The 57671-nt window shown below is 64.3% G+C and carries 48 protein-coding genes and 2 pseudogenes (1 of these 50 running past the window's edge); 26 read left to right on the forward strand and 24 right to left on the reverse strand.

Annotated features, from left to right (window positions below; translation table 11 throughout):
• The 5 genes and pseudogenes from MTR72_RS28540 to MTR72_RS28560 form a co-directional block, all read left to right on the forward strand.
• Positions 1–148: pseudogene (locus MTR72_RS28540) on the forward strand (chemotaxis protein CheW); the annotation flags it as partial.
• A 33-nt stretch (positions 149–181) separates the two neighbouring features.
• Positions 182–568: a response regulator gene (locus MTR72_RS28545; protein ID WP_280967730.1), complete on the forward strand. Its 387-nt coding sequence runs from the start codon at positions 182–184 to the stop codon at positions 566–568.
• Between the two features lie 47 nt (positions 569–615).
• The gene (locus MTR72_RS28550; protein ID WP_341511620.1) at positions 616–1497 is read left to right on the forward strand and encodes a CheR family methyltransferase; all 882 of its coding nucleotides are present in this window, start codon (positions 616–618) and stop codon (positions 1495–1497) included.
• Positions 1498–1499: 2 nt separating this feature from the next.
• Positions 1500–1817 carry a PilZ domain-containing protein gene (locus tag MTR72_RS28555; protein WP_280967732.1) on the forward strand — a complete coding sequence of 106 codons (318 nt, stop codon included), beginning with the start codon at positions 1500–1502 and terminating at the stop codon, positions 1815–1817.
• Positions 1818–1956: 139 nt separating this feature from the next.
• Positions 1957–2460, forward strand: a complete 504-nt coding sequence (locus MTR72_RS28560) for a response regulator (protein ID WP_280967733.1) — start codon at positions 1957–1959, stop codon at positions 2458–2460.
• A 10-nt stretch (positions 2461–2470) separates the two neighbouring features.
• On the opposite strand, the gene MTR72_RS28565 is transcribed toward MTR72_RS28560, so the two are convergent.
• Entirely contained in the window at positions 2471–2803 is a 333-nt protein-coding gene (locus MTR72_RS28565; RefSeq protein WP_280967734.1) for a hypothetical protein, read from the reverse strand.
• A 153-nt stretch (positions 2804–2956) separates the two neighbouring features.
• On the opposite strand from MTR72_RS28565, the gene MTR72_RS28570 reads away from it, so the two are divergent.
• The gene (locus tag MTR72_RS28570) at positions 2957–3592 is read left to right on the forward strand and encodes a response regulator transcription factor (protein ID WP_280967735.1); all 636 of its coding nucleotides are present in this window, start codon (positions 2957–2959) and stop codon (positions 3590–3592) included.
• Positions 3593–3759: 167 nt separating this feature from the next.
• On the opposite strand, the gene MTR72_RS28575 is transcribed toward MTR72_RS28570, so the two are convergent.
• The 3 genes from MTR72_RS28575 to MTR72_RS28585 form a co-directional block, all read right to left on the reverse strand.
• Entirely contained in the window at positions 3760–7356 is a 3597-nt protein-coding gene (locus MTR72_RS28575; protein WP_341511621.1) for a PAS domain S-box protein, read from the reverse strand.
• Positions 7334–7462 carry a hypothetical protein gene (locus MTR72_RS28580; RefSeq protein ID WP_280967737.1) on the reverse strand — a complete coding sequence of 43 codons (129 nt, stop codon included), beginning with the start codon at positions 7460–7462 and terminating at the stop codon, positions 7334–7336. Before MTR72_RS28580 ends, MTR72_RS28575 begins: the two co-directional genes overlap by 23 nt.
• A 197-nt stretch (positions 7463–7659) precedes the next feature.
• Positions 7660–8376 (reverse strand): GntR family transcriptional regulator, encoded by a 717-nt coding sequence (locus MTR72_RS28585; protein ID WP_280967738.1) that lies wholly within the window; start codon positions 8374–8376, stop codon positions 7660–7662.
• Positions 8377–8473: 97 nt separating this feature from the next.
• Between MTR72_RS28585 and MTR72_RS28590 the strand changes: the two genes are divergently transcribed.
• From MTR72_RS28590 to MTR72_RS28615, 6 genes are all read left to right on the forward strand, one after another.
• Positions 8474–9493: an ABC transporter substrate-binding protein gene (locus tag MTR72_RS28590; RefSeq protein WP_280967739.1), complete on the forward strand. Its 1020-nt coding sequence runs from the start codon at positions 8474–8476 to the stop codon at positions 9491–9493.
• Positions 9493–10254, forward strand: a complete 762-nt coding sequence (locus MTR72_RS28595; RefSeq protein WP_341511622.1) for an ABC transporter ATP-binding protein — start codon at positions 9493–9495, stop codon at positions 10252–10254. Before MTR72_RS28590 ends, MTR72_RS28595 begins: the two co-directional genes overlap by 1 nt.
• Before the next feature lie 11 nt (positions 10255–10265).
• The gene (locus MTR72_RS28600; protein ID WP_280967740.1) at positions 10266–11129 is read left to right on the forward strand and encodes an ABC transporter permease; all 864 of its coding nucleotides are present in this window, start codon (positions 10266–10268) and stop codon (positions 11127–11129) included.
• On the forward strand, positions 11126–12862 hold the full coding sequence (araD, locus tag MTR72_RS28605) for an L-arabinonate dehydratase (RefSeq protein ID WP_280967741.1): 1737 nt from the start codon (positions 11126–11128) through the stop codon (positions 12860–12862). Before MTR72_RS28600 ends, araD begins: the two co-directional genes overlap by 4 nt.
• A gap of 147 nt (positions 12863–13009) precedes the next feature.
• Complete coding sequence (locus tag MTR72_RS28610; protein WP_280967742.1) at positions 13010–13729, forward strand: ribonuclease activity regulator RraA; 720 nt, start codon at positions 13010–13012, stop codon at positions 13727–13729.
• Positions 13730–13813: 84 nt separating this feature from the next.
• Entirely contained in the window at positions 13814–14905 is a 1092-nt protein-coding gene (locus tag MTR72_RS28615) for an SMP-30/gluconolactonase/LRE family protein (RefSeq protein ID WP_280967743.1), read from the forward strand.
• A 198-nt stretch (positions 14906–15103) separates the two neighbouring features.
• Here the strand turns inward: MTR72_RS28615 and MTR72_RS28620 are convergent, their stop codons facing one another.
• From MTR72_RS28620 to MTR72_RS28635, 4 genes are all read right to left on the reverse strand, one after another.
• Positions 15104–17227 carry a S9 family peptidase gene (locus tag MTR72_RS28620; protein ID WP_280967744.1) on the reverse strand — a complete coding sequence of 708 codons (2124 nt, stop codon included), beginning with the start codon at positions 17225–17227 and terminating at the stop codon, positions 15104–15106.
• A 273-nt stretch (positions 17228–17500) separates the two neighbouring features.
• On the reverse strand, positions 17501–18688 hold the full coding sequence (locus MTR72_RS28625; RefSeq protein ID WP_280967745.1) for a pyridoxal-phosphate-dependent aminotransferase family protein: 1188 nt from the start codon (positions 18686–18688) through the stop codon (positions 17501–17503).
• Positions 18689–18795: 107 nt separating this feature from the next.
• The gene (locus MTR72_RS28630) at positions 18796–19521 is read right to left on the reverse strand and encodes a thermonuclease family protein (protein WP_341511630.1); all 726 of its coding nucleotides are present in this window, start codon (positions 19519–19521) and stop codon (positions 18796–18798) included.
• A gap of 163 nt (positions 19522–19684) precedes the next feature.
• Positions 19685–21415 (reverse strand): hypothetical protein, encoded by a 1731-nt coding sequence (locus MTR72_RS28635; protein WP_280967746.1) that lies wholly within the window; start codon positions 21413–21415, stop codon positions 19685–19687.
• 427 nt (positions 21416–21842) lie between these two features.
• On the opposite strand from MTR72_RS28635, the gene MTR72_RS28640 reads away from it, so the two are divergent.
• Positions 21843–22694, forward strand: coding sequence for a caspase family protein (locus MTR72_RS28640; RefSeq protein WP_280967747.1), 852 nt, complete (start codon positions 21843–21845; stop codon positions 22692–22694).
• A gap of 124 nt (positions 22695–22818) precedes the next feature.
• Here MTR72_RS28640 and MTR72_RS28645 read toward each other — a convergent pair whose 3' ends face one another.
• From MTR72_RS28645 to MTR72_RS28655, 3 genes are all read right to left on the reverse strand, one after another.
• A complete protein-coding gene (locus tag MTR72_RS28645; RefSeq protein WP_280967748.1) occupies positions 22819–23709 on the reverse strand; it encodes an efflux RND transporter periplasmic adaptor subunit in 891 nt (296 codons plus the stop codon).
• 183 nt (positions 23710–23892) lie between these two features.
• Positions 23893–25044, reverse strand: a complete 1152-nt coding sequence (locus MTR72_RS28650) for a lactonase family protein (protein ID WP_280967749.1) — start codon at positions 25042–25044, stop codon at positions 23893–23895.
• A gap of 149 nt (positions 25045–25193) precedes the next feature.
• Positions 25194–25331 carry a hypothetical protein gene (locus tag MTR72_RS28655; protein WP_280967750.1) on the reverse strand — a complete coding sequence of 46 codons (138 nt, stop codon included), beginning with the start codon at positions 25329–25331 and terminating at the stop codon, positions 25194–25196.
• Positions 25332–25647: 316 nt separating this feature from the next.
• Between MTR72_RS28655 and MTR72_RS28660 the strand changes: the two genes are divergently transcribed.
• Complete coding sequence (locus MTR72_RS28660; protein WP_280967751.1) at positions 25648–25770, forward strand: hypothetical protein; 123 nt, start codon at positions 25648–25650, stop codon at positions 25768–25770.
• A 152-nt stretch (positions 25771–25922) separates the two neighbouring features.
• Here the strand turns inward: MTR72_RS28660 and MTR72_RS28665 are convergent, their stop codons facing one another.
• Positions 25923–26282 carry a hypothetical protein gene (locus MTR72_RS28665; RefSeq protein ID WP_280967752.1) on the reverse strand — a complete coding sequence of 120 codons (360 nt, stop codon included), beginning with the start codon at positions 26280–26282 and terminating at the stop codon, positions 25923–25925.
• Between the two features lie 508 nt (positions 26283–26790).
• Between MTR72_RS28665 and MTR72_RS28670 the strand changes: the two genes are divergently transcribed.
• From MTR72_RS28670 to MTR72_RS28690, 5 genes are all read left to right on the forward strand, one after another.
• Positions 26791–27480: a dienelactone hydrolase family protein gene (locus MTR72_RS28670; protein ID WP_280967753.1), complete on the forward strand. Its 690-nt coding sequence runs from the start codon at positions 26791–26793 to the stop codon at positions 27478–27480.
• A gap of 278 nt (positions 27481–27758) precedes the next feature.
• The gene (locus tag MTR72_RS28675; RefSeq protein WP_280967754.1) at positions 27759–28439 is read left to right on the forward strand and encodes a cupin domain-containing protein; all 681 of its coding nucleotides are present in this window, start codon (positions 27759–27761) and stop codon (positions 28437–28439) included.
• A gap of 337 nt (positions 28440–28776) precedes the next feature.
• Positions 28777–28986: a YgaP family membrane protein gene (locus MTR72_RS28680; RefSeq protein WP_130220676.1), complete on the forward strand. Its 210-nt coding sequence runs from the start codon at positions 28777–28779 to the stop codon at positions 28984–28986.
• On the forward strand, positions 28983–29507 hold the full coding sequence (locus MTR72_RS28685; RefSeq protein WP_280967755.1) for an RNA polymerase sigma factor: 525 nt from the start codon (positions 28983–28985) through the stop codon (positions 29505–29507). The genes MTR72_RS28680 and MTR72_RS28685 overlap by 4 nt, the downstream gene beginning before the upstream one ends.
• 612 nt (positions 29508–30119) lie before the next feature.
• Complete coding sequence (locus MTR72_RS28690) at positions 30120–31901, forward strand: adenylate/guanylate cyclase domain-containing protein (protein WP_280967756.1); 1782 nt, start codon at positions 30120–30122, stop codon at positions 31899–31901.
• A gap of 148 nt (positions 31902–32049) precedes the next feature.
• On the opposite strand, the pseudogene MTR72_RS28695 reads toward MTR72_RS28690, so the two are convergent.
• The 5 genes and pseudogenes from MTR72_RS28695 to MTR72_RS28715 all read right to left on the reverse strand — a co-directional run.
• Positions 32050–32355: pseudogene (locus MTR72_RS28695) on the reverse strand (tyrosine-type recombinase/integrase); the annotation flags it as partial.
• Positions 32356–33198: a class I SAM-dependent methyltransferase gene (locus MTR72_RS28700; protein ID WP_341511623.1), complete on the reverse strand. Its 843-nt coding sequence runs from the start codon at positions 33196–33198 to the stop codon at positions 32356–32358.
• A 227-nt stretch (positions 33199–33425) separates the two neighbouring features.
• On the reverse strand, positions 33426–35183 hold the full coding sequence (locus tag MTR72_RS28705) for an adenylate/guanylate cyclase domain-containing protein (protein ID WP_280967758.1): 1758 nt from the start codon (positions 35181–35183) through the stop codon (positions 33426–33428).
• Positions 35184–35441: 258 nt separating this feature from the next.
• Positions 35442–38105, reverse strand: coding sequence for a bifunctional diguanylate cyclase/phosphodiesterase (locus tag MTR72_RS28710; RefSeq protein ID WP_341511624.1), 2664 nt, complete (start codon positions 38103–38105; stop codon positions 35442–35444).
• Positions 38106–38392: 287 nt separating this feature from the next.
• Positions 38393–38623, reverse strand: coding sequence for a hypothetical protein (locus MTR72_RS28715; protein ID WP_341511625.1), 231 nt, complete (start codon positions 38621–38623; stop codon positions 38393–38395).
• Positions 38624–38795: 172 nt separating this feature from the next.
• On the opposite strand from MTR72_RS28715, the gene MTR72_RS28720 reads away from it, so the two are divergent.
• Both MTR72_RS28720 and MTR72_RS28725 read left to right on the forward strand, forming a co-directional pair.
• Positions 38796–39806 (forward strand): LysM peptidoglycan-binding domain-containing protein, encoded by a 1011-nt coding sequence (locus MTR72_RS28720; RefSeq protein WP_280967760.1) that lies wholly within the window; start codon positions 38796–38798, stop codon positions 39804–39806.
• Positions 39807–40028: 222 nt separating this feature from the next.
• On the forward strand, positions 40029–41285 hold the full coding sequence (locus tag MTR72_RS28725; RefSeq protein WP_280967761.1) for a Spy/CpxP family protein refolding chaperone: 1257 nt from the start codon (positions 40029–40031) through the stop codon (positions 41283–41285).
• A gap of 239 nt (positions 41286–41524) precedes the next feature.
• Here the strand turns inward: MTR72_RS28725 and MTR72_RS28730 are convergent, their stop codons facing one another.
• Positions 41525–43972 (reverse strand): adenylate/guanylate cyclase domain-containing protein, encoded by a 2448-nt coding sequence (locus tag MTR72_RS28730; RefSeq protein ID WP_280967762.1) that lies wholly within the window; start codon positions 43970–43972, stop codon positions 41525–41527.
• Between the two features lie 240 nt (positions 43973–44212).
• On the reverse strand, positions 44213–46249 hold the full coding sequence (locus MTR72_RS28735) for an AsmA family protein (protein ID WP_280967763.1): 2037 nt from the start codon (positions 46247–46249) through the stop codon (positions 44213–44215).
• A 246-nt stretch (positions 46250–46495) separates the two neighbouring features.
• Here MTR72_RS28735 and MTR72_RS28740 point away from each other — a divergent pair, with 246 nt between their 5' ends.
• Positions 46496–47170 (forward strand): Crp/Fnr family transcriptional regulator, encoded by a 675-nt coding sequence (locus MTR72_RS28740; protein WP_280967764.1) that lies wholly within the window; start codon positions 46496–46498, stop codon positions 47168–47170.
• A gap of 23 nt (positions 47171–47193) precedes the next feature.
• On the opposite strand, the gene MTR72_RS28745 is transcribed toward MTR72_RS28740, so the two are convergent.
• From MTR72_RS28745 to MTR72_RS28760, 4 genes are all read right to left on the reverse strand, one after another.
• A complete protein-coding gene (locus MTR72_RS28745; protein ID WP_341511626.1) occupies positions 47194–50355 on the reverse strand; it encodes an efflux RND transporter permease subunit in 3162 nt (1053 codons plus the stop codon).
• Complete coding sequence (locus tag MTR72_RS28750) at positions 50355–51284, reverse strand: efflux RND transporter periplasmic adaptor subunit (RefSeq protein WP_280967766.1); 930 nt, start codon at positions 51282–51284, stop codon at positions 50355–50357. The genes MTR72_RS28745 and MTR72_RS28750 overlap by 1 nt, the downstream gene beginning before the upstream one ends.
• A gap of 157 nt (positions 51285–51441) precedes the next feature.
• Complete coding sequence (locus MTR72_RS28755; RefSeq protein ID WP_280967767.1) at positions 51442–52113, reverse strand: OmpA family protein; 672 nt, start codon at positions 52111–52113, stop codon at positions 51442–51444.
• A 145-nt stretch (positions 52114–52258) separates the two neighbouring features.
• A complete protein-coding gene (locus tag MTR72_RS28760) occupies positions 52259–53785 on the reverse strand; it encodes a caspase family protein (RefSeq protein ID WP_280967768.1) in 1527 nt (508 codons plus the stop codon).
• A gap of 384 nt (positions 53786–54169) precedes the next feature.
• On the opposite strand from MTR72_RS28760, the gene MTR72_RS28765 reads away from it, so the two are divergent.
• Positions 54170–54976, forward strand: coding sequence for an N-acyl homoserine lactonase family protein (locus MTR72_RS28765; RefSeq protein ID WP_280967769.1), 807 nt, complete (start codon positions 54170–54172; stop codon positions 54974–54976).
• Positions 54977–55033: 57 nt separating this feature from the next.
• On the opposite strand, the gene MTR72_RS28770 is transcribed toward MTR72_RS28765, so the two are convergent.
• Positions 55034–55573, reverse strand: coding sequence for a MarR family winged helix-turn-helix transcriptional regulator (locus tag MTR72_RS28770; protein WP_280967770.1), 540 nt, complete (start codon positions 55571–55573; stop codon positions 55034–55036).
• Between the two features lie 108 nt (positions 55574–55681).
• Between MTR72_RS28770 and MTR72_RS28775 the strand changes: the two genes are divergently transcribed.
• The 3 genes in view from MTR72_RS28775 to MTR72_RS28785 are tightly spaced (at most 23 nt apart) and all read left to right on the forward strand, a layout consistent with a single transcriptional unit that may run on beyond the window.
• Positions 55682–57295: an FAD-dependent oxidoreductase gene (locus MTR72_RS28775; protein ID WP_280967771.1), complete on the forward strand. Its 1614-nt coding sequence runs from the start codon at positions 55682–55684 to the stop codon at positions 57293–57295.
• A gap of 8 nt (positions 57296–57303) precedes the next feature.
• Complete coding sequence (locus tag MTR72_RS28780) at positions 57304–57528, forward strand: DUF2783 domain-containing protein (protein ID WP_280967772.1); 225 nt, start codon at positions 57304–57306, stop codon at positions 57526–57528.
• Between the two features lie 23 nt (positions 57529–57551).
• On the forward strand, positions 57552–57671 hold the beginning of the coding sequence (locus MTR72_RS28785) for an MBL fold metallo-hydrolase (RefSeq protein ID WP_280967773.1). Its footprint extends 837 nt past the window's final position; the window shows 120 of its 957 coding nt (coding positions 1–120); the start codon lies at positions 57552–57554; the stop codon falls past the right edge of the window.

Here is a 57671-nt window from a genome sequence, read left to right on the forward strand (position 1 = left end):
AGACAGCAAAGAGGACAACCCCGTCAACCTCGACCCCCGCATGGCCAAGCTCGCCGGCGGCGTCCACCGCCTCGACGGACAGCTCATGGTCGTCCTCGACGTCGATCGCGTCCTCGAACTCGAAACCAAAGTGCAGATGGCTGCGTGAACCCCCAACACACATCGAAGACGGAGAACCAAAATGAAGACATGTTTGGTCGTCGATGATTCCAGCGTCGTGCGCAAGATCGCGCGCCGGATCCTGGAAGGTCTGCAATTCGAAGTCACCGAGGCCGAGGACGGCGCGAAGGCGCTCGAGATCTGCAAGCAGAAGCTGCCCGATGCGGTGCTGCTCGACTGGAACATGCCGGTGATGGATGGCTTCGAGTTCATGGGCCACATGCGCCGCCTGCCCGGCGGCGACCAGCCCAAGGTGGTGTTCTGCACCACCGAGAACAACGTGGCCCACATCGCCCAGGCGCTCAGCGGCGGCGCCAATGAGTACATCATGAAGCCGTTCGACAAAGACATCATCGCCGACAAGTTCGCCGAAGTCGGCTTGATCCCGGTCGGACAAGCCTTTGCCTGAATATCTCCGGACCGAGTGTTCCCAGTAAAGCTTGCGAGAGGCTATCCGTGACCCCGACCGAGTATGAGTATCTGCGTAAGTTCCTGAGGGATCATTCCGGTCTCGACCTGTCCGCAGACAAGCAATATCTGATCGAAAGCCGCCTGCTGCCGCTCGCCCGCAAGGCCGGGCTCTCGGGCATCACCGAGCTCGTGCAGAAGCTGCAGGGCCTGGGATCGAGGGCGCTCGCGACCAGCGTGGTCGAAGCCATGACCACCAACGAGACCTTCTTCTTCCGCGACAAGGTGCCGTTCGACCATTTCCGCGACACCATCATGCCGGAAGTCCTCAAGGCGCGCGCCGGCCGCCGCAGCCTGCGCATCTGGTGCGCCGCCGGCTCGACCGGGCAGGAGCCCTATTCGCTGGCAATGTGCCTGAAGGAGATGGGCGCCGTGCTCACCGGCTGGCGCGTCGAGATCATTGCGACCGACCTGTCGCAGGAGGTGCTGGAGAAGGCCAAGGCCGGCATCTACAGCCAGTTCGAAGTGCAGCGCGGCCTGCCGATCCAGATGCTGGTCAAACATTTCAAGCAGATCGGCGAGACCTGGCAGATCAATCCCGAGCTGCGTGCGATGATCCAGCACCGGCAGCTCAACCTGCTGCACGATTTCGCGCAGCTCGGCACGTTCGACGTCATCTTCTGCCGCAACGTGCTGATCTATTTCGATCAGGACACCAAGATCAACATCTTCAACCGCCTCGCCCGCCAGATCGAAGCCGACGGCTTCCTGGTGCTGGGGGCCGCGGAAACCGTGGTCGGACTGACCGATGCCTTCAGGCCCATTGCGGAGCGCCGCGGTCTCTACAAGCCCAATGACGGCCGTGTGGCGGCCGGCAGGCCGGCGCTCGCCGGCGCAGCACCGCGCATGGCGGCGATAGCAGGATTGTAAGCATGGCCGAGGATGGAAAAGGTGCGGAGCGCGTCACGTTCAGTCGCGGCTATGATGTCTGCATCATGGCCATCGACGGCACTTGGCGCCGCGACTGCAAGCTCAACGCGATTTCCGACACCGACGCCATCCTCACGGTGGAAGGCTCGATCCAGGGGTTGAACCTGAAGGAGTTCTTCCTGCTGCTGTCGTCCACGGGGCTCGCCTATCGTCGCTGCGAGCTGGTGCGTGTTAACGGCGCCGAAATGGACATCCAGTTCCTGCGCGGCAAGAACAGGAAGAAGCGCGGCGCGGGCGGCGGCCACGATGCCGCGGCTTGATCCCGCGCGCGTCTCGTGTCTCCTTCCGGATCGTTGCTTCACATTTGCTAAAACATCCGAGTGAATTCTCTGCAGCGGCTTTACGCGGCCTAAGCGCGAGCCGTGTATCAGTTGCCGGTCTCAATCGCAGGGTACGGAAATGCCAAGAAGCTCTCTCTCCCCCATCCCGTCGAATCTGCCCGATGTCGCCGAGCGGCGCGCGCTTCAGCTCCTGGTCGTCGACGACGATGCCACGCAGCGCAGCCTGATCACGGTCGCCGCTAAGCAGGCCGGCCATGAGGTCACGGTGGCGCCGTCGGTCGCGGAAGCGATCCAGAAACTCCGGTCCGCGCGCTTCGACTGCGTGACGCTCGATCTCGTGCTGGAGGATGGCGACGGCATCGATGTGCTGCGCGAGATGGCGGAGGCGAAGTTCTCAGGCTCGGTGATCGTCGTCAGCGGAATGGACGGCAAGCGTCGCAGCGCCGCCCGCAGCTTTGCCCGCTCCGTCGGAATCGAGCTGCAGAGCCTGCCGAAGCCGCTGGATCTGGCCGCGCTGCGCATCAGCCTCGCCAATCTCGGCAAGACCGCGATGGGGCTGCCGGCGATCCACACCTGGGGCGGCGTGGCCACTGACGCGATCGTGTCGCGCCACCGCGCCTGATACGCGGAACTTACTCTGCGGTCAGATGCGGCAGGTCCGTCGCGCTGACCGCGATCTCCGCCGGGCCGCCGGATTCCGACAGGCATTGCAGCGCTTCGCTGAGCTCCGCCCGGCAAGCATTGAGGGCCGCGCTCGCCGTGGCATAGCGCGGAGTGATGTCGTCCAGCACGAAAACGTCAGTGGAACCCGCCGCGTCGCGATTGTCGTCGTGAGACATCGCTGCGTCGATCAGGCGCATGCTGATCTCGATCCGCGCGATCAGAGAGCGAAGGTCCGCAGCGATCAACTGATAGCTGTCGGATGCGAGCATCGTGACGAGAGGCGTGCTAGCAGAATTTAGCATGGATATTCTCCATCCTCTGCAAATAGGCCCCTTGCCGCTACTTGTGCGTTAAGTCCATGTCCCGTACAAATACGGGTGAGCGGCGAATCCGCGCCGGACGCCATAAAACGGTGGCGCGGACGCGAGTCCTTTAATGCCAAATGGACGTGGCACATGGCCGAACAAACCTCTCGTGGCGAGATCTTCGTGGTCGACGACGACCCTGCCGTTCGCGACACCCTTTCGATGGTGCTGAAGGCGGCGGGCTATGAGGTGATCTGTTTTGCAGATGGCGCAGCATTGCTTTCCGTCGCGCGAAGCCGAACACCGGCTGCGATCCTGCTCGACGTGCACATTCCCGGAAAGTCCGGCCTCGATATCCTCAGGGAGCTGCATGGCGAGGATTATCCGGCGCCGATCTTCATGATCTCCGGTCAGGGCGACATCGCGATGGCCGTGAGCGCGATCAAGAACGGCGCGCTCGATTTCATCGAGAAGCCGTTTCGCGGCAGCGAGATCGTGAGCCGGCTGGAAGAGGCGATCGGCGCCTATGCACGGCGGCAGGCGCAGAACGCGTCGCCGAAATTCGGCTCGTTGCATTTCCCCGGACGCGAGCCGCTGACCCGCCGTGAACGCGAAGTGCTCGAGCAATTCGCCTCCGGTGCCTCCAACAAGGAAGCGGGCCGTACGCTCGGGATCAGCCCGCGGACCATCGAGGACCACCGCGCCAACATCATGAAGAAGCTCGGTGCCCGCAATGCCGCCGATCTGATCCGTATCGTGATGACCGCGGCCCAGCGCGCATCGTAGGTTCAATCGACGTCACCGCAGTATCCATGTTCGTCATTCCGGGGCGCGACGAAGTCGCGAACCCGGAATCCATTCATCCACGTACTCTGCGGCCGATGGATTCCGCGCTTCCTCGCTCCGCTCGGACCCCGAATGACGCATTGGACTGTCGGAGGCACAAATTAGAATTATCCCTCCAGCGCCTTGCGCAGGATTCGTGCGAGATCCGATTTGCGATAGGGCTTTGCCAGCAGCAGCACGCCTGAATCCAGCCGCCCGTGATGGATGATCGCGTTCTCGGTATAGCCCGACGTGTAGACCACCTTGAGGCCGGGCCGCGTCTTCTGCAATTCGTCGGCGAGCTGCCGCCCGTTCATCCTGCCCGGCATGATCACGTCGGTGAAGAGCAGGTCGAACGGCTTGCCGGCCGCGACGATCGCGAGCGCCTCCGCAGCGTTGGCCGCCTGCAGGGTGACGTAGCCGAGCGAATGGAGCTGCGTCAGCACGTAGTCGCGCACCAGCCGGTCGTCCTCGACCACGAGGATGGTCTCGCGCCCGCCCTCGATGGTCGCCGGCGTCACACCTTCGCCGACCGCCGTGGCGGTCTTGCCGGGCGGCAAGTACATCTTGATCGTGGTGCCGTGGCCCTCCTCGCTGTAAATCTTGATGTGGCCCGCGGACTGCTTGACGAAGCCGTAGACCATGGAGAGCCCGAGGCCGGTGCCCTTGCCGAGTCCCTTCGAGGTGAAGAAGGGATCGAAGACCCTCGCCAGCATGTTGGCGGGGATGCCGGTGCCGGTATCGCTGACCGCTATCAGCACGTAGTGGCCGGGCCGGACGTCGTTGACGCTGGCATAGACCTCATCGAGATAGGCGCCGCCCGTCTCGAGGATCAGCTTGCCGCCGCTTGGCATGGCGTCGCGGGCGTTGAGCGCGAGGTTGAGCAGCGCGGTGGTGAGCTGGTTGGGATCGACGATGGCCACGCAGCTCTCGTCCTCGAACACGGACTCGATCTGGATCTGCTCGCCCAGCGTCGGCCGCAACAGCTTCGTGGTGTCGATGACCAGCGCATTGACGTCGATCTCGCGCGGCTGCAACGGTTGTTTGCGCGCGAAGGCGAGCAGATGCTGGGTCAGCTCGGCGCCGCGGGCGGCGGCCTCGTCGATCATCCTGGTGATGGCCGCGAGCTGCGGCTCCTTCTCCACCGCCCCCGCCAGGATCTCGATCGTTCCGGTGATGACGGTGAGGATGTTGTTGAAGTCGTGCGCCACGCCGCCGGTGAGCTGGCCGACCGCCTCCATCTTCTCCGCATGGCGGATGCGCTCCTCGGCCGCGATCTTGTCGGTGAGGTCGCGGTAGAAGATGTTAAAGAGCAGACCCTCGCGGCGCTTCAGCGCCGTGACGCTCAGCTCGGCCTTGAACTCCCTGCCGTCGCGGCGCCGGCACACGAGCTCCCGGCGGCGGTTGAGCGTCTTGCCGTCGCCGGATTCCAGGAAGCGCTTCAGCCCGGCCCGGATCCTGTCGCGATCGCCCTCGGCGACGATCAGGTCGATCGTGCTCTTGCCGATCACCTCGTCGCGGCGCCAGCCGAAGAGCTGCTCGGCCTGCGAGTTCCAGTTCAGGATGTTGCTGGCCTCGTCGGTCTGGACGAAGGCGTCGAGCGCGGTCTCGACGATGTTGCGGGCGAGGCGTTCACTTTCGCGCAGGGATTCCTGCGCGAGCCGCGCCTCGGTCATGTCGCGCCCGACGAAGAAGAAGCGCCTCGCCTGTTCGGACCAGTTGCCGAGCCACGATAGCCAGACCTCGTGCCCGTCCTTGTGGAGGCAGCGGGTGTCGCCGAGTCTGGGGTGTTCGCCGCGCCGGAGTGCGCGCATCTCCTCGCGGGCTTGCTCCAGATGGTCGGGATGAATGAAGTCGACGCCGGTGCGACCGATCATCTCCTCGGGCCGATAGCCAAGGATGGCCTCGCTGCTCGGGCTGATCTGCGCCACCTCACCTTGCGAATTCATGATCATGATCAGGTCCTGCGAGGCATCGAAGATCTGCCGCCGTTCCTCGAGCTGCTGCTGGAGCGCCCGCTCGGTCCGCCGTGCCTCGGTGAGGCTGCGCGCGGAGCCGGAGGCTCCGATGATCTCGCCATCGGGCCCCCTGATCGGCGAAAGGCCGAGCGAGATCTCGACCGGCGTGCCGTCCTTGCGCAGGCGCACCGTCTCGAAGCGTTCGATCGGCTCGCCTCGCGCGATCCGCCGTAAAATGTCCTTGCCCTGCTCGCGGCGCTCGGGCGGCACGATGATCGAGGTGGATTTGCCGATCGCCTCGTCCGCCGAGTAGCCATAGAGGTGCTCGGCGGCAGGATTCCAGCCGGTGATGATGGCATCAAGCGATTGCATCACGATCGCATCGTCGGATGATTCGACAGCGGCGCTGAACAAGCGCTCGCGCGCTGCATGATGGCTCCGCGCGGCCTCGGTGCGGCGATGCTCTTGAACCTCGCGTTCGAGAGCGGCTGTTTTCGCCCGCGTCTCTTCCACCATCTGGGCAAAGGCCCGTGCCAGCACGCCCGTCTCGCCGCTGGCGTCGACGGGAATGTCCGCCGGCCGTCCGCTGCCGATCGCCTCCACCGCCGCGGTCAGGCGCCCGATCGGGCGAGTCAATGAACGCGCCAGGAACACGGCGAGCAAGGCCGCGGCGAGGACGGCAAGCACGCCGACCAGTGAGGACGTTTTTTGAATGGCCGCCGGCACGCGATCGAACACGGACGGAGGAACTGTCTGGATGATTGCGATCCATTCCTTGCCCGCAAGCAGCGTCGGCGCGATCGCGGCGCCGCTCGGCCGGCCTGACCCGTCGGTCATGAGCTGGGTGGATCCTTCCAGCGTGCCGGCCAGGGTTGCAAAATATGGAAAGTCATTGCGCCAGTCGGTGGGGTGGCCGCGCAATGAGCCGAATTCTCGTGCGCGATCGGGATGGACGAGATAGTCGCCGCGCAGATTCACGACGTAAATCTCTTCCCCCGAGCCCGCAGTCGCGCGGACTCGGTCGAGTGCCGGACGCATGTCGATATTGGCGATGATGATACCGAACGGCTTGCCGTCCGCCGTGAATAATGGCGTCGCGACCCGCAGATTCGGAATGTGAGAGGTCGTGGTGCCCCCCTGGCGGGTGGCGAGATCGATCGGCGAAACATAGATTTCGCCCGGCGCCAGTCGAATCGTTTCCTGAAAGTAGGTTCGCTCGCTCTTGCGCTGCAGTTCGTTGCTGGGGACGATTCGTGCCGCCCCGTTCGGGCCGGAGTGATCGACGCGGACCAGCTCGCGCTGATCGTCGTCGAGACCGATGATTCGAAACTGCCCATAGCTGGGTTTGGCCTCGATCTCGGCCGCGAGCCGCGCCGCGATGCGCTCGCGCCAGGTTTGCTCCGAAACGCCGTCAAGCGGGTCAATGCCTCCGCCGATGTGAGCGCGGATCAGGCCGTTGATGGCTGCGGCGGAGCGATAGCCGAGGAGATCGCCGCGAGCTCCCGCAACGTAGGATTCAAGATTGGTCGCCAACAGGCGCGACTGGACCTCGACGCGCTCCAGAACCCGTGGAATGACGGCTTGCGTAAGGTTGTGATAGCCGAGCCAGCCGACTGCGGCCACGGTCACTGCCACCAGCAGGATCATCGCGATGGCGAGCCGCGTTGCGAGCGTCATGGGGTCATTCGCACCGCTTGCCGAATGGCCGCGCCCGTTCTGACCTGGAACAGAACGAAGATCTTTGTCATCGGCAGCCGGTGCTGACATCGGAAGCCTCCAGCCGGACCGCCGTCAGGCAGCCTGTCCTTTCCAAGATGAGCCGGGTCGCGATCTGCACGGCCGGATCGTCATCCACGATCAGGAGGTTGGCCAAATTCCAGTCCTCCGAGCCCGATAGGAGGTCCAACTCGATGGTTGGAGTCGACGCATCAAGTGCGAAATTGTTGCGCGGATTCTGCCCGGCCCGCAAGCGCTTCGGCGGCCTTCCGCCCCGCGCGGCCCGATATTGCGTCGCAGCCTTGGTGTATACCTGCCTGCGTGCATACGGGCAGCCCGCTGCCGGCCGGCGCCCTAATCGCTGAGATATTCGGGATGGCGGGCGCGGATCTTGTCCAACTCGCTCAGCGTTCCCGACAGATGGGTGCGCAGATGCTGCTGTGCGGCGTCTGCATCGCCGGCCTCGATGGCCCGTGTGATCAGCTTGTGATGGCGCAGGATGTTCTGGGCCTTGCCGGGCGAGGGCAGATGCAGCCGACGCAGCCGATCGATATGTCCGCTGCGGCTGCGCACCAGGGTCCAGAGCTCCTGCTTGCCGGCGGCGGCATAGAGCTGGGCGTGGAAATCGTTGTCGGCGGCCATGAAGCTTTCGAAGTCGCCAGCCTTGGCGAATTGCTGCTGGAGCGCGATCGCGTGATCGAGGCGGATGATGAGGGATGAGTCGCGACTTGCCGCGAGCAGCCGCACGATCTCGAGCTCGAGGGCCTGACGCAGGAAATGTGCCTGCTGGGCGCGGCCGACATCGACGCGGCTGACGACGGTCGCGTGTTGCGGGAACACGTCGACCAGCCCTTCCTCCTCGAGGCGCATCAAGGCATCGCGAACCGGCGTCGAGCTGACGCCGAACTGTGCGGCCAGCTCAGCACGCGAGAGGGGTGAGCCCGGCGGCAGCTCAAGGGCGAGGATCGCATTGCGCAGCCGCTCGAACACCTGCGGCGCGGCCTGGCGGGCGCGGTCGAGCCGGGGACCGGGGCGGGAAGCCGCGCGGGGCGCGGTAGGGGACACTTCCATGACTGCTGTTCCGGCGCGCTTGCCTTTGATGCACTAATACATTAGTGCATCAGCGGGGTCAACGTACCTCACCGCTCTCCGGAGGAAACGATCAACAATGATGACGCAATTGAAGTCCGGCCTTGCCGCCGTCGCCCTGATCGCCGCGACTGTACTGTCGGCGACCACGGCAGAGGCGCAGCAGAAATCCGAGATCTCGCTGTCGCGACAGCCCGGCATCTTCTACATGCCGAGCCACATCATGGAGAAGCAGAAGCTCATCGAGGAGCACGCAGCCAGCCTCGGTGTGCCCGGTGTCACCACCAAATGGGTCACCTTCTCTGGCGGCGGCGCCCAGACCGATGCGCTGCTCGCGGGCGGCGTCGACATCCTCAACACCGGCACCGGCAATCTGCTCTTGCTGTGGGATCGCACGCGCGGCGGCGTCAAGGGTATCGTCGCGACCTCGGCGCAGCCGATGACACTGATCAGCCGCGATCCCAATATCAAGTCGATCAAGGATTTTGGCCCCGCTGACAAGATCGCGGTGCCGACCGTCAAGGTCTCCACGCAGGCCATCGTGCTGCAGATCGCCGCCGCAGAAATGTTCGGCGCCGACCAGTGGTCGAAGCTCGATGCCAACACCGTGCAGCTCGGTCATCCCGATGCCTATGCGGCGCTGTCCAATCCCAAGCACGAGGTGCGCAACCACTTCTCGATTCCGCCGTTCACCTTCCTCGAGCTGAAGAATGTGCCGGGAGCGCATGTCGTGCTGAACTCGCCGGACGTGATGGGCGGCCCGCTCAGCCAGGCGCAGTTTTTCACCTCGACGAAATTCGCCGACGCCAATCCCAAGATCATCCAGGCGGTGCGTGATGCGACCAAGGAAGCGCAGGACCTGATCCGCAGCGACACGAAGCAGGCCGTCGAGATCTACAAGGAGATCACCGGCGACAAGACCTCGGTCGAGGAGCTGCTCGACCTCCTGAAGCAGCCCGGCATGATGGAGTGGAACCTCGAGCCGCAGGGCACGATGAAGTTCGCCGCGCATTTGTATCGGACCGGCACGCTGAAGACGCAGCCCAAGGCATGGACGGACTACTACCTCCCCGTCGCGCACGACCTGAAGGGCAACTGATGGCGTTGCTCGATGTCAGCGGGGTGACGCTGCGCTACAAGACCGCGAGCGCTGTCGTCACCGCCACCGAAAAGGTCTCCTTCACCGTCGACAAGTCCGACCGCTTCGTGCTGCTCGGGCCCTCCGGTTGCGGCAAGTCGACGCTGCTGAAGGCGGCCGGCGGCTATATGGTGCCGAGTGAAGGCCGGATGACGATCAACGATCGGCAGATCCACGGTCCCGGCGCCGACCGCATGATGATCTTCCAGGAATTCGACCAGCTCCTGCCCTGGAAGACCGTGCTCGCCAACGTGATGTTTCCCCTGCTCACCGCGCGGCGGCTGTCGCGCAAGGAGGCCGAGCAGCGAGCGCGGGCCTATATCGAGAAGGTCGGCCTCACCCGCGTGGTCGATGCCTATCCGCACACGCTCTCCGGCGGCATGAAGCAGCGCGTCGCGATCGCGCGCGGCATGGCGATGGAGCCCGACATTCTCCTGATGGACGAGCCGTTCGCGGCGCTCGACGCGCTGACGCGCCGCACCTGCCAGGACGAGCTGCTCCAGCTCTGGGGCGAGACCAAATTCACCGTGCTGTTCGTCACCCATTCGATCGCGGAGGCGATTCGGATCGGCAACCGTATTCTCTTGCTGTCGCCGCATCCGGGCCGCGTCAAGGCCGAGGTGGTCGATGTCGACCGGGTCTCGAATGACGATGGCGGCGCCGGACGGCTGGAGAAGGAGATTCATGATCTCCTGTTCTCGTCCGACGCGACGGCGCATTGAGGGAGCCTGTCATGGGCGAAGCGAGAATTTTGTTGCGAGCCGCGCCGACGGCTGCTGTCGCCAGCGCGGGCGAAGTCGAGCGCAAGTTGAGCGTCGTTGAGTTGTTGTGGAACGACGGTTTCGTCCGCAAGACCGTCATCATCCTGTTCCTGGCGGCGGCCTGGGAAGCTTATGGCGTCTATCTCGACAATCCGCTGCTGTTCCCGACGCTGCATGAGACGTTTGTCACCTTGTTCGAGCGCGTCAAGGACGGCACCATTCCCCTGCGCGCCTGGACCTCGCTGAAGGTGCTGTTCATGGGCTATTCCGCGGGCATCGCGCTTGCGGCGATCTTCACCGTGCTCGCGATCTCCACCCGTATCGGGACCGATTTCCTCGAAACCATCACGGCGATGTTCAACCCGCTGCCCGCGATCGCGCTATTGCCGTTGGCCCTGATCTGGTTCGGGCTCGGCAATGCCAGCCTTGTCTTCGTTCTGATCCATTCGGTGCTGTGGCCGGTCGCGCTCAATACCCACTCCGGCTTCAAGAGCGTGTCCAACACGCTGCGCATGGTCGGACGCAATTACGGTCTCCGCGGCCTGCCCTATGTCGCCAAGATCCTGATCCCGGCCGCCTTCGGCTCGATCCTCACCGGCCTGAAGATCGGCTGGGCGTTCGCCTGGCGCACCCTGATCGCGGCCGAGCTGGTGTTCGGCGTCTCGTCAGGGCAGGGCGGGCTCGGCTGGTTCATCTTCGAAAACCGCAACCTGCTCGACATACCTGCGGTCTTCGCAGGACTGTTGACCGTGATTATCATCGGGCTCTTTGTCGAGAACCTGATCTTCCGCGCGATCGAGCGGAATACCGTGCAGAAATGGGGCACCCAATCATGACCAATAAGAAAACGCCCGACCAACTCCGCAGCGCACGCTGGTTCGCACCTGACGACTTACGCTCCTTCGGCCACCGCTCCCGCGCCATGCAGATGGGCTACGCACCGGAGGAGTGGAAGGACCGTCCGATCATCGCGATCCTCAACACCTGGTCCGACGCGCAGCCCTGCCATATGCACTTCAAGTCGCGCGTCGACGACGTCAAGCGCGGCATCCTGATGGCCGGCGGGCTGCCGCTGGAGCTGCCGGCGCTGTCGCTGTCGGAATCGCTGCTCAAGCCGACCACCATGCTCTACCGCAACCTGCTGGCGATGGACGCGGAGGAGCTGTTGCGCAGTCACCCCGTCGACGGCGTGGTGCTGATGGGCGGCTGCGACAAGACCACGCCGGCGCTGCTGTTAGGCGCCACTTCGATGAACATTCCGGCGATCTACCTGCCGGCGGGCCCGATGCTGCGCGGCAACTGGAAGGGCAAGACGCTGGGCTCGGGCTCAGACGGCTGGAAGTACTGGGACGAGCGGCGGGCCGGAAAAATCTCCGACAAGGACTGGGTCGATATCGAAGCCGGCATCGCCCGCAGCTACGGCACCTGCATGACCATGGGCACGGCCTCGACCATGACGGCGATTGCGGAGGCGATCGGCATGACGCTGCCCGGCGCCTCCTCGATTCCCGCAGCCGATGCCAACCATATCCGCATGGCCAGCGAATGCGGCCGCCGCATCGTCGAGATGGTGTGGGAGGATCTGACGCCGAAGACGATCCAGACCCGCAAGGCGTTCGAGAATGCGATCGCGGTGGCGATGGCGATGGGCTGCTCGACCAATGCGATCATCCATTTGATCGCGCAGGCCCGCCGTGCCGGCCAGGACATCGGGCTCGACGATTTCGAGAAGGCGAGCCGCGAGGTGCCCGTGATCGCCAATGTCCGGCCCAGCGGCAATGCCTATCTGATGGAGGACTTCTTCTATGCCGGCGGCCTGCCGGCGCTGATGAGCCGGATCAAGCCGCATCTGCATCTCGACAGCATCACCGTCACGGGAAAGACGCTTGGCGAGAACATCGACGGCGCCGAGGTGCACAATGAGGATGTCATCCGCAGCGTCGACAATCCCATCTACAAGGAGGGCGCGCTCGCCGTGCTCAAGGGCAATCTCGCGCCCGACGGCTGCGTGATCAAGCCGAGCGCCTGCGCGCCGCGCTTCCTCAAGCACACGGGACCGGCGCTGGTGTTCGACGACTATCCGTCGATGAAGAAGGCGGTCGACGATCCCAACCTCGACGTCACCGAAGACCACATCCTCATCCTGCGCAATGCGGGGCCGCAGGGCGGCCCGGGCATGCCGGAATGGGGCATGCTGCCGATCCCGACGAAGCTGGTGAAGCAGGGCGTGCGCGACATGGTGCGCATTTCGGACGCGCGCATGAGCGGCACCAGCTACGGCGCCTGCATCTTGCATGTCGCGCCCGAATCTTATGTCGGTGGGCCGCTGGCGTTGGTGCAGAACGGCGACCGCATCACGCTCGATGTTGCTGCCCGCACCATCAATCTCGATGTTCCCGAGGCCGAGCTTGCCAAGCGCCGCGCCGCCTGGAAGCAGCCCGAGCGCCGCTTCGAGCGCGGCTATGGCTGGATGTTCTCAAAGCACATCATGCAGGCCAACGACGGCTGCGACTTCGACTTCCTGGAAACCGGATTCGGCGCGCCGATCGGCGAGCCGTCGATTTATTAAACACTCTGTCATTCCGGGGCGCCGCGAAAGCGGCGAGCCCGGAATCCATAACCACGATCGTGAGTATGGATTCTCAGGTGCGCAATTTCGCACCATAGCTCGCGCCAAGTGGAGCGCCCCGGAACGACGAAGAAGAGAGAGTACACTATGACAAAACTCAGCGACGCCACCCGCGACAAGCTCAAGACCGTCTCGACCGCCACCGTCGCCACCGCGCTGTTCAAGCGCGGCCTGCGCATCCAGATGATCCAGGATGTGCACCCCTTGAGTCCGGACCAGCCGACCATGGTCGGCGAAGCCTTCACGCTGCGCTACATGCCGGCGCGCGAGGACCTCAACACCATCGACGTGTTCCGCGACCGATCCCATCCGCAGCGCAAGGCGGTCGAGGATTGCCCGCCCGGCGCGGTGCTGGTGATGGACAGCCGCAAGGACGCGCGCGCGGCCTCCGCCGGCGCAATCCTGGTGACGCGGTTGATGAAGCGCGGCGTCGCTGGCGTCGTCACCGATGGCGGTTTTCGCGATTCCGCCGAGATTGCAAAGCTCGGTTTCCCCGCCTTCCATCACCGCCCCTCAGCGCCGACCAATCTGACGCTGCACCAGGCGATCGAGATCAACGTCCCGATCGGCTGCGGCGATGCCCCGGTGTTTCCCGGCGACGTCATTCTCGGCGATGCCGACGGCGTCATCGTCATCCCCGCCCATCTCGCCGACGAGATCGCCAACGAGACGTTTGAGATGACCGCGTTCGAGGATTTCGTCGCCGAGGAAGTCGGCAATGGCCGCGGTATCTTCGGCCTCTATCCGGCCACCGACCCGCAGACGATGACTGATTTCGCGGCGTGGCGGAAGAAGAACGGCCGCTAGGGTTGTCCGCGCCGGCATCATTCCGCATCGACAAGCGGGCCGGCCAGCCAAGTGCCGGTCCAAGCCAACCAGGGAGGAACTCAAATGAATCTAACACGACGCGATCTCTTGGCCGGTGCTGGGGCGGCAGCGGCTTCCACACTGCTTGCCCGCGCCGCCGGCGCGCAGTCTTTCCCGTTCACGCCGAACCAGCGCTATCCGGATCCCGCCGTCCAGATCCTCGATCCAAGCTTCGCAAAATATCGGCTGTATTCGAGCACGCTGGAGCAGGTCGCGACCGGCATGCGCTGGGCCGAAGGGCCGGCCTATTTCCCGGAGGGCGGCTATCTCCTGTTCTCCGACATCCCCAACAACCGGATCATGAAGTTCGACGAGAAGACCGGACAGACCAGCGTGTTCCGCAGCAACGCCAACTACGCCAATGGCAATGCGCGTGACCGCCAGGGGCGTCTCGTCACCTGCGAGCACTCCGTCACCCGCCGCATCACCCGCACCGAGAAGGACGGCAAGATCACGGTGCTGGCCGACAAGTTCGAGGGCAAGCGACTGAATGCGCCGAACGATATCGTTGTGAAGTCCGACGACAGCATCTGGTTCACCGATCCCACCTTCGGCATCAATGGCGAGTGGGAAGGCAAGAAGGAAAAGCCGGAGCAGGCCACCACCAACGTCTACCGCATCGCCAAGGACGGCAAGCTCAGCGCGGTGCTCACCGATCTCGTCAATCCGAACGGTCTCGCCTTCTCGCCGGACGAGAAGAAGCTCTATATCGTCGAATGGAAGGGTACGCCCAACCGCAGCATCTGGAGCTACAGCGTCGGCGACGATGGTAGCCTCAGCGGCAAGACCAAGCTGATCGACGCCGCCGACCAGGGCTCGCTCGACGGCTTCCGTGTCGATCGCGACGGCAATCTGTGGTGCGGCTGGGGCTCGAACGGCGCGCTGCAAGCCGAACCGAGCGATGTCGGCGGTCGCAGGGTGTTTCAGCTCAAGGGCAAGCCCGAAGATCTCGACGGCGTGATGGTGTTCAACCCCGAAGGCAAGCCGCTCGCCTTCATCAAGCTGCCCGAGCGTTGCGCCAACCTCTGCTTCGGCGGTCCGAAGAACAACCGCCTCTATATGGCAAGCTGCCATTCCGTCTATGCGCTCTATGTGGAAGCGCATGGGGCGGTGTGAGCTTTGCTATTGCGCGGTAGCTGGCGCCTCAATCACGATGTCGTCCCGGGGCGCGCAAAGCGCGAGCCCGGGACCCACGACCACAGGATTGGGTTGGCGAAGACTGGAGTTAGCAGCTCGCGCCGCAACCACTCCCTGGGGCTATGGGTCCCCGCCTTCGCGGGGACGACGAGATGAGTGCGTGGGAACGTCGGAGCCTCACATCACCGCCTCATCCGCCATCCCCGCCGCCCACAGCGCAAACGCATAGACGATCGCGACTTCGTCGAGGCGATCGAAACGGCCGGAGGCGCCGCCGTGGCCGGCGCCCATGTTGGTGCGCAGCAGGACCGGGCCGCCGCCGCTCATGGTGGCGCGCAGCCGGGCGATCCATTTGGCGGGCTCCCAGTAGGTGACGCGCGGATCCGTCAGCCCGCCCATCGCCAGGATTGCCGGATAGTCTTTGGCCGAGACGTTGTCGTAAGGCGAGTAGGACAGGATGGTGCGAAAATCCTTTTCGCTCTCGATCGGGTTGCCCCATTCCGGCCATTCCGGCGGCGTCAGCGGAAGTGAGTCGTCGAGCATGGTGTTGAGCACGTCGACGAACGGTACTTCCGCGACGATACCGGCGAACAGCTCGCCGGCGCGGTTGGCGACCGCGCCCATCAGCATGCCGCCGGCCGAGCCGCCGTGGCCGACGATGCGCTTGGCGCTGGTGTATTTCGCATCGATCAGCGCGCGTGCGCTCGCAGCGAAATCGTCGAACGAGTTGGTCTTCTTTCCGCGCTTGCCGTCGAGATACCAGCCCCAGCCCTTGTCTGCGCCGCCGCGGATGTGAGCGATGGCGTAAACGAAGCCGCGATCGACAAGCGACAGGCGGTTGGCGCTGAAGGAGGCCGGCATCGCCATGCCGTAGGAGCCGTAGCCATAGAGCAAGAGCGGCGCCGCACCGTCGAGCTTCAGTCCGCGCCGATGCAGGATCGAGACTGGCACCTCGGCGCCGTCATGTGCCTTCGCCATGATGCGGGTGGTGACGTAGTCGGCGGCGTTGTGGCCGGACGGGATTTCCTGACGCTTGCGCAAGACGCGCGTGCGCTTGGCCATGTCGTAGTCATACACCTCCGACGGCGTCGTCATCGACGAATAGGAGAAACGCAAATTCGTCGTCTCGAATTCGTAGGAGCCCGTCGTGTCGAGCGAATACGCCGCCTCGTCGAAGGCGATCGCGTGCTCTTCGCTTGTCGCGAGGTCGCGGATGATGATCGCCGGCAGCGCGTTGGCGCGCTCCAGGCGCACCAGATGACCGGCATAGAGATCGATGTCGATGATGTAGATGCCGGGACGATAGGGAATCAAATCGCGCCAGTTCGCCCGCTCGGGCGAGGCCAGCGGCGCGGTGACGATCTTGAAGTCGATGGCATCATCCGCGTTGGTAAGGATGAAGAGCTCTTCGCCGCGGTCGGCGAGCGAATATTGCACCCCTTCTTGGCGCGCCGCGACCAGGCGTGGCGGCGCCTCGGGATTTGCGAGATCGATCAGCCGCTGCTCCGAGGTCTCGTGATCGCCGCCGGCAATCACACAGAAGCGGCCGCTGGTGCTCTCATGCAGATGGGTGAACCAGCCGGAATCCTGTTCCTCATAGACGAGGGTGTCGTCGGCCTGCTTGGTGCCGAGTCGGTGCCGCCACACCTGCATCGGGCGGTGATTGTCGTCGAGCTTCACATAGAAGAAGCTGTTGGCATCCTTGCTCCAGACGATGCCGCCGTCGGTCTCTTCGACAACGTCGTCAAAATCTCTACCTGTCGCCCAGTCGCGCACGCGGATCGAAAAATATTCGGAGCCCTTGGTATCGGCGCTCCAGGCCTGCAGCTTGTGATCCGGCGAATGCCGGCTGCCGCCGAACTTGAAGTATTTGTGGTCCTTGGCGAGGGCGTCACCGTCGAGCACGATATGGCTGTCGCCGCCGTCGCGCGGCATGCGGCCGAACAATTCATGCTGCCCGCCCTCGCGGAATTTGCGGAAATAGGCGAAGGAGCCGTCCGGCGAGGGGACGCTGGAATCGTCCTCTTTGATCCGGGAGCGCATCTCGCGCACCAGTGTCTTCTGCAGCGGTGCGGTGTGGCCGAGCAGGCTCTCGGTATAGCCGTTCTCATCAACGAGATATTTGCGGATGTCGCCATCCAGCACCGCAGGGTCGCGCAGCACCTCCTGCCAGTTCGCGTCCTTCAGCCAGGCGTAGTCGTCGGCGACGGTAATGCCATGCCGGGTGAAGGAGTGCGGTCGGCGCGGGGCTGTGGGTGCGGTCTGGGGCTTACTGGCGGTTCTGCTGGTGGTCTTGGGCAAATCGATCCTCGTTGCGAGTCCTTGGCGGATCTCGCACCTATATCAGATCGGAGAAGGGGGATTTAAAGAACCCAGCACTCCAATGTCGTCCCGGACAGCGCGTAGCGCTGTCCGGTAGCGGAGCGTAGATCCGGGACCCATAACCACAGGGCATAGTTTGGCGAAGACTCGGGGTTACCAGTTCGCGCCACAACCACTCCCTGTGGTTATGGGTCCCGGCCTTCGCCGGGACGACGGCGGAGTTTGTGGTTGCGCTTGCGCCTCCGTCTCCTCTTACGCCTCCACCTGCGCGCCGAGATACGCGACCGCCGCTTCGAGCCCGCCCCTGCCGTGCGGGATCTTCAGCGCGTTGAGGGCGATCTCGATCACGCCGAGCGTGCCGAGCAGCATCGGGGCATTGACATGGCCCATATGGGCGATGCGGAAGGCCTGGCCGGAGAGGTCGCCGATGCCGGTGCCGAGCACCACGCCGCATTTGTCCTTGCAATAGCGCTGCAGCAGCACCGGATCATGGCCGCCACCCATGGTCACCGTGGTCACGGTGTTGGACCGCTCGCTGGCTTCGGTGACGTTGAAGCCGAGCACCTGGCCTTCCGACCATGAGGCGACCGCACGGCGCGCGGCTTCGCCGAGCAGGCTGTGCCTGCGGAAGGCGTGCTCGAGCCCTTCCTCGTGGAGCAGGTCGATCGCCTGGCGCAGCGCGAACAACAGATGCACCGGCGCGGTGCCGGCATATTTGCGGTAGTGCTCGGTGCCCTCGCGCTCGCTCCAGCTCCAATAGGGCGTGCTCATATTGGCCTTCTTGTGCGCCTCCAGCGCGCGGTCGTTGGCGGCGACGAAGCCGAGGCCGGGCGGCGTCATCAAGCCCTTCTGCGAGCCGGACATCGCGACGTCGATGCCCCATTTGTCCATCTCGAACGGCATGCAGCCGAGCGAGGCGACGGTGTCGACCATGTACAGCGCCGGGTGACCGCTCGCCTTGATTGCCTTGCCGATCGCCTCGATGTCGTTTTGCACGCCGGAAGCCGTATCGACCTGGACGACGACGACCGCCTTGATCGTGTGCTCCTTGTCGCGCCGCAGGCGCTCCTCGACCTCGTGCGGTCGGACCGCGCGGCGCCAATCGCCCTTGAGCACCTCGACCTCGGCGCCCATCAGCGCAGCGGCATTGCCCCAGCCGACCGCGAAGCGGCCGCTTTCCAGCACCAGCACCTTGTCGCCGCGCGACAGCACGTTGCTGAGCGCCGCTTCCCAGGCGCCATGGCCGTTGGAGATGTAGATGTAGGACTTGCCCTTGGTTGCAAACAGCTTCGAGATGTCGCTGATCAGGCTCTCGGTCAGGTCCGTCATCTGCTTGGAGTAGATGTCGATCGCCGGACGGTGCATCGCCCGCAGCACCTCGTCGGGCATGGAAGTGGGCCCGGGGATGGCCAGAAATTCCCGGCCCGCGCGAACGGTCATTGTCGTTTGTCCTTGTTGCTTGAGAACAGGCTGATGGGTTGCTTACCCACGCTTTTACGCGCCGAAGGGAGTGAGGAAAAGCACGTAAAACGCAGGTCTGAAGTGGGTTATCTCCGCGTCTCGCGGCAGCCGGCGGCTTCCGCCTCCTCGACCGAGCAGAACCAGCGGGTGCCCTTGCTGATCTTCATCTTGATCTGCGTGTACCAGCGGCTGGTCGGGGTATGATAGATGCATTCGCCGGCGGTGTTGACGTTGCCCTTGATGGTGCAGTCGGGCGAGGGGGCCACGGGGCCGGATGCCGAGGCGAGCAGGATCGCGTGCGCGCCCTCGGGCGGCTTGGTGGCGCCCAAGATGATGGTCTTCTTGTTGCGCACGCGCCAGTCCCAGGGCGCGATGAAGGCGCCCTGCCACATGCCGGCCTTGACCTCGCGCGCCGCCGCCTCGTCGGCATCATAGTCATGGGACATGCGGGGGTAGGCCAGCGCCCAGCCGCCGCGCACCAGCCATTTCTGAATGTCCTCGCCGCCGACCTCGCAGCGTGCCACCGTGCGGCCGCGCCGGTCGATCGATCTGGCATGGCAGACCCAGCTCTTGCCGTCGGTGAATTTGGCGAGCTCGTCGCGCGCCGCGACCCCACAGGTCCAGCGTTCGCCCTTGGTGTTGAGGCAGAGCTGGTCGACCGAGGGCGCATCGATGCCGCCGAGCCGGATCCGCGTGTTTCCGATCACGACAAAATCGCCGGCGCGGACTTTTGCGGTTCCGGTGATGTCGGCGGCCTGCGCCAGCGACGGGATGACGATCAGGGACAACGCAACCAGGAATTTTCGCAACATGCCGGCCCGCAAATTAAGGAAAATCTCGATAAGCCGCGCGATTGTGATCGGCTTTTGACTGCCCGGCCAGCGCCTGCCTGACAGATAGGCTTTCAACTTCCTGTCATCCCGGGGGCGAATAGCGAGTAGGGAATGGCGAATAGAGCATGGGCCGCCCCATTCGCTACTCGCCATTCACCATTCGCCGCCGTGCCACCGCCAGCCCCATCAGTACGAACGCCGAGGTCACCTCGGGGCCGCCGACCAGAATCCGCGTCGGCGTCTTCATCTTGTTCCATTCATAGGCGCGGAATGGACCGCGGCGGCCGCCTTCACCGATCTGGGCGATGATGACGTTCAGCGCCGGCGCAAAGGCGCGCGGGTCGGCGCCGAGATGGCCGAGCGCGATCAGCGCCAGCGCTGCGTCGAACACGTTCATCTCGGCAGCCATCAGCTCGCCCTGGACGTAGGAGAGCACGCGGGCGCGGATGAAATCGAAATCGCCGCCGGGATCGATCGCGGCCTGCGCCGCCAGCGGCAGCGACAGGAAGGCCGCATAGCAGCGGCCGAAATAGGCGCTGTAGAGCTCGGGCAGATAGTAAATGTGCGAGCGCGGATTGGCGAAGGCGCCGCTGGCAGCCAGCCGCTTCTGAAATCCGAGGATGCGATGCACGGTGGCAAGCCGCGCTGGTGTCTCCAGGATTTTCCAGCGCGCAAGGTTGCGAAAACTCACCTCGAGAATATCGAGATTGAGCGTCGGATCGAGATCGTTGCCGTAGGGCCGCTCGCCCGCGAGATTGTCGATCCAGGTCGCGACGCCGCCCTCATAGTCGATATTGTCGTTGAGCGGGACAGTGACGCGCTGCTCGTTGACGCCCGCGCGCACCTGGTAGCCGGCATAGAAATCCAAAAGCGGCTGGTCGAGGATCGGATCCGAACAGCCCGCTTGCGTCGCCGCGGAGATCGAGCAGGCCGTGGTGTCGCAGTCCGGCACGTAGATGCCGAAGCCGAGATCCTGCTTGATTTGCGCGAAGAAGCGGGAAAAGCGCGGATGCGGCGCCGGCGCCAGCGCGGTGATGACGTCGAAGCGCGCGCCGTCGGTGCCGCGCACCTCCTCGCGGCTGATGTTGATGCAGAAATCGACCATGTCGGCGATCGCGCGTTGCGCGCTCGCCTTGTCCTCCGGCGAGGCCAGGCCTGTCTCGACATAGCTCAGTAGCGCTTCGATGAAGAACGCGTCGTAATAGGCCGAGCGGTGGCGGATCTGCACCGGCTCCCACATCGGCTCGGCAATCCCGGTCCAGGGCGGATTGATGACCGCGCGCGCCTGCGAGCGCGCGATGAAGACGCGGGCGAGATTGAACAGCAGCGACGAATTCTTGTAGCCGCGGGAATTCAGGCCGGTCACTGCCATGATCAGTTCGCGCCCGCGGAAGTCGGGATCGCCGATCAAGTTGAAGGCGGCATAGGTCGGCAGGAATCCGTTCTGGCGGAACGAGCGCAACAGATGCTGCGCGCAGTCGCGGATCGCGCCGTCGATCTGTGATTGCTGTGGCATGGTGCCGGCGAACGGCACCGGCGGCGGCTTGGGGTGATCGAGCGCGATGCTGTCGAGGAGATCGGCGACGGGCTGGCCGACCGCCGCCCAATCGGGTTCGGCGTCGTCGCGGGCGCGGACCAGCGCTTCGCGGAGCCGGGTGAGGCGGGCCTGGTCGCATAGCTCGGGCAGCCCGGCACGGCGGAGCAGGATCCGCAGTGCGGGATTGCCGAGCGCGGTCTTGTAGAATTTTGCCAGATGCGGATCGCCGCTGGCCGGATCCGCCAGCACGGGATCGCAGACGTCATAAAGCGAGGGGCCGTCCTTCGGCGCCGTCAGCGCCCGGCAGGCGGCGCCGGCGAAATAATGAAAGCTCATGAAATTCCTGGTCGCGGGGCCTTGCCGGGGCTTTCGGCGCGCACGGTCCCAGTCGCGCGCCACCCCCCTGCAAGTCTTTGAAAAAGCTACCCGGATTCGCGGGAAAAACAAATGTGACGGAGGTCACGTAAAAACTTGGCAAGGCAATCGCATGACCGAGCCCCGGGAGGGGGCCGCAGGGTGAAAAAATCCGCCAAGCCGCCTTTGAGAATTAACTAATATCTTCAGTAGCTTAGATCAAATTTTGGGCAATCTATTGCCGGGGAGGCGATATCCGGTTAAGGGTTTGTTTGGTGCGGCGCCGCAAATTGCGCGCAATTCGGGGACACATCCCCGGCCAATCCCTCAAACCTAAAGACGCCATCGCGCTACTCAACCAGTGTGCGCGCGCTTGGACGGTCTTTGGCACTGACAGGAATGAACCGAGATGAATGTAAGGCAGCTCGACATTTCCCGACGGACGATTGCGGTTGTCGCGGCCCTCATCGGCACCGTGTCGCTCGCGATCGGCGCCCACGCTGCCCTCAACATGCGTTCCCTCGACGCCGCCAAGGCCGCAGTCTCGACCGAGCAGGTCACGGGCTCGCTCGGCCAGACCTCGCGCCTGGCCCTCATCATCGGCAATGGTCACTATCCCGACGCCAATGCGCCGCTGACGCAGTCGATCAACGACGCGCGCGCGCTGTCGTCGGCGCTGCGCAAGAACGGCTTTGACGTCGACATGGTGGAGGACGCCAGCAAGGACGACATGGTCCGCGCGGTCAATCGCCTGAAATCCAGGATCACGCGCGACAGCGTCGTCATGCTGTTCTTCGGCGGCTATGGCGTGCAGGCCGGCCGCGAGAGCTACATGCTGCCGGTCGATGCCGTGATCTGGAAGGAGAGCGACGTTCGCCGCAATGGTGTCTCCATCGACGGCGTGCTCGAGATGATGAAGGAGCAGGGCGCCAAGGCCAAGCTCGTCGTCGTCGACGCCTCCCGCCGCAACCCCTATGAGCGCCGCTTCCGCTCCTACTCGCATGGTCTTGCGCCGATCAGCGCGCCCGACAATGCGCTGATCCTCTCCTCCGCCTCGCCCGGCAAGGTCGCCGACGACGGCAAGGGCGAGCACAGCGTGCTGGTCAGCGAGCTCCTCAACAATCTCAACACGAAGGCCGGCGCCGAAGCAGTCTTCAACAAGACCCGCGTCGCCATCTCCCGCGCGTCCGAAGGCGACCAGGTTCCGACCGTCTCCTCCTCGCTGCTCGAAGATATCCAGCTCAACGAAGCAGGCGGCTAGTTTCTCTCTCAGCAGATTGCAGGGTGGGCAAAGGCGCCGTGCCCACAATCGCTCCTGCATCTAGGCCGTCATTGCTTCGCTGCGCTCGCAATGACGAATGTGGCCGCCTATTCCGTTTCTTTTCCTACTTCGCTGCTTCCGCGCTCGCCATCACGGGCCGCACGGGATCGCCTTCGCGCAAGAGCGCGCCGGCGCGGGCGACGACGATGTCGCCTTCGTTGAGGCCATCGCGGACCTCGATATTGCCGCCCGACATCAATCCGATCTCGACGCGCTTGGTCTCGACGCGGTTGCGCCGGATCACCTGCACCACGGTGCCGGCGGAGGAGTACTGCACGGCGGTCAGCGGCACCGCGATGTTGCAGCTCTGCCCGGTCTTGATCAGCGCCCGCCCGCTGGCGTTGAGCAGGAGCCGGCGCGGTGACGAGATCCCGATATACACCATGCCCTGCTGGATGTTCGGCTCGACGGTCGGCCCGATGCGGCGCACCTTGCCGTCGATATCGCCGGCGCCGGCGATGCGCACCGTGGCCGGCTGATTGACCGCGAGCTTCCTGACATCGCTGGTCGGCACCAGGGCGACGAGATCGTATTCGCTGCGCGCCACGATCGTGAACAGCGCCTCGCCTTTGGCCGAGGCGAGCGCGCCGATCTGCGCCGTCGATGTCGCGATCACCCCGGCGACCGGCGCGGTGACCTGAATCGTGCCGCCTTCAGGCGGCGCGAGACGCGCCATCACCTGGCCGGCCGTGATGGTGTCGCCGGCTTCCGCCAACACCTCCGTCACCTTCAACCCGGGACGTTCGGGCCGCACCGAGGTCTCCTCGCGCGCGACGATCGTGCCGGTGGCCTCGACGATGTCGGAGAAGCACGACTTGGCCACCTTCAGCACCGTGACGGCCGGCCCCTTGGGCGCATCGTCATCGGCGGCAGGCGCCGCCTGCGTGGACAGCGCCAACAGTCCGGCAAGGGCAACGAGTTGTCTGGAAAAGGAACGCGCAGGCAATGGACGCATAGATCATTCCGGTTGGGCGTTTGAGGCCCCATCGATAGCAGAAGCGCGCACGTCCGGCCATGGGCCGGCCCCCGACAATGCCGCGGCGACACAGGCAGCGCGGTGCCGCCCGTTGGATTAGTCGCCGGAATGAAGACGAGGTTCGCTGCTTCTTACCCTCCCCTGGAGGGTAACACCCGTTCCTCACGGCAGGCTCAAAAACTCCACCCAGTTCGGCTTCTTGCCGGTGGGATAGGACTTCAGCTTGCTCAGCGCGCCGCTGCTCTGGTCGATGGCATAGACCGTCATGCTGTCGGACAGTTCGCCGACGGCGGCGAGATAGTGGCCCGTGGGATCGATGTTGAAGCCCCGGGGCTGTTTCTCGGTCGGCACGCTGCCGATCGTGGTCAGCTTGCCGCTGGCCGGGTCGACCCTGTAGGCCGCGAGCGTATTTGTGGTGCGCTCGGAGGCGTAGAGGAAGCGGCCGTCGGGAGTGATGTGGATGTCGGCGGCCCAAGGTTTTTTATCAGATGCTTTGCCGGTAAAACCTTCGGGCAGTGCGGTGGTGCGCTGGATCTCGGTCCATGCGCCGCTCTTCGTCTCGTAAGCGAACGCCGCGACGTCGCCGTTCAGCTCGTGGACGAGATAGACGAACTTGCCGCTCGGATGAAACACGAAGTGCCGCGGTCCCGATTTTTCCGGCACCTTGATCGCCGGCGGATCGCTCGGCGCGAGCACGCCGGTCGTGGCGTCGAACGCGAAGCTCAGCACCTGGTCGGATCCGAGATTGGTCGCGAACACGAACCGGTTGTCGGGCGAGGGCAGGAAAGCATGCGCGTTCGGCCCGGTCGGGATCACCTGCTTGGACTCGCCGGCGACGCCGTTCGCAAGCAGCGGATTCAGCGCGACCTTGTTGCCTCCATAGGAGGCGCTGAACAGGAACTTGCCGCTCCGGTCGATTGCGATGTTGGCCATGCTGTCGGCGAGCGGTCCGTTACCGATGTGGCTGAGTTGGCCGGTCTTCGGATCGATCGCGAAGCTCACCGCCTGGAAAGGCTGCGAGCGCACGCCGGCGATCAGCACGCGATGGTCGGGCGTGATCGCGAGCGGCGTCGAGGACCCGGGCTTTTCGACGCCTTTGAAGGCGGCCGTTTGCACCGGCGTCATCTCGCCATTCTCGGCCACTTTGAACACGCTGATGTCATTGCTGTCGGCGTTGCCGACATAGGCGAAGGTTTCTGCCATGCTGGCGCCGGCTCCGGAAACGAGGATGAGGAAAGCGACGAGGATCGCGATTGCAGCGCGTGGCGGTGCGGATGCGATGCGGCGGGCAGGTCTGAATGTCGGTCTGAACATGGGCTCCTCCTGATCGAGCGTGCCGGATGCGGCGCTATCGTTTTGCGGCGAGGATAGCGGGCGCGACGCGGCCGCACCAAATTCCAATTGGAATTGATCGATGCTGAAATCGTATCGGTTGCAGTCGCAGACCGGTGGGCGCGTGATCGCTACCGCACCGCCGCTGCAAGACTATGCGAGGGCAAATGCGGGCCTGCGGTATGTTCGGGGGGCCCGAGCACGGCCCACACGGCGACCGCGACCAGCACCGAGGTCAGGATGGTCCAGGTGACGAGTTGCTTGCGCATCAGGTCAAAATCCGTCCGCCGAAGATGTGATGTGCGACAGGCGCGCGAACGATCGTGCACTGCAAACGGCGACGCTCCTATGAAATCGTTCACAAACCAAGGTGCCCAGGCAAATTGCGTACCAATGCCGCGCGACGAGGGTGTCGTGGCAAAGCGCCACAGCGGTCAAACCGGTCGCGCTGCGCCGCCGACCAACGAAAAGTAGCGCCGCGCTGCGCCTGCACGTCGTCGTGCCGAGCGTCGCGCGGGGAACGGCGGCAGCGCTCTGCCGTTACCCGATCCTGCGGGCCGAGGACATCGAAACGGAGGCTGGGAGATGTTTTGGATCTATTGGGACACCGCCTGGTCGCTGATCATCAGCGGCATCATGTTCGCCACCATCGTCAGCCATCCCGACGCCGAATTCGCCGAAGTGCGTGCGGCGAGACGGCAGATGTGAACACCGTGTGCCGAGGCTCAAGAAATTTGGCAGGTATTTCAAGCCTGCGTTGAAAGATCTGCGTCGCCGCCCAAACTCCGTCATTGCGAGCGCAGCGAAGCACTCCACCTCCTGGATTGCTTCGCTGCGCTCGCAATGACGACGCGGGCGATCTACGTCATGCTGCCCGGCATGAAGCAGCGGATCAGCGCGCGGCCGTTCACGTAGTAGGGCCAGACGATGGTTCGGCCGACACGGTTCGGCTCGGTGATCACGGTGTCGTCGGGCACCTGGATCCACTCACCTTGCAGCCGGACCCGGTAATGTCCGTCTTGCGTGTCCCAATCGACGTCGTCGAGCGCGGTCCCGTCAGCGTCGGCGCAGCACGGGCCGCCGCCTTTGCTGTGCAGGCTCTCGAACCAGCCCTTGAGGGGAGAATTCGCGTAACGGCCGTCGTCGCGGGCCTCCGCGGTCGCGCCGATCAAGGCTGCAACCGCAATGAGAGGGATCATCCGAAAGGTCGTGATCGCCATGTCACCTCGCTCGCTATGCGCACACGCACAACTCCGCAGACGAAAGCCGTCTGCGATGCGCGTGATGCGCTCTGGCTGACGCCCGCCGGCCGATGTTCCGGCCGTCTCAGCGGAGCGATAACCGCAAGGCCCGGCGTTTGATCCTATTTTCGCAAAGCGATAAGCGGAGCACCGCCCTGACTGCGGCGGAGGAACCGGTCTCAGGCAGCCGCCGCCTGCTCCGAAAGCAATTGCTTCAGCTTTGAGGCCGGCACTGCCGGGCTGAACAGCCAGCACCGTCGCTCGCGCAATGTTGGCAAATGACTCCGTTGCGGACTTCGAGCCGAAGTACCACGTGCCCCGCCTGGCGTGGGGATCGCTGGCATGCCAATGTAGTGTCGTGCCGAACCTGCAGGAGTTCAACATGCGAACGAATATAGTGGGAGCACTTTGCGCCGTCGCGGTAATCGCGAGCGCAAACGCTGCTGTAAAGGAACAGCCGGTCACGTATACGGACGGCGAGACCACGATGAAAGGCTTCGTCGTCTACGATGACGCGATCCAAGCGAAACGGCCTGGGATCGTGATGGTGCATGAATGGTGGGGCATCACCGATCACATTCATAACGAGGCGCGAAAATTCGCGCAGCAGGGTTACGCTGCATTCATTGCGGATATGTACGGCGACGGCAAGACCGCCGACAACCCAAAGGACGCCGGCGCGCTCTCGGGATCAGTGACGAAGAACCCGAAGGTGATGGAGCAGCGCTTCAACGCCGCGTGGCAGCAACTCGCCAAGCAGCCCTCAGTCAATCCCCAACGGATCGGCGCCGTTGGTTACTGCTTCGGCGGCGCGGTGGTGCTGAACATGGCGCGCGCCGGCGCTGATCTCGCCGCCATCGCGGGCTTTCACGCATCACTTGGTCTCAACACCCCCGCACCGGCGCCGGGAGCCGTCAAAGCGAAAATCCTTATTCTGAACGGCGCGGACGATCCGTTCGCGAAGCGTGAGCAGTATGATGCGCTCAAGAAAGATTTCGACGCAGCGAAGGCCGATTATCGGATCATCGAGTATCCCGGTGCTGTGCACGCGTTCACGAACCCCGAAGCCACCGAACTCGGCAAGAAGTTCAACTTGCCGCTCAGATACGACGCCAAAGCTGATCAGGAAGCGAAGGCCGAAGCAGCCAAGTTCTTTGCCGCAAGCCTTCAAAAATAAGCAAGAAAGGTCCCACATCGTGACTCTTTCTCTCTGTGGCTGGTTTAGCCGCGGGATAAACAGGGCTGCAATGTCGCGCTAGCACTTTGTGGCGGACGAGATGGCGGAACGTGAGTCCGCTCTTGACCCAAAAGCTGACCCTGCATTGAGGTCGAGCCAATGTCGGCTTGTGACCCCAACTGAGACATTGCTGCTGATCGCGGCCGTCGCCACTCGGTCCTGGCTCTGAGTTGTCAAATATGGTTTGGTAGCCAACCGCACATTGCATGGAGCTGGCTATGACAGTTCATCGTGCTTTGTTGATGCTCTTCATCGCAGTTGCGTGTTGGTTCTTGGTGGCGATGCTTGGGGGACAGCTCGCCGCTCAGCACAGTCCGGAGGGCGTCCGCTGCAAACCTATTGCCGAGCGTACGGGCGAGCTTGGCTGCTGGATCATCATAGACAAACCGCTCGGACAGCTGGGAAAGTCCGAGATGTTTTGGCACCTCTATTCTTATCCGACGCGTTCAGACGCAGAACGCGCGAAAGGAGCAGGTGGAGAAGTGATCGAGTCCTTCGGCAAAGTCTGGTTGCTCAGCATCGAAGAAAAGGGCTGGCGAGCTGCCGGCGGTGATCGCATTGCCGAAATCGGCCCACTTCCGATAAATGCGAGGGAGGCGTACTCGGCGCAGTACATGGAGGCTATCTTTACGCCCGGTATGACCGCTCCTGCCCATATCCATTCGGGACCGGAGGCCTGGTACACGTTGAGCGGCGAAACGTGTTTGGAGACTCCGCTTGGGAAGCAGATCGGGCGCGCAGGGGGCGACTATGTGATCGTACCAGGCGGACCGCCAATGCACCTTACCGCGACGGGCACCGAGACGCGTCGCGCATTGGTATTGATTCTCCATCAAACGTCCATGCCGCCCACCACCCTTGTGCACGATTGGACGCCGACGGGACTTTGCAAGCAGTAAAGCCCTTTCGGAGTGTCCTGCGTGCGTGCAAGAGGGCTTATCAGTTGCGGTGATCGTCATTCGCGAAGAAAAGTGACTTCCGGTGTTGGCGGCCCTTAGCCGAACTGGGGCTGAGGCATCTGCAAAGTCGGCTATGAGAGGCAGAGCGGACGTGGGGCCGGAGACGCTTCGACGGCCGCTGACCCGGAGCAGGCCTTTTCACGCAGCCCGCCGACCGCCGGCTTTTGACCCCAGCCGGCCTTAGACTATTTTTTCGGAGTCGCGAACCGTTTCTCATTTTCCAAGCCTCTAAGTCTCTAGGGTCGTCAGAACGACGCTACAAAGGCGCGAGGTTGCTATGCTGTACAAGAAGAACGTGGCTGGATGGGAAAGTTGGGTCCGGCTCTTGGCTGGGGCAATTATGATTGCTTGTGGGCTACTAGGTCTTAAAGGTATGCCCGTTGGATACCTGATCGCCGGTGTCGGGGTCCTGACCGCGCTTACAGGCGTTTTCGGATACTGCCCGGCGTGCGCAGTAGCAGGTCGAAAGCTGCGCGCCGAACCATGAGCACACCTTTTTCATCGCCGAGCATGATGGAAGCGGCAATAGGCGGGGACGCTGACGCCATCCTGACGCTGCTCAAAATGTCGCAGCCCGACATACGCCGGTACGCGCGAAGAACCTGCCGCACGACAAGCGATGTGGAAGACGCGGTTCAGGAAACGTTATGGATCGTGTACAGTCGCATTGGTCGTCTCCAACGTGCCGGAGCCTTTTCCCTCTGGCTCTTTCGGATAGTTCATCGAACCTGCTTAAGATTGGCAAAGCAGCATTTAGGCCTTCCTGATGACGTCTCTTCCTTGGAAAATGACCTGCAGCTTTCGAAGAGGCCAGAATCAGAACTTCGCATCGATATAGCTGCCGCGATCCAGTCGCTGCCGAGCCACTACCGGCAGGTGCTCATTTTTCGGGATGTGGACGAAATGACGATTAGCGAAATAGCGCAATCGCTGGAGCTAACCCGAGAAACTGTGAAGGCTCGACTGCATCGCGGTCGAGCGCTCGTGCGTGAATATATGATGCGCTGAGGAGTAAGAATGTTCGCCAGCAGTTCACTCACCGAGCACCTTATCCGAGGTCTTGTTGGTATTGGAGCTCTCTCGACGGCAGTGTGGGTCGGGACAGACGCAGGTTGGCCTGCAGTACTAGGTTCCGTCACTCTGGGGCTAGTATCATTGATATCTTTTCGAGGATGCCCGGTCTGCTGGTCTATAGGCTTGTTTTCGATGGCACGCCGGTCGTTGACCTCGCTGTAATCGGGTTCACTTCTGCTTTTGGCCCGACGCGGCTGTTCAGCACTGCAAGGACTAACGTCCGCTGTCCGGGGGCACAGCGGACCTATCGCGGACGGTGCCCCACTGCTGGGTGTGACCCAGAGGAGACATTTGCGGTCCGAGTGCCAGCTCTGCGTGCGGGCCCTTGCGACTCACCCGCTGGCCGTCGCCATGTTCCACTAGGCCTGCATCGGGCCTTGATCCGGCGCATTTTGCTGCGTCGTGGCGCGAATGCTGTTCGGCGGTGCCCACCAGGGCCACTGGGTGATGTCCGGCCTCCGCAACGGTCTGCCCTGCTTCAAGACCCGCCGCTAGCGCCCGCTACCCTAGGCGCCTAAACTGTCCTCTATCCATCCGGAGCTAAGCATGGCCACGGAGCGCCTAGAGCGACGGCTCACAGCCATCCTCGCCGCCGATGTCGCGGGCTACTCCAGGCTGACCAGCATGGACGAGGAGGGCACGCACCTTCAGCTGAAGGAACATCTGCGTGTCCTCGTCGATCCCAAGATCAGCGAATACCGTGGACACGTTGTCAAGAACACCGGCGACGGAATGTTGGCTGAGTTCAGCAGCGTCGTCGACGCCGTCCGTTGCGCCATCGACGTTCAGCGCGGCATGGCGCAACGCAATGCCAGCCTACCTCAGGAAAGGAGAATCGAGTTCCGCATTGGTATCAATGTTGGGGATGTCATCATCGATGGCGGTGACATTTTCGGTGATGGAGTGAACGTAGCGGTCCGTCTGGAAGGGATAGCGGAGCCGGGCGGCATCTGCGTTTCGGCCCGTGTTCAGGAGTACGTGCGGGGCCAATTCGAGATTCCCTTCGAGGACGTAGGCGAGCAGCGGCTCAAGAACATTGCTAGGCCAGTGCGTGCGTATGCGGTCAGGATTGGTACGCGGGCGTCGCTTGCCCCAAAGAGCGGCATGCCCGCCGTACCGAGCGCGCCACGTCTTTCTATGGTCGTATTGCCGTTTGCCAATCTCAGCAGCGATCCAGGGCAAGATTATTTCGTAGATGGCATCACCGAGGACCTTACCACAGAGCTATCGCGGCTAGCCGGCTCCTTCGTGATCGCACACAGCACCGCCTTTGCCTTCAAGGGCAAGTCGGTGGACGTAAAGCGCGTCGCGCGCGAACTCGGTGTTCGCTACGTGGTTGAAGGCAACGTCCGAAGGGCGGGTCAGCGCGTACGGGTTGGTATCCAGCTGATCAACGCCGAAACCGGTGCTCATCTGTGGGCTGATCGGTTCGATCGGGAAATCTCGGAGCTGTTCGAGCTACAGGATGCAATCACCATCGAGCTCGCGCACGCGCTCGACGTGCAGCTTATCGAAGCCGAGAGCCGTCGCAGCGAGCGTTCGACAGACCCAGATGCAGGCGACCTGGTAATGCGCGCTCGCGCGCGCCTCTACCATGGCGTGTCTCGCGCGAGCCTTGTCGCGGCTATTCAGTATTACAGAGAGGCGTTGCAACTTGCCCCCGACGACGTTTCGGCTTTGGCAGAGTTGGCGGATGTTCTCGCAAGCAACATCGCGAGCTTGTGGAGTGAAGCGCCCCACGAAGAGTTTCGTGAGGCTAAGGCCTTAGCTGTGCGGGCTCTGGAACTTGATCCGTCTGACGCGTACTGCCACCATGTCGTGGGCGTCGTGCTTTCTCTAAGTGGGCGTTTCCAGGAAGCCATAGACGAATTCGAAGCAGCGATCCGGCTCAATCCGAATTTGCACTTTGCGCACTCTGGCCTTGGTTTTGCGAAGACTCTCTCGGGTCTCGGTGAGGAGGCGCTGCAGCATTTCGCTCACTTCATCCGTCTCAGTCCGCGCGACCCGTTTTTGTTCAGAGGATACTACGGCATTGGCTTGGTTCAGTTTCTACTCGGTGACGATGTCCGAGCGATTGAAATGCTGCACAAGGCAACTGGCTTGAGCCCTCACTACTCGCTGGCTCACCTCTGTCTCGCGGCCGCTCACGGCATCCAGGGGCGCGTCGATGAGGCGAGCGCCGCACTTGCCAACTATCTGCGGACCAGCCCGTCCGCCAGGACGATCTCCGCAATACAATTGCTTCGACCATCGAAGAATCCGTCTTACCTTGCCCAGTGCGAAAGACTGTACGAAGGGCTGCGTAAGGCGGGGATGCCGGAGAGGTGAGCGCGTCCCTTGGGGAACAGCTGTTGAATCGTGCGGAAGCGTGCAAAATAATCACACAGGGTTTGCACGACGCAGGAGACGCCCGCTTATGGCCCGAAGCGGCCGGTGGGAGAGGGGCAGAGCATGTCCGCTCTGCCCGCCTAGTTCGGACGTCGACTTGCTCTGCTATTGCAAGCGCGTCGTCCACTTCAATGCCGAGGTAGCGCACGGTGCTCTCGATCTTGGTGTGCCCCAACAGAAGCTGAACGGCCCGCAGGTTGCCGGTACGGCTGTAGATCAAAGTAGCCTTGGTTCGTCGCAGCGAGTGCGTACCGAACATATGCGGGTCTAGTCCTATTCCCGCGAGCCAACCAGATAGTAGCCGGGCGTATTGCCGCGTGGTCAGCCCTCGATCCAGGTCCCCGGACTCCGCGGCGGCGGAAATGACCCATTGCCGACTTGGCTTGTGCGCCCATCAAGCCGGTCGCTGGCCCGAGCCAATTTTGAATGCGATAGGTAGGTTCAGCCCGTCGGCTGATCTGTAGACGCTGGCGCAACGTTCGAACGCGGTTCGGATCAGGTCTTGAGTCGCCTGATCTTGCTGCCTAATGACAGCGCCGGTCAGAACGAGACTGCCTAACCCGCCTCGCCAAAGGGTCTCCGTATCGGGAACGAAGTAGGTTGCAGTGTGTTCTGTGACCTTCACCTCCGTGAGGCCAGCTCCGTTTAGCAACCGGAGGAATTCGCCCGAGTTGGAATAGCGAAACACATCGTGGCCCTGTGGCACGTCCAGTGGGGCCGATACGCCAATCTCGGCAATGGCGTCACGGAAGATGCCTTGAATACGTTGGCGCGATGGTTCATCCCACCACGAAAATGCAATACGTCCGCCGGGCGATAAAGTTCGAACGCACTCTGCGACAGCAAGTTCTGGCCGGGGAAAATGTCCAAGACCGAAAGCGCAGACGACTGCGTCGAACGTATGATCAGGAAATGGGAGATGTTCTACGTCAGCCTCACGATATTCGATCGTGGGGTACAGCCGCTGCGCCAGTTCTATCATGCGCGGCGACAAATCAACGCCGACCGAGCGCGCGCCGCGATTTGCGGCTTCGGCTGTAAGGACACCCGGCCCGCTCGCGACATCCAGCAGACGCATGCCGGAGTGCAACCGCACGTCGTCGAAAAGAGGGGCGGTAGCTAGAGCGGTCACCGCCGCAAAAAATTCGTGATAGCTCTTTGCCAAAACATCATGACCTTGGCGTTCGAAGGCCCGCAGTCGTTCCGCCTCGCTGCTCGACAGTTCTGCTGGAGACACAATCATTCCCCCCTAGACGCAAGACCGCTCAACAATAACAGCTCTCGGGGAACGGCAACATCCTAGATGTCCGGATGTGGCCCTTCTCCGAAGCATCGGCTCGCCCCGTCAAGGTCCAGATACTGGAGTACAGCGGACTCGATTTGCTCACGTTGAGTTCTTCGCATTCTGACCCATTTCGGACCTTGGCTGCTTTCGGGCTGCGACTCACGCGTCAGCTCGGGAGATCATTCTTCCGGCAGTCCTACCGGTCGGAGAATGTCGCAATAACGCGTTCGGTCGGCCGCGTAAATTAATGGGGACGCTCGCTCCACCCATGCTACTGAGTATTCGGGCTGGAGGTCCCGCGCCTTCGCCACGGCTTCTCGCGCCTCCTCCAGATGCCCCAGCATCGCGGCCGAGAGCGCCAGCCCGCGCCAAGAGCCCGTGACTTCGGGGTTCTGGCGCACCGCGCGGCGTCCCCAATCGAGGCCTGCCGCGTAGTCCCCGGCCATGAAGTGTGCGAAAGCTCGGATGCTGGCGAAGGCCGCAAAGTTCGGATCGTGTGGGCTGAGGCGCATCGCCCTTTCAAGGGAGCCGACAGCCTCAGCTCCCTTTGCACCGTAAGCCAGCACCAGCCCAAGAAAGGCGTGGCCCAACGCGAAGTTCGGATTCAAGTCGAGTGCCGCGCGCAGCTCCTCGACGGCTTCCTCGTGCTCGCGCCGGAGCATATGAGAGAACCCAAATGCGAGGCGTGCCCAAGGGTCGTTGCGGTCGATCGCCACTGCAGCGCGGGCCCGCTCAGTAGCCGGTGCCAGTACAGCAGCGAGCCCGCCCCCAAAAGCCTGCGCGTTCCAGAGGCTGAGCCATGCGTGAAGACCAAGCGCGCGTGCATAGGATGGGTCGAGCCGCAGCGCCGCCGATAAAAAATCGAGCGCCGTTTCATTGTCGCTCCGAGTCCATCGCCACATGAACGGCAGCGCGCGAATGACGCAGTCCCAAGCATCGAAGTGGCTTGGCGGCGTCTGTTGTAGGCGCGCGCTCTCGGCAGCGTAGAGCTGCGGCTCAACCGCAGTGACGATGCTTGCGGTGACCTCGTCCTGGAGAGCAAAGAGGTCTGGCAGTGCTCGTTCGTAGCGCTCTACCCAAATTTCGCGTCCGGTCCCCGCGTCGGCGAGCTGGACCCCGATCCGCACGCGTTCGCCGGCCCTTCGGACGCTGCCCTCAAGGACGTAGCGCACGCCAAGCTCGCGACCAATCTGCGTCACGCCGACTGTCCTGCCCTTGTAGGTGAACGCCGAACCCCGAGCAATGACGAAGAAGCCGCGCAGCCGCGCCAGTGCGGTTGTGATCTCCTCGGCAATTCCATCTGCAAAATACTCTTGGCTCGGATCCCCGCTCAGGTTTTGGAATGGCAGAACAGCAATTGATGGCTTGTCGGGGAGCGCCAGCGTAGGCAGTGGCTTGGCTTCCACGCCTTCCAACCGAACGCGGTACACACGCACCGGCCAAGCGATATTCTTTAGTCGATGCTCGCCTGTATCCTCGAATGCAAGGTCCAATTTGCTCCGCGCATCCTCCTGCACTCGAGCCGACACACAGATGCCGCCCGGGAGCGCGAGCGTCTCCAGCCGTGCGGCGATGTTCACGCCATCGCCATAGATGTCATTTTCTTCAATAATAACGTCGCCCACGTTGATGCCGACGCGAAACTCAATCCGCTTATCTTGAGGCACTTCGGAATTGCGCGCGGCCATACCGCGCTGAACTTCGACAGCACAACGCAACGCATCCACGACACTGCTGAACTGCGCCAGCATGCCATCGCCGGTGTTTTTAACAACCCGTCCGCGGTGTTCGACGATTTTGGGCTCGACGAGCGTGCGAAGATGGTCCTTCAACTGGACGTGTGTGGCCTCCTCGTCGACGCCCATGAGCCGGCTGTAGCCGGCGACATCAGCTGCGAGAATGGCGGAGAGCCGTCGCTCCAAGCGCTCGCCAGCCAAAGCACACCTCCGGGTACGCGTAGGCAGTTTACTCCTCCGGTTGCGGTCGCCAAGGGGGACTGACGGATTTGGACGCCCGCCGCATGCCAGTACCGCGAGGGCGGCCCTTTCCGCGACGGATTAATGACCATCCGCGGCAGCACCGCTATATGTCCGCTTCTGGGCCCAGACCAGACGAGCTGAAGGGACAGGCCGAAGTCTGCTTCCTAACACAGGATGCGGACACAGCTTATCGAGGCTTCGGGACGAGTACGCGCGCTAAGCCGCCGCAGCCTGCGCCGACAGTAACTGCTTCAATTTCGCTGCAGGCACCGCCGGGCTGAACAGCCAGCCCTGCATCTGGCTGCACCCGAGCTGTCGCAGCACTTCGCGCTGCGCCTCGGTCTCGACGCCTTCGGCCGTCGTCGCCATGTGCCGGGCCGCGGCCATGTGCACCACCGCCTGGACGATCGGGGAGGAATCCTCAGGCTCGCCGATGTCGCTGATGAAGCTGCGGTCGATCTTGATCTTGTCGAAGGGGAAGCGGTGCAGGTAGCTCAGTGACGAATAGCCGGTGCCGAAATCGTCGAGGGCAATGCGCACGCCGAGCTCGCGGAGCTGCTGCAGGATCGTCAGCGCCTCCTCGTCGTCGCGGATGAGAACGGTTTCGGTGATCTCGAGCTCGAGCCGTCCCGGCGCGAGGCCCGACTCCCCGATCGCGGCTGCGACCTTCAGTGCGAGCGTCTTGGATCGGAACTGCACCGGCGAGACGTTGACCGCGACGTGGATCTGGCCGGGCCAGGCGGCGGCTTCGGTGCAGGCCTGCTTCAGCACCCATTCGCCGATCTCGCCGATCAAGCCGGTGTCCTCGGCGACTGGAATGAACTCCGCCGGAGAGACCATGCCGCGCTCCGGATGGCGCCAGCGCAGCAGCGCTTCGCAGCCCGTCACCACATCGGCGGCGAGATCGACCAGCGGCTGGTAGTGCACCTCGAACTCGCCGCGCGCGAGCGCCTGCCTCAAGTCGAGCTCGAGCTGCCGCCGCTGCCTCGCCTTGGCATCGTATTCCGGCACGAAGAAGCGGAACGTGCGGCGGCCTTCGGTTTTCGCCGCATACATCGCGAGGTCGGCGCGCTTGAGCAGGTCGTCGAGATTGTCGCCGTGGTCGGGCGCGATCGCGATCCCGATGCTGGCGTCGGTCGGAATCTCCTGGCCTTTGCAGTCCACGGGCGTGCGCAGCGACTTCAGGATCTGCTCCGCCAGCGCGGTCAGCTCGGCCTGATCGTTGGTGCCGGCCTTGATAATGGCGAATTCGTCGCCCCCCAGCCGTGCGACGAGGTCGTTGCCGCTGACGCAGGCGCGCAGGCGGTTCGCGACCTGACGCAACAGCTCGTCGCCGACCTCGTGGCCGAGCGAGTCGTTGACGCCCTTGAATTCGTCGACGTCGATGTAGAGGATCGCGAACGGCTTGCCCGCGGCAAGCTCCGCCACGCGGCGCTCCAGATGCCCGCGCATCAGCACGCGGTTCGGCAGGTCGGTCAGCGCGTCGTAATGCGCCATATGCGCGATGCGCTCGTCGGCGCGGATGCGCTCGGTGACGTCGTCATGGGTCGCGAGCCAGCCGCCGGCGGCGCCGGGCTGATTCTTGATCTCGATCAGGCGGCCGTCGGCGGTTTCCACGATGGCGCTCTGGGTGCGCTCGACGTGATTCAAAATGCCGTCGCAATAGGAATCGACGTCGCCGTGGAACGAGCCGGTGTCGTAGCGATGCTGGATCACGTCGCGGAAATAAGCGCCCGGCTTCACGACGTCGGCCGACAGCCGGTACATCTCGATGTAACGCCGGTTGCAGACGATGAGCCGCTCGTCCTGATCGAACATCAGCAGGCCCTGCGTCATGGTGTTCATCGCGGTATCGAGCCGCTGCTTCTCCACCGATAGGCTGTTCGTCATCTGGCGGAAGATCAGGTACAGCGTGAGCACGAGAAGCCCGACGGACAGCACCGCGACGGTGACGAAGAATTTGGTCTGCGTGCGCCAGGTGGCGAGCGTGGCGTCCAGCGACTTGGTCGCGACCACGACCAGCGGCTCGCCGGTCAATAGACGCGAAGCGACGATGCGGTCCTTGCCGTCGATCGGGCTTGCGAGCTGCGTCGTGACGAAGGTGCGCTCGAATACGGCCATCTGCTCGGGCGGACCCTTGCGGTAGTTCTGCCCGATCATTGCATCGACATGCGGAATGCGCGCGAAGAGCTGGCCGTTCTGGTGGTGCATCGCGATCGAGGATTCCTCGCCGAGCCCGGTCGACGCGAAGAACGATTCGAGCTGCTCCGGCGTGATCGCACGCGAGACCAGGCCGAGGAATTCGTCGTGCGGGCCGGACACGCGCCGCGCGAATACGATCGCCGGCCCGTTGCCGAACCGTCCCGGCACCACCTCGACCTCCTCCTGCGAAGCGGGGTCATTCTTGAGTCGATTGAAATAGCCGCGATCGGCGATCGAGATCTCGGCGACCGGCCAGCGCTTCGACGAGTTGATCAGCACGCCGCTCGAATCGAACACGTTGGCGCCGGCGACGTCGGTCCAGCCGCTGGCCTTGCTGCGCAGCACCTCGTGTACGGCGAGCGTGCCCATCTCGCTGCGGAACACGTCCGCGGAATCGATGCCATGGCTTTCGAGTTCGGCGATGATGCTCTTCTGGAGCACCGCGAAATCCTCGAACTCGCGGTCGAAATGCCGGGCGAGCAGCCGCACCGCACTCTCGAGGTTGTCGCGGCCGCTTTCGATCGCGTTCTGGCGGAAGCGGTCGACGGTGAGCGCGGTCCCGATCGCGGTCGCCGCCATCAGCACGAAGCCACCGACGATCAGCCATGTCAGCGGCGCCCCGCGCCAACGGCGGAACACCGCGCGCATGCGCGCGGTCCATCGGATTGATGTGCCCATGCAGCCCTCCCCTGGGATGCAAGATGCAGCAAAACCGACAAGACCCCGTTACCAGTGACGGTTAGGAAAATATGAATCGGAGCGGAATCAGAGGGTTGGTTTCGCTGTCCGGCGGAACGCCAGTCCGTAGAGTGGGTTACGCTTCGCCACCCCACCCTCGCGTCCTACTTTGCATGGGGTTGTTTTCGAGATTTTTTGGTGAGAGCGGGGTCGGCGCGGGGAGAGGCATTGCGAATCGCTGCTGAAGCGGAAGCCGGCCGGATAGTCCTGCTCCGGCTTCAACTCCGTCATCTGCTCGCCGCCCAGACCTGCCACTTGATGTCGTCGTCCGGCGTCCCCTTCTTGTACTCCTCGAGCTTGGTCGCTCCGTCGGGCGAGGTGAAGGCGAGCTCGGCGTCGTCGGTGAGGGTAAAGCCCGGCGGCGGGCCGGACGCGGAGAGCGCCGGCGGAACGGTGAGGCTCACGGCAAAAGCAAAGGCGATCGCTCGTCGGCGCGCAGGATGGCAAAGTGCGTTCACGGAAAAAATTCCTCAAATGAATGTGGCGGTGAGCTCGCTGGTTTCACATCGCCGGCACGCTCCCGGTTCACGCGCTACCCGGCGGTATCGAGGCGAAAAATCTTGCTGGCGCGCTCAAATCGGCGCAGGTTTATGCCTGTGGCTGATTTGCGACCAAGGCTGGGTTGTGTCGATGATAACGGCGTCAAAAGCGTTCATTGCGTTCTGCGTTCTGGCGGTGCTCGGAACCGCGCTCGTGATCGGTCCGGCCGAGCTGCGTCGCCTGTTGCCGGGCACCAGCGCCGCCAAGCCGGAAGCGAGGGCCGAGGTCGAGGTGGTCCTGCCCAAAGCCGAAGCGAAGCCGGAAACCAAGCCCGAGGCTAAACCCGAGCCGAAGCTTGCCGACGCCGCGCCATCCGCGCCCGCGCCCGCCGCGTCCAAGCCCCCCGGCGCCCTGGCTGAGACCCAGACCCAGGCAACGGCCGCGCTCACCGATCTCGCACCGGTCAAGGCACCGCCGGCCGCGGCCGAGGCCGGCCCTCGCTTCGACGTCGCGCGCATCGACGATCACGGCGAGGCGGCAGTGATCGCAGGCCAGGCCGCGCCGGGCGCAAAGGTCGAGCTGCTGCGCGATGGCCAGCCGCTCGACACCGTGGTTGCCGATGCTTCCGGCCAGTTCGTCATGACCCCGCCGCAGCTTCCCGCCGGTTCCTATGAGCTGACCCTGCGCGCCAAAGCGCCCGACGGCACCGTCACACAATCGGGCCGCAGCGTGCCGGTGACGATCGCCGAAGCCGCGCCGCCGCCGGCGCGCCTGGCATCCGCGCGTCCCGACGCAGCACCTGCCGGCAGGCCTGAGACCAAGCCGGATCAGAAGCAGGACATCGTTGCCGCCTTGCCCTCCGTCGCGCCGCGACTTGGCTCGACGCCGGATCGGCCGGTGGTCCACCAGAGAATGATGGGCGCGGTAAAGCCCAGGGTCATGGCCAGGGCCACGGCCGCGGACATCGTGGCCGGCGCGCCCTCGGAGCCCGGCACAAGCCGGGTGATCTCCCGTGGCGACAGCCTGTGGGCCATCAGTCGACTCGCTTACGGCGACGGCTCCCGCTACGCGCTGATCTTCAACGCCAACCGCGCCAAGATCCACAACCCCAATTTGATCTATCCCGGCCAGACTTTTGTCTTGCCGCAAAAGATGAAGTGACGTCAGCGCGTCTTGCGGCCGCGTTCTGCCGCGGAGCTGCGACGCATCTCCTCTCCCTCGCGCGTGCCATGATGCCACCGCCTTGGTTTGACAAAGCGACCGGACGCTCAACGTGCGCGTTGCGACGCTTTGACTCCCGCGCAGCCGGAACCTTTGGTTCCCCAGCGCGTCATTACGGGGCGATGCAGTGCGTGCTTGGCGCGGGAGGAGGGCCAAGTGGTCATGTCGAGATCACGCATGGGACTGGCGATGGCCGGCGCGACCCTGGTGATTCTGGCAGTGCTGCTGCCGAACACGGCGGAGGCACAGTTTGGTCTGCGCGGCGGACCGCTGGGCGTCGCTCGCTTCGCCGTCGGCCACGTGCTCGGCTTGTCGCGCCTGCGCCATGCCCGCATGGCGGTTCGGAGCGGCCGCGACCGTACCGCGGCGCTGAGGTCGCATGACCCGCGCGGCGCTGAGCCTGGCCAACCCGCCAACCCCTACGCCTTGCGGGCTGCGCTCACCGCGCAAGCGGCGCTGTCGGGCTGGCATGGCGGCCGCCGTCCGCAAGGCTGGTGGCGCCATCCCGACGGCAGCTACGGCTGGGCCGGCCCGGTGTTCTGGCCGTTCGCGCATGACGATATCACCACTGCGATCATCTTCGGCGACCAGACCAGCCTCTCGCTTTATGGCTATGGCGACATCTACGCCGCGATCTTCGCGCCTTATGCATCGGCCGAGCTCGTCGCATACACCGAGCCCCAGGGACGTCGTGCGCGCAAAGTCCCGACGGCGCAAAATATCTGCGATGCCAGCGACACCGGCGGTCTTCCGCTCGACCGCATCGTTGCCGCCGTGCAGCCGAACGAAGCGCAGCGCGCGGCGCTCGACGCGCTCGCGACCGCCTGGACCGCGGCGCGCGATACCATCCGCGCCGCCTGCCCGGTGCAGGCGCCCGCGAATGCGGCCGAGCGCCTCGGCCTGATGCAGACCCGCCTCGAGGCGATGATCAAGGCGACGGACGGCGCCGCGCCGGCGCTTGAAAAATTCTACGGTCTGCTCGGCGACGAGCAGAAGGCAAGGTTCAACGTGCTCGGCAAGGACAGCCGTGCTGCGGGCCGCGGCAAGGACATGCCGGCGGCTTGCCAGGCCGGCGCTGAGCCGCAATATGACGAGCAGGCGCAGCGCCAGTACGAGCAGCTCGTGAAGCAGCAATGGCCCGCGGAGGACATCGCCTCCACCTTGCGTCTCGATGACAACGGTCGCGCCCGGCTCGACGTACTCCAGGACACCGCGCTGCGGACCATGCAGACGTTGAGCGCATGCCCGCCGCCGGCCGCGCTCACGCCTCAAGCCCGCCTTATGGCGGTGAAGGCGCGCCTCGAAGCTATGCTGCAGGCGGTCAAAGGCGTGAGCGACGCGCTCGACGATTTCGAGGCGGATCTCAGCGACGAGCAGAAGGCGCAGTTCGAGGCGATGGGGCCGAAGCGCGGGGCGTAAGCGTTTTCGCTGTGCCGACTCTCGCTGCCTCTTGCGCGCTCAACTGTCATCGCCCGCGACCCGGCTACGCCAAGGCTTCCCCGGGGCTGCGGTCCAGGGGCGCCGAAGCTTTAGCGTAGGCGTCAAGCGGGCGATCCAGTGTTCCAGAGGCAGTGGTTATTCATCGAGAGGCCGCGGCGTACTGGATGCCCCGGTCAAGCCGGGGCATGACAGCGGAGGTATCTGGCGCGCGCCTGTGATCACATCCTCCGCCGCGCCGCGGACGCGTCCACCACGTTCTTGACTTCCTCGCGCCAGGACAAAATCTCCATCGCGAGCACGGGGTGGTTAAAACCCTTGAGCTGGAGATCCTCGAGCGCGCGCGCTTCGACCCAAGGTTCGACCATGCCGTAGACGCGGCGGCTCACTACGATCTGGCCGGCCTTGGCTTCGTCGCAGAGGCGCGAGGCGAGGTTGGTGACGCTGCCGATCGCGGCGTATTCCAGGCGCTGCTCGAAGCCGATCTGGCCGAGCGTGGCGTAGCCCATCGCGATGCCCAGGCCGAAGCCGAGCGAGTGGCCGCGGTTCTTCCACTTCTCGGTCAGGGCGCCGATCGCATCGCGCATCTCGACGGCCATCTTCACTGCGCGCTTGGTGTGGTCGGCGAATTGAATCGGAGCGTTGAACAGGATCATCACGCCGTCACCGGCAAAGCGATCGAGGGTGCCCTCGTAACGGAAGATCAGCTCGCCGAGCGCGGCGTGATACTCGCGCAGCACGTTCATCGCTTCTTCCGGCTCGGTTGCCTCGGTGAAGGAGGTGAAGCCGCGCAGATCGCAGAACACCACGGTCACCTCGCGGCGATGGCTGTCGAGCAACGCGTCGTGACCGTCTGAGGAGGCGATGAGCTGGGCGACCTGCGGGGCGAGGAAGCGTTCGAGGCGCTTGATGCGGCCGATCTCGCCGAGCTGCTTCTCGACGCGTTCCTCGAGCGAGCGGTTCCAGTTGCGAAGCTGCTCGGTCTGCTCCTGAAGCTTCGCCGCCTGCTGCTGCACGGTTTCGTGCGCAGCCGCAAGCTCGCGGCCCTTGTGATCGACTTCGGTGAACAGGCGCGCATTGCGCATCGCCAGCACGGCCTGGTTGGCAAAGGTCCGCATCAGGCCGGTAAGGCTGCCGGCGAACTCGCCGCGCGCGCGGCGCAGCACCACCAGCGAGCCGAGGATGCCCTGCTGGTCGATCAGCGGCGCCACCAGCACGGAATGGAAGCCGGCATTGATCGCGACGTCGCGCAGCGGCTGCTCGGCGGCGTGGTCGAGATCGGCCAGCGCGATCGGCTCGCCGCTTGCCGCGGCATCGCTCAGGATGTTCGCGCCTTCGTCGATGGTGACATGCGCGCCCTCGGCGGACTTGTCGATGCCGTCGGCCTCGATGAGGTCAAACTGCCGCTTGCTGGCATCATAGCCGTAGATCAGCACCGCATCGGCATGGGTAATCTCGAGTGCGCGCGCTGCGATGGTCGGCAGCACGGCATTGAGATCGAGCGAAGAGGCGACCGCGCGGCCGACCTCTTCCAGCACCTTAAGCTCGTTGATCGACCGCGCGAGGTCGCGCGTGCGCTCGTCGACCTTGGTCTCCAAGCCCGAATAGGTCTCCTGGAGCTGGCCGGCCATGCGGTTGAACTGGCCGGCAAGCTCCTCCAGCTCGTCGGAGGTGTGCACGTCGATGCGGTGGCTGAAATCGCCCTCGCCGAGCCGGTGCGCGCCGGCTCGCAGCGCGGCAATCGGGATGATCATGCGGCGCGCGAGCAGCGTGCCGGCGAGGATCGCGACCATCAGGCCCATGCCGATCAGGAGCGCGACGCGCACGAGCTGGTCGCGAATTGGCGTCAGCGCCTGCGCAGTCGGCTGCTCGAACAGCACGCTCCAGCCGAGCTTCGGTACGGCGCTTGCGGCGGTCAGCACGGCATGGCCGTTGAAGTCGGTGCCGGACGTATCGGGCTCGCGGCCGGGCGCGATCGCAGCCGCCACATGCGGCAGCTTCGACAGATCCTTGCCGACCTCGGGTCCCCTGGACGACGTCGCCAGCACGCGGCCGCGCGGATCGACCACATAGGCAAAGGCGGCCTTGCCGACCTGCGCGTCGGTGACGAAATCGGAGAGGAAGCCGAGATCGATCTCGGCGACCGTGACGCCGGCGTTGAAACCGGAATGCGCCACAGAGATCGACATGAACGGTGTCCGGCCATCGAAATGGGCCGGTGAATAACTTACGCCACGGGCAACCGTGTCGATGAAGCGCATGTCGCGTGAGAGATCGACATTGCCGCCGGTCGTGGTCGACTGGCGCGAGACGCGCAGCACCTCGCGGCCCTCGCCATTGAGCTGGAAGAGCTGGCTGACGACCGAGACTTGGTGCAGGAGCTGGGCGTAGTCGGCTCTGCGCTTGTCGATGGTGTCCTGGCTCGCGCGGGTGACCCAGCTAATCTGGCGCTCGAGCTCGGAGATCGACTGTTCGATCCGCCGCGACGCCGCTTGCGCCTTGTCCTCCAGCCCGTCGGTCAGCGACGTCTTGGTGGCGCGGTAGGAGATCCAGGTCTCCATCGCGCCGTTGACGGCGAGCACGAACACGACGAGGCCGACGAGGGAGACGACGTATTTCGCGAACAGGCCCTCGCGGAGAAACCCGACCTTGTCTTTCGCCCCTGCCATCCGGATCCTCACGCGCCGCGACCGACGCCGGCGCTATGGGCCGTAGAGGCCCTTTCGGCCTTCTACCACAGTTTGGGCCATGGGGGCCGGTGAGCACGCGTCGTGGTTACCCGCGGTGGACACCATGATCGCCGTCAGGGCGGTGGATTGTTGCAGCAAGTGAGGCGCGCTCTCTCGGGGGAAGCCGCGGAAGGGGCAGCATTGAAGGATGGCTGAAGGTCTCCGCGCCGGCCCCGCCAGTCACCGATTAAAGAGTTGCCGCAGCACGTCGTTCATTGGCTGACTGTCCTGCTGCGCGGCCGGCGGGTCCTCGTGGGCCGGCGGTGTGGGCGATGCCTGCGGCGCCGGCGTATTCGGGCTTGCCGGCAGGCCGCGGCTGGTCCGGCCGGTGCCGGTCCCGCTGGAGAGCCCCTGCTGGATCAGATTGCCGATCGCCTCGCCGAGCGGTCCTCCCAGCAGATTGTTCTGCCCCGGCTGTTGCGCCGGGGGATTGGGGTTGCCGGCCGAGTTGCCGCCGTTGGGCGCGGCGCCGCCGAGACCGAGGCTATCCAGGATGTTGCCGAGCCCGGCGCCGTCAGGGCCGAACAGGCCTTTGCCCATCTCACGCAGCTTAGCATAGGCGGCGTCGGGATTGTCGAGCACGCCGGCCATGTCCGGATAGATCCGCGGCTGCGACCACGAGCCCTGGATCATCACGGGGATGCCGAAGCCGACCGGCTCGGAGGTGCGGCCCTGGCCTTCGGTCGTCATCACCAGCTTCGGCTCGACGCGAAAGCCCATCATCTTGGTGTCGAGTGCGATGGTGCCGGCGCCGGTCACGCGCACCAGCGGTCCGATCAGGTTGAGATCGGTCGTCACCGCCTGGCCCTTGTCGACGCGGAACGAGGCGGAGAGCTGCGACAGGTCCGTGCTCAATTCCTGGCTGTCCTGCCAGCCGGACAGCGTGCCCGTCGTCAGCGAGCGGATCATCTGCGCGACGTTGATGCCGCGGATGGCGCCGTCCTGGAAGTTGGCGAACGCCGTGCCCTGCATGTTCGCCATCAGCGCGCGCTGGCTGGTGCCGGCGCTGCGCAGGGCGAGCTTGGCCTGCAGCTTGCCGTCGAGCCGATCGAAATCGGCAAGTCCCTTCAGCAGCGGCAGGGCGCGCACGCCGACGAGGTCGGAATGCATGGCAAAGCTCGGTGCGCCGCTGGTCGCATCCAGGATCACCTCACCCGAGATATGGCCGTCATAAGCGCCGAGATTGGCGGTGCCGGCTTTCAGCACGCCGCCCGCAAGCTTTGCGTCGAGCGCGAGCGGCGCGAGGCGCGCCTCGCCGATATTGGCCTCATTGGCCGAAATCCTGATCTGCGCATCGACATAGTTGAGCCCGGAGACGTCGATCGGCGCATCGCTCCAGGGCTGGCCGGCTGCGCCCTCGGGCGATTTCGACAGCGGTATGGAAAGCCGCTGGAAGTCGAGATCGACCTTCACCAAAGGCTTGCTCGCAATGTCGACCGAGGCCCAGCCGTTGAAGGCGCCGTCCCCGAGCGCGCCGCTCAGCCCGTTGATCATCACGATCGGCCCATTGAGCCGCATGTCGGCGTGGCCCTTCAGTTGCGAGGTCAGCACTTCGGGCATGTCGATGGCGAAATCCACCGGGATGGTCTGCCGCTCGATCGGCGCCGCCGGCGCGGTCGCCTTGATGTCGAACTTGATCGGGCGATTGCCGGCGCGCGCGGTGCCGGTGAAATCGACCTTGCGGTCGCGGCCGGCGATGGCATCGGCGTTGATGGCGCTGATGCGTCCCTCGACCCGGTCGCGGACACGCGAGAACGCAACTTCGCCATCGGTGATCTTGATGCGGTCGATGGCCGCGCCATCCATGTCCACCGCAACGGCGGCCGGCGTCGACGGCGGATTGGTATTCGGCAGGCGCTCGCGCAGCAGCGGCTGGTAGAGCACCGGATGGGTGATGATGAGCTCACTGATCTTCGGCCGGCCCGACCACACGCTGGACAGCGTCATGTCGGCTTGCACGCTGTCGACCGTCAGGCGCGTGATGCCGCTGCGGTCCTTCGGATCCTGAAGCGTGAGGTCGTTCAGCGTCACGTTCAGCGTGGGCCACAGGCTGACCTTGGTCGTGCCGTCGATCGACAGGCGATAACCTGTCGCGCTCTCGACGCGCGATGCAATCGTCGATGTCAGGAAGCCCGGGGGGATCCCGACCACGAGGAGAAGCGCGATCACGATGATGACGGCGGCAACCGCCGCCCCGGCGAATTTCACTGCTCTCATGTCGACTTTCCAACGATGGACAAGCGGCACCGAACCCGGTCGGTCGCCCGTCTGCGCGGGAGTTTATCCCGGGACGGGAAGCCGCTCCAAGCGGCCAAAAATAGTCAGGAGGTGCTGCAAAGTTATGTGACTTATGACACACTTATCCGGTGCGGCTTTGACGCGATTCTGATGTTGATGGTTCCAAGGGGTTTGCCAACGGATTGCCAAAGGAATTGATAGGCGAATTGATAAGGGAATTTTGAGATGAGCAAGCAGGCCGAATTTGCGGTCATTCTGAAGATGAACCCGATGTTCGCGGATCTCGGGGCCGACGAACTCCAGAGACTGTCCAACCTCTGCCACACTCAGCTCCTGGCGAACGGCGAGGTCCTGTTCCAGAAGGGCGATCCTGGCGATGCGCTGTTCGGCGTGCGCCGCGGGCAGATCCGCATCGAGACCGGCGCCGCCGACGGCAGCCGGCTTACGCTGAATTTCATGGGCCCCGGCGATCTGTTCGGCGAGGTCGCGGTGCTGGACGGCCAGAATCGCACGGCGGACGCGACGGCCGGCGAAGCCAGTGAGCTGTTCGTGCTGCGGCGCGAGGATTTTCTCGCCTTCCTCGAGCGCGAGCCGAAGGTCGCGATCAAGCTCATCGCGTTGCTCTGCCAGCGCATCCGCTGGCAGAGCGAGCGCATGGAGGAATCCATGCTGCAGCCGCTGCCGGTGCGGCTCGCGCGGCGGCTCTGCGCGCTCGCCGCCGATTTCGGCTCCGAGGTGCACATCTCGCAGGAGCAGCTCGGCATCTTCGTCGGCGCCGCACGCGAAAGCGTCAACCGCCAGCTTCAGGCCTGGCGCAAGGACGCGATCCTCGATCTCCAGCGTGGCCGCATTCTCCTGAAGAACATGACGAGGCTGACGTCGATCGCGCGGAATGAGTAGCCAGAGCGAGCCTGGTCCTCCATCTACTCCGCCGGATGCGCGACCTTCTTCGACGCGTGCGCTGCTTCCGCCGGCGCGGCGCCGGGGGGCGAAGCCGCGTGTTGATCCGCGGTCTCGGCATCCTCGCTGTGCACGATCAGCCGCTTGCCGAAGCGCCAGAACAGGACGCCGATGTCGTCCATCACCATGAACATCGCCGGCACGAACACCAGCGACAGGATGGTGGAGAACAAGAGGCCGCCGATCACCGCGAGCGCCATCGGCGAGCGGAATTCGCCGCCGGCGCCGACCGCGAGCGCGCTCGGCGTCATGCCGGCGACCATCGCGATCGTGGTCATCACGATCGGGCGGGCGCGCTTCATGCCGGCGTCGATCATCGCGTCTTCGCGCGTCTTGCCGGCGTGGATCGCCTCGATCGCGAACTCTACCAGCATGATCGCGTTCTTGGTCACGATGCCCATCAGCATCAGGATGCCGATCCAGACCGGCGTGGTGAGCTGCTTGCCGGTGACGAGCAGCGCGGCGATCGCGCCGCCGATCGACAGCGGCAGCGAGAACAGGATGGTTATCGGTTGCAGGAAGGTGCCGAACAGCAGCACCAGCACCGCATAGACCATCATCAGGCCCGCGGTGATCGCGGTGGCAAAGCCGTCGGACAGTTCGTTCAGGCTCTCGGCGTCGCCGGACGGTGAGACCTTCACGCCCTTCGGCAGGCTCTTCATCACCGGCAGCTCGTAGATCTTCTTGGTGGCATCGCCCAGCGCCGCAGAGCCGACGAGATCGGCGGCGACGGTCGCCTGGCGTTCACGGTCGTAGCGGTTGATGCTGGTCGGGCCTTGGTCGAGCTTGACGTCGGCGATGACCGAGAGCGGCACGCCGCCCTTTTCGCCGTGCTCGCCGAGCGGCACGCGGAGCTGTTCGAGCGTCTTGAGATTGCCGCGCGCGGCGTCCTCGAGCTGCACGCGGATCGGCACCAGGCGGTCGCCGACGTCGAACTTGGCGAGCGCGGGGCCGACGTCGCCGATGGTCGCGACGCGGATCGTCTGCGACAGGCTTTCGGTCGAGACGCCGAGGCGCGCGGCGAGGTCGGCGCGCGGCTCGATGCGCAGCTCCGGCCGCTCCAGCGCGGTCTCCGAGATCACGTTGGAGATGGTCGGAATCCGCTTCATCTGCGTCGCGAGCTCGCTTGCGACGTTGTTGACGATGTTGGCGTCGACGCCGGTCACGACCAGCGAGATTGCGCGCAGGCCGTTCTCGTCCAGGAACCAGAAGCGGATGTCGGGGATGTTCTCGAGCTCCTGGCTGATCGAGAATTCGAGCTCGCGCTGGGTGATGTCGCGTTCGGTCTTGGGCGTATAGTTGATGATCAGGGCGGCGCGGCGCACCTCCTGCGTCCCCGGCGGGACACGGCCGCCGTCGACGAAGATGCTCTTCACCTCCGGACGCTTGCGCAGGCGCGCGACGATGTCTTCGGTGACCTTCTCGGTGTAGGCGAGCTGGGTGCCGGGCGGCAATTCGATCGCGAGCAGCGAGCGCGCACTGTCCTGCGCGGGCAGGAAGCCCTGCGGCAGCAGCGTGATGCTCCAGATCGATGCGGCGAAGATGGCAAAGCCGATCACCACGGTGATGAAATAGTGCTTCACCGACCAGGCCACGATCTTGTGGTAGGTGCGCAGCACGCGGCCCGGCGGCGGCTCCGCGTGATTGTGGTGCTTGAGGAAGTAGGCCGCCAGCATCGGCGTGACGAAGCGCGCCGCCAGCAGCGAGAAGAACACCTGCACCGAGACGGTGATGCCGAATTGCTTGAAGAACTGGCCGGCGATGCCCGACATGAAGCTCGCCGGCGCGAAGATCGCGATGATGGTGAGCGAGATCGCGATCACCGCGAGGCCGATTTCATCAGCGGCTTCGAGTGCTGCACGATAAGGCGATTTGCCCATGTTCATGTGCCGCACGATGTTCTCGATCTCGACGATGGCATCGTCGACCAGAATACCCGTCGACAGCGTGATGGCGAGGAAGCTGACGAGGTTAAGCGAGAAACCGAGGATGTCCATCGCCCAGAACGCCGGGAAGATCGACAGCGGCAGCGAGATCGCGGCGATGATGGTGGCGCGCAGGTCGCGCAGGAACAACAGCACGATGATGACGGCGAGGATCGCGCCTTCGAACAGGGTCGAGATCGCCGCCTCGTAATTGCCCTTGGTGTATTCGACCGAGGTGTCGATCAGCTTGAGGTCGACGTCCGGATAGGCGGCCTTGAGCACGTCGATGCGCTTCTGCACGGCGGCGGCGACCACGACGTCGCTGGCGCCCTTGGAGCGCTTGATGCCGAGTGCCACGACCGGCTCGCCGTTGAAGCGGGCGAAGGTGCGGCGGTCGGCGATGGTGTCGGTGACGGTACCGAGATCGTCGAGCCGGACCTCGCCGCCGCCGAACAGCGGGATCATGGTGCCGGTGAGATCGCCCAGCGTCTTGGCGCCGGCAAGCGTGCGGATCGCCTGGTCATTCTTGCCGATCTCGGCCCGGCCGCCGGCGACGTCGACATTGGTGCCGCGCAAGCTCTGGCTGACATTGACGGCAGTCAGCCCCATCGCCTGCAGGCGGTCGGGATCGAGCGAGACCAGGATCTCGCGCTCGACACCGCCGATGCGCTCGACCTGGGCGACGCCGCGCACGCCCTGCAGCGCGCGCTTGACCACGTCGTCGACGAAATAGGAAAGCTGCTCCGGCGTCTTGCCGGGCGAGATCGCGGCGTAGGTGACGATCGGCAGGCCGATCACGTCGACGCGCTGGATCAGCGGCTCGGTGACGTTCTGCGGCAGGTTGGAGCGCACGCGCGTGACGGCGTCCTTGACGTCGTTGAGCGCGCGGTCGGTGTTGGTCTCGAGCGCGAACTGGATCGTGGTGACCGACAGGCCGTCGGTGATCGACGAGGTGATGTGCCGCACACCCTCGACGCCGGAGACCGCGTCTTCAACCGTCTTGGTGACCTGGGACTCAAGCTCGGCGGGCGCCGCGCCAAACTGCGATACCGCGACCGAGATCACGGGAATATCGGCCGAGGGCAGCCGCGTCACCGCAAGCTTGGTGAAGGAGACCCAGCCGAGGATCAGGAGGATGATCGAAAAGACGACCGACGGCAGCGGATTGCGGATCGACCATGCCGAAATATTGAGAGCCATCAGCGTACTCGCGATCGATCGATTTCATCGGCGAAGACAGTCTTGATCTGGTCGCCGTCATGCAGCGAAGAGCCGGCGTCGGCCACGACGATTTCGCCGACGTCGAGCCCTTCCAGGATTTCCGTCGAGCTGTCGGACGTCAGTCCGACCCGCACCTTGCGCGTCTCGACCGTATTGCCTTTGACCACCTGGACGGTGAGATGGTCAATGGCGGTCTTGGGAACCGCAACGCCGCAGCTTCGCTTGGCGTCGATCGAGGCGCGGGCGAACATGCCGACCTTCAGCGACGGATTGTTGGTGACGCTGATGCGGACGCGCCCGAGCTGGGTGGCGCGGTCGATTTCGGGCGACACCAGCCGGACCCGTCCGATCAGATCGGGCGCGTCGTCGCGGCTGATCCGCACGGTGGCGCCGGGGCTGAGCTTGGGCATGTGCACGGCCGGAACCTGCGCGTCGAGCTCGATCTCGCCGTTGACGGCGATGCGGAACATCGGACCCGCCTGCGGCGAGGCCGGCGCACCGACGATGGTGCGGACTTCGGTGACGAGACCCGGCGCCGGCGCCTTCAACGAGATCGGGCCTTGCTGACCTGGCCGTGCCGGCTGGCCCGGAATCTGCGGCGGCGCCGTCAGGCGCGCCAGCTCCTGGTTGTCGGTGACAACGGCGCCTTCCGTGACGAAGACATCGGTGACCCTGGATCCCTCCTGGTCGGCCACGACCACGGCTTCGCGTCGCGGCACGAAGAAGCCGGTCACCCGCACCAGATCGGAGAAGCAGGCGTTGGTCGCCTTCGTCACGACGACGAGCGCCTGGTTCGGCGTTTCCTTCACTTCGGGACGATGCCGATGCTCGAACAAGTAATAGCCGACGCCGAGCGCAATGATGAGCGCCACGGTTGCGGCAGGCTTGAGATATTCGGTGGCCTTCATCGCCGGATCATCCTGGCCTGGCTCACGGCCGTCCGCACGAGGCCTGCTGAGAGCGTTTCCCTGAAACAAAGCGGCGTCCCGCAAGGCTGCGGGACGCGCTCCGAAGGCGAGACTTTACACCACATCACGACGGATCACTTCGAGAATTGCGTCGTGGTCACTTCGATGCGGTGGTCTTGTTTTCCATGTTGACGACCTGCACGCGGCGGTTCACCTCCGCCATCGGCTGGCTCGGATCCTTCAGCTTGCTCTTGCCGTAGCCGACGGTGACGAGGTCGGCCGCGGGGATGCTGTACTTTTCCATGAGATAGCGCTTGATCGAATCCGCGCGGCGCTCCGACAGGTCCTGATTGTAGGCTTCGCCGCCGGCGGCGTCGGTGTGGCCGGCGACCACGAAGGTCGAGCCCTTCAGGTCCGGGCTGGTCAGCGCACGGCCGAGCGCCTGGACCGAGGACAGCGACTTGGCGCTGATATTGGCCGAGTTGTAGTCGAAGGTGATCTCGAGATCGATGTTCGGCTTGTCCTTGGCCACCGAGGCGATCTCCTCGCGCTCGGTGACCGAGAGCGAACGCGTAGCGCGTCCGCGGACGGACTGGAGCAGCTTGGTCTCCGCTGCGCTCGGCGCGGGATCGGCCTGCGGGCCGATCGAAAGGCCGCGGGTGAGGGGCTTCTTCGGCGGCGGCGCCAGGGCGCGAACGATCTCATCCTCGCTGACATTCTTGCTGTTGCCGTCATCGCCCGCGCGCACGGGTGATGGCGCCAGCGACAGGGCGGTGCCAATCGCGAAGATGGAAAGGATCGCGGTAAGTCCCTTTGCAGCCAATCTCATTGCCTGTCCCTCCTGCGCAGCCAGCGCGCGCGGTTCTAAAAAATTTGTGCAATAAGCCCCCAGAAGGCCGCTTGCGGCATCGTCAAATTAGTCGCCGGCGGGGCCGCAGGGTTCGAGGCGCGCCCCGCCTCAGCTCAAAAAAATATCAACGCACTCCGTAACTTGCGAATTCCTGAACGATGTTCGGGTCCATCGCCTTGGCATTGGCGATGTCCAGTGTACCCTCCTGCGCCGAGCCGTTGCGCTGCTTGGCGAGGCCCCGTCCATAGAGCGAGGAGGTCAGGCGCGGGTTGATCTTCAGCGCCGCGTCGAAATCGGCGATGGCATTCTTCACCGCGCCGGATTTCAGGTTGACGAGGCCCCGGCTGTCCAGCGCATCGACGAAATTCGGCCGCAGCCGCAGCGCCTCGTTGCAATCTTTCAGCGCGCCCTGGAGATCGCCGACTACGGTGCGGGTCCAGCAGCGGTTGTTCAGCGCCTCGACGTCCTTCGGATTGATCCGCAGCGTGCCGTCAAAATCCTTGATGGCGAGGTCGTAGGCGCCCTTGCTGGCATAGACTTGGCCGCGCCGGTACAGCGCGTTCACGTCATCGGGGTTGGCGGCGATCTTCGCTGTGAGGCCCTTGATCGTGGGATCGTCAGCCAGCAGGGCCTGACTCGGGCCGCTGTCGGTGCTGGTGCTCGGCGTGGCGACGGGATCGGCCGGCTTCACCGGCGGTGGCGGCGGCGGCAAGGCGGCCTCGACCTGCGGCTTCGCAGATGGGGCCGGGGCCGGCGCGACAGTCGCTTCCGCCGGCGGCTTTGGCGGAGGAGGCGGTGACGGCGGGGCGGGCGGCGCAGGCGGCGGATTGTTGGCGACCACGGCGGGTGGTGGAGCGGGAGGCGGCGGCGTTGTCGCCGCCGTCGGGCGCGATCCGCCGGCGCCTGGAATGAACGAGAAGTCCTCGGCCAATGAGGACGAGATCCAGGGCACCTGCTCGCCGCGCGAGGCGCGCGTGACGCCCATCTTGGTGCGGTTCAGCGTCTCCTCCGCCATCAGGTCGGGGACGCGGATTTCCTTGAGCAACTCCTGGACGAACAGGCTGTGGTCGCCGCCGGCGTCCGAGACCACCGAGGCCAGCGCCGCCGAATACATGACCAGCGTGCCGTTCGGCGCGATGACCGGCGTTAGCCCTGCCGAGAAGCTGCGGAACCGGCGCTCGAACGGATTGCGCCTGGAGGCATCGATCAGCGCGATCTTGACGCCGGCGCCACGGGTGTTGAGTTCGCCGAGGATGGTTTCGATGCTGAAGCCGTCGCGGCGCACGTCCGACTCGGTCCAGATCTGCGCATCGATCGGGATCATGTAGCTCTGGCGCGCCGACTGGATGCCGAAACCGCTGAAGAAGACCAGCGCCACCGCACCCGGCTTGATCTTGCCGTAGAGCTTGTCGAAGGCGCGGCGCATGGCATCGCCGGTCAGGTTCTCGCCGATCTCGACGGAAAAGCCGTCCCGTTTGAGTTCGTCGGCAACATCGCGTGCGTCGTTGATCGGTTCCTTCAGCGGGCTGTCCGCGTCCGGATATTTGGCGTTGCCGATGACCAGCGCAAAACGGTCACCGGCCGCCAGCGATGGCGCGGTCGGAAGCAGCGAGACGAGCAACGGCAGAAGAAAAAGGAAGCGAATTTTCATAATCAGCGCGGTCCAGCCAAAAGGGCGCCGTTCCCAGCTTGCGCCGCGGCGACCTTAACTTACGCTATTTGCATTATCAAACCGGGGGGAGGGGGCGTCAACCGCTTGGAGATTCGGCATTATCGCGACAATTGACCGCGATGCCGCTGCAAGTTGCGAAGGGAATAGATCGGCCGTCACGGCTTCGCTCGACGAAAGTTCGATTCAGGGCCCAAGCCTCTTGGGGGGCGATCCATGTTAGGCCGGCCATGGCGACGAAAGTGTGATTGGTCTCACATGATGGCGCGCGATGCGCCATAGTCCGGCAGCGTTTGACGTTTGCGACGGAGAATGGCTTGGTGCGCGGGATCGTCCCGAAAGGCTCCTTCAGAAAAAAGCAAAACCATGGGAAACGTCTACGAAATCTACGCCCTCCGCTATGCGACGATGTCGCCGCGCACCCCGCACATGAATTTCCTCGCGCCGGATCCGCACGATAGCGCGGCGCAGGACCTCGATTACTTCGTCTGGCTGATCCGCGGCGGCGGCCGCGATATTTTGGTCGATACCGGCTTCAATGCCGAGGAAGCGAGCTTGCGGGCGCGAAAACTGACACTCAATCCGGTCGATGCGCTTGAGCGTTTTGGCGTCTCCGCGTCAAGCATTCGCGACATCATCGTGACGCATCTGCATTACGACCACGCCGGCAATCTTGACCGCTTCCCGAATGCGCGCTTCCACCTCCAGGAGCGCGAGATGGCTTACGCGACGGGACGCTGCATGTGCAACGGACTATTGCGACATCCGTTCTCGGTCGAGCACGTCACGCTGATGGTGCGCCATGTCTATGGCGAGCGCGTCACCTTCTATTCTGGCGATGGCGAGATCGCGCCCGGCGTCACCGTGCACCGCGTCGGCGGCCATTCCGATGGCCTGCAGGTGGTGAAGGTCGAGACCGCGCGCGGACCGGTGGTGCTGGCGTCCGATGCTACGCATTACTACGCCAATCTCCAGCGCAGGAGCCCGTTCCCGATCGTCTACAATGTCGGTGACATGGCACAGGGCTGGGAGACGATCGAGCGTCTCGCCGGCCATCCCGACCGCTACATCCCCGGCCACGATCCGATCGTGACGGAGATTTATCCGCGCGCCAGCGACAAGGTCGACGTCTGGGCACTGCATCTGCCGCCGTCGACGTCGTTTGCGAAGTGACGGGCTAGCCGTCATTCCGGGCGCGCTGAAAGCGCGAACCCGGAATGACGGAGGAGGCTAATACGCCTCCTTGGCGTCCGCTTCTTCGCTGGTCTGGATCAGATCGAGGCTCTGCTCGAGCTTGCCGAGCAGCACTGATAATTGCTTGCGCTCTTGCCCCGAGAGGCAGGAGAGTATCTCGTCTTCCCGCCGCAAGAGTTGCGGGAACAGCTCCTCGTAGAGCGCGCGGCCCTTCTTCGTGAGCTGCAGGCGGAATTCGCGGCGATCGGCTGCGTTCTCGACCCGCTCGATCAGCTCGTCATGCAGGAGCGTGGTCACCGCGCGGCTGATGGTCGATTTGTGCGTGCGGGTGCATTGCGAGATGTACTGCGCGCTGCAGGCATCGTTGCGGAAGCCGAGCGTCGCCAGCACCCGCCAGGCCGGAATGTCGAGACCGTGGCGCTCCTGATATTCGACTGCGAGCGCGGCGCTCACTTCGGCAGCTAACCGGTTCAGGCGGAACGGCACGAACTTGAACAGGTCGAGCCGCGCCTTTGCCTTCGGCAATGTGTCGTCCGCTTCGCGTGTCTTCAGCGCGGTGTCTGTCGTCCTCGCCAAAATGCGCTCCGAATTCCAGTTGACGGCCGGCCGGCTCCGGTCCAAAATAGTTGCACGTGAGACTATCTAGCAGATCGGTCCTCTCCTGACCAGAGCCGAGGTTAGCGCATGGCGCAGGCAAAGACCCAGTTCGGCTACCGCCGCCATCCCGATCAGGACCGCCCCGGCCCGAACCCGGCCGAGCATGCGGTGGTCGTGGTCGGCGCCGGCCCGGTCGGACTGTCGCTGGCGATCGACCTCGCCCAGCGCGGCCAGCCTGTCGTCCTCCTGGATGATGCCGACCGCATCGGCGAGGGCTCGCGCGCGATCTGCTTCTCCAAGCGCTCGCTGGAATATTGGGACCGGCTCGGCGTCGGCGACCGCATGGTCGACAAGGGCGTGGTGTGGAGCGTCGGCCGCATCTTCCACGGCGAGTCCCAGCTCTACCAGTTCAACCTGCTGCCTGAGGACGGCCACAAGCGGCCGGCCTTCATCAACCTCCAGCAATATTACGCCGAGGCCTACCTGGTCGATCGCATCAATGATCTGCCGGGGATCGACCTGCGCTGGCGCAACAAGGTGACGGCGCTGGAGCAGCGCAACGACTCTGTGGTGCTGACCATCGAGACGCCCGAGGGCGCCTATCGCCTGCAGGCCCAATACGTCATCGCCTGCGATGGGGCGCGCTCCTCGATGCGACAGATGGTCGGTGCGGAATTCGCCGGCCAGGTGTTCGAGGATCAGTTCCTGATCGCCGACGTCAAGATGACCGCCGAATTCCCGACCGAGCGCTGGTTCTGGTTCGATCCGCCGTTCCATGCCGGGCGCTCGGCGCTGTTGCACCGCCAGCCCGACGACGTCTGGCGCATCGATCTCCAGCTCAGCCGCGATGCCGATCCTGTGTTCGAGAAGAAGCCGGAGAACGTGCGGCCGCGCATCGCGCGCATGCTCGGCCACGACAAGTTCGCGTTCGAATGGATCTCGCTCTACAAATTCCAGTGCCGCCGCATGGACCGCTTTCTCCATGGCCGCGTGGTCTTCGCCGGCGATTCGGCGCATCAGGTCTCGCCCTTTGGCGCACGCGGCGCCAACTCAGGTCTCGAGGACGCCGAAAATCTCTCCTGGAAGCTCGATCGCGTGCTGCGCGGGCGCTCGCCCGCGAGCCTGCTGGAGAGCTACCACGTCGAGCGCAGTCTCGCCGCCGACGAGAACATTCGCGAATCCACGCGCTCCACCGATTTCATGGCGCCGAATACGCCTCAAGAAGCGCGGCTGCGCCAGGCAGTGCTGTCGCTCGCCAAGGAGACCGAGTTCGGCAAGCGCATGGTCAATGGTGGCCGGCTGTCGGTGCCCTGCAGCTATGACTCGCCGCTGTCCTCGCCCGATGCCGATGCGTGGCGTGGCGGCCCGAAGCCCGGCTGTTCCATGCTGGATGCGCCGGTCGAAGTGCGCGCGGGCGAACAGACCTATCTCACGGAGGTGTTCCGCAAGGGAGGAACGGACTTCGCCCTGCTGTCGTTCAGCAATGGCGCAGCAATCGGGGCGCCCGGCGGCGTCAAGGACATCCGGATTGGCGGCGAGGGCGGTCTGGCCGATTCCGCCGGTCTCGCCGCGAAGCGCTACGACGCCGAACCTGGTACGGCCTATCTGCTCCGGCCCGACGGCTATGTCGCCGCGCGCTTCCGCCATCCGACAGGAGCCGCGATCGCGGCGGCGCTGTCGCGCGCCGAAGGTTTGAACTGAGGTCTCGCATGCCGCTTTCCACCAGCTCGAATTTCGCGCGGCCCGATGACGCCTTCCGCGCCATCGTCGAGGCACATCGCGGGCTCTCGGACGGACAGAGCGCGGATTTCGATGCGGCGTTGGTGCTGATCCTCGCCAACCATATCGGCGACATCGATGTACTGCGCGAGGCGATCGTGCTCGCCAAGCGGCGCATGATCGACGGCCAGCAGCAACAACAGCAACAACAATGACCCTGTGAATCAAGGATAAACTGATGGCGAAGAACTTCGCATCCACCGGCGACCTCTCCGAGAAGAAGATCACCTTCTCCGAGATCGGCACCGATCTCTATGCTTTCACCGCCGAGGGCGACCCAAACACGGCCGTCATCGTC

The organism is Bradyrhizobium sp. ISRA442, from assembly GCF_038085055.1.
Lineage (GTDB): Bacteria > Pseudomonadota > Alphaproteobacteria > Rhizobiales > Xanthobacteraceae > Bradyrhizobium.

Coding starts and splice junctions, on each gene's coding strand:
- MTR72_RS28545 (WP_280967730.1), top strand. CDS start 182: ATGAAGACATGTTTGGTCGTCGATGATTCCAGCGTCGTGCGCAAGATC.
- MTR72_RS28555 (WP_280967732.1), top strand. CDS start 1,500: ATGGCCGAGGATGGAAAAGGTGCGGAGCGCGTCACGTTCAGTCGCGGC.
- MTR72_RS28560 (WP_280967733.1), top strand. CDS start 1,957: ATGCCAAGAAGCTCTCTCTCCCCCATCCCGTCGAATCTGCCCGATGTC.
- MTR72_RS28565 (WP_280967734.1), bottom strand. CDS start 2,803: ATGCTAAATTCTGCTAGCACGCCTCTCGTCACGATGCTCGCATCCGAC.
- MTR72_RS28570 (WP_280967735.1), top strand. CDS start 2,957: ATGGCCGAACAAACCTCTCGTGGCGAGATCTTCGTGGTCGACGACGAC.
- MTR72_RS28575 (WP_341511621.1), bottom strand. CDS start 7,356: ATGTCAGCACCGGCTGCCGATGACAAAGATCTTCGTTCTGTTCCAGGT.
- MTR72_RS28585 (WP_280967738.1), bottom strand. CDS start 8,376: ATGGAAGTGTCCCCTACCGCGCCCCGCGCGGCTTCCCGCCCCGGTCCC.
- MTR72_RS28590 (WP_280967739.1), top strand. CDS start 8,474: ATGATGACGCAATTGAAGTCCGGCCTTGCCGCCGTCGCCCTGATCGCC.
- MTR72_RS28595 (WP_341511622.1), top strand. CDS start 9,493: ATGGCGTTGCTCGATGTCAGCGGGGTGACGCTGCGCTACAAGACCGCG.
- MTR72_RS28600 (WP_280967740.1), top strand. CDS start 10,266: ATGGGCGAAGCGAGAATTTTGTTGCGAGCCGCGCCGACGGCTGCTGTC.
- araD (WP_280967741.1), top strand. CDS start 11,126: ATGACCAATAAGAAAACGCCCGACCAACTCCGCAGCGCACGCTGGTTC.
- MTR72_RS28610 (WP_280967742.1), top strand. CDS start 13,010: ATGACAAAACTCAGCGACGCCACCCGCGACAAGCTCAAGACCGTCTCG.
- MTR72_RS28615 (WP_280967743.1), top strand. CDS start 13,814: ATGAATCTAACACGACGCGATCTCTTGGCCGGTGCTGGGGCGGCAGCG.
- MTR72_RS28625 (WP_280967745.1), bottom strand. CDS start 18,688: ATGACCGTTCGCGCGGGCCGGGAATTTCTGGCCATCCCCGGGCCCACT.
- MTR72_RS28630 (WP_341511630.1), bottom strand. CDS start 19,521: ATGTTGCGAAAATTCCTGGTTGCGTTGTCCCTGATCGTCATCCCGTCG.
- MTR72_RS28635 (WP_280967746.1), bottom strand. CDS start 21,415: ATGAGCTTTCATTATTTCGCCGGCGCCGCCTGCCGGGCGCTGACGGCG.
- MTR72_RS28640 (WP_280967747.1), top strand. CDS start 21,843: ATGAATGTAAGGCAGCTCGACATTTCCCGACGGACGATTGCGGTTGTC.
- MTR72_RS28645 (WP_280967748.1), bottom strand. CDS start 23,709: ATGCGTCCATTGCCTGCGCGTTCCTTTTCCAGACAACTCGTTGCCCTT.
- MTR72_RS28650 (WP_280967749.1), bottom strand. CDS start 25,044: ATGTTCAGACCGACATTCAGACCTGCCCGCCGCATCGCATCCGCACCG.
- MTR72_RS28655 (WP_280967750.1), bottom strand. CDS start 25,331: ATGCGCAAGCAACTCGTCACCTGGACCATCCTGACCTCGGTGCTGGTC.
- MTR72_RS28660 (WP_280967751.1), top strand. CDS start 25,648: ATGTTTTGGATCTATTGGGACACCGCCTGGTCGCTGATCATCAGCGGC.
- MTR72_RS28665 (WP_280967752.1), bottom strand. CDS start 26,282: ATGGCGATCACGACCTTTCGGATGATCCCTCTCATTGCGGTTGCAGCC.
- MTR72_RS28670 (WP_280967753.1), top strand. CDS start 26,791: ATGAAAGGCTTCGTCGTCTACGATGACGCGATCCAAGCGAAACGGCCT.
- MTR72_RS28675 (WP_280967754.1), top strand. CDS start 27,759: ATGACAGTTCATCGTGCTTTGTTGATGCTCTTCATCGCAGTTGCGTGT.
- MTR72_RS28680 (WP_130220676.1), top strand. CDS start 28,777: ATGCTGTACAAGAAGAACGTGGCTGGATGGGAAAGTTGGGTCCGGCTC.
- MTR72_RS28685 (WP_280967755.1), top strand. CDS start 28,983: ATGAGCACACCTTTTTCATCGCCGAGCATGATGGAAGCGGCAATAGGC.
- MTR72_RS28690 (WP_280967756.1), top strand. CDS start 30,120: ATGGCCACGGAGCGCCTAGAGCGACGGCTCACAGCCATCCTCGCCGCC.
- MTR72_RS28710 (WP_341511624.1), bottom strand. CDS start 38,105: ATGGGCACATCAATCCGATGGACCGCGCGCATGCGCGCGGTGTTCCGC.
- MTR72_RS28720 (WP_280967760.1), top strand. CDS start 38,796: ATGATAACGGCGTCAAAAGCGTTCATTGCGTTCTGCGTTCTGGCGGTG.
- MTR72_RS28725 (WP_280967761.1), top strand. CDS start 40,029: ATGTCGAGATCACGCATGGGACTGGCGATGGCCGGCGCGACCCTGGTG.
- MTR72_RS28730 (WP_280967762.1), bottom strand. CDS start 43,972: ATGGCAGGGGCGAAAGACAAGGTCGGGTTTCTCCGCGAGGGCCTGTTC.
- MTR72_RS28735 (WP_280967763.1), bottom strand. CDS start 46,249: ATGAGAGCAGTGAAATTCGCCGGGGCGGCGGTTGCCGCCGTCATCATC.
- MTR72_RS28740 (WP_280967764.1), top strand. CDS start 46,496: ATGAGCAAGCAGGCCGAATTTGCGGTCATTCTGAAGATGAACCCGATG.
- MTR72_RS28745 (WP_341511626.1), bottom strand. CDS start 50,355: ATGGCTCTCAATATTTCGGCATGGTCGATCCGCAATCCGCTGCCGTCG.
- MTR72_RS28750 (WP_280967766.1), bottom strand. CDS start 51,284: ATGAAGGCCACCGAATATCTCAAGCCTGCCGCAACCGTGGCGCTCATC.
- MTR72_RS28755 (WP_280967767.1), bottom strand. CDS start 52,113: ATGAGATTGGCTGCAAAGGGACTTACCGCGATCCTTTCCATCTTCGCG.
- MTR72_RS28760 (WP_280967768.1), bottom strand. CDS start 53,785: ATGAAAATTCGCTTCCTTTTTCTTCTGCCGTTGCTCGTCTCGCTGCTT.
- MTR72_RS28765 (WP_280967769.1), top strand. CDS start 54,170: ATGGGAAACGTCTACGAAATCTACGCCCTCCGCTATGCGACGATGTCG.
- MTR72_RS28775 (WP_280967771.1), top strand. CDS start 55,682: ATGGCGCAGGCAAAGACCCAGTTCGGCTACCGCCGCCATCCCGATCAG.
- MTR72_RS28780 (WP_280967772.1), top strand. CDS start 57,304: ATGCCGCTTTCCACCAGCTCGAATTTCGCGCGGCCCGATGACGCCTTC.